Below are 57,671 nucleotides of genomic sequence, written 5' to 3' on the forward strand. Positions count from 1 at the left end.
CGGATTCCTAATCCGCCATACTTTCTTTACGTTCCTGATATTAATTTAACCTTATTTTTCATGTTATGCGTAAAACATTATCTTTTATTTTATTAACTTTAAGCGGAGCACTTTCCGCCCAAGCTGCTACCGTGATCAATCCCCAGCCCGGCTCCCTTCAGGAAGGACTGGCCTTTTATTGGGACTTCAACAACGGTTCGACCGATTACAAAACGGCAACAGGAATGAATGCTTCCATCAACACCGGAATCGGAGCCGCCAACCAACACGCTACCGGTGGCATTGATGACAGCGGCTATATTTCCTCCAACAGCGGTTCTTCCCGCATTGACTTTTACAATACTCTTTCAGGGGCGGGAATCAAAGCAAACTCATTCACCATCAGTCTCAAGGTTTCCGCTTTAACTGCGGATTACCGGAATATGCTCGGTTTTACACTGGGTAGTGAAACTTTTGATCTCCAAACCACCAATTCCGGAGCTGGCAACAAGATTGCCTTGTATTCCAGCGGTTCCCACACCATCCAGACGGGCAATGATACCAATAGTGCCCTCAAGGGAGCGGACTGGGGAAATATCGTCATTACTTCAGACGGAACCAACCTGACTTTGTATATCAATGGAATCAAGGCAAGCATTGCATTCACTCCGGATGAGAGCACGACGCTGTCCAACTTCCAGCTTTCCAGCAAATGGGGGGACAGCGGAAGAGCGGCAGATGCCAATTATGATGACCTGGCCATCTGGAACAGAACACTGAATGAACAGGAAATCAATCATTTGGTTTCCGGTGGTACTGCAGGGGATTTGATTGTTCCCGAACCAACTACCGCCACATTAAGCTTGCTGGGACTGTCTGTCCTGATGGTGCGTCGGCGGCGCATTGGTTGATCCCATTTATTCATCTCTTCATATCCCCTTTAGCGTATAAAAATGCGCTAAAGGGGATATTTTTATGAGAATGACTAGAAATAATTTAATGTCCCTCCCAAGTGCAGGCACCGCGTGCCTTTCATTGCCAAGCGTTGCCCTCCCCATCCATATACAAATCCAACCCTGCCGGCATTCAAAAACGCTTCCCACTGCCGGATTCTCCCCTGAACAGGATTCCTTCTAACCGTCGGACGGCGGAAGAATGAACCCCAGACGGTCAATCCCGTATCTGGCGCATTCCTGCCACAGGGATTTTTCCAGGGCCTCCGCGGTGCGGCGGCGCTCTTCCTCCGGCATGTTTTCAAAATATTCCGGTCCCAAGTGTTCGCTGATAGCCTTGTCCGCCATGCGCGTCACCAGGTCCGCCCAGAAAATGTTGTCCCGGTATTCGTCCAGGCAGTCCTGAAAAAAAGCGTTTTCCTCATATTCCCGGGTGAAGGCGTATCCTCCCAGATCTTCCGCATAGGCAATACAGCCTTTCAGCCGCGGAGTGGCGGAAAGTTCCTCCATCAGGCGGGAAACCAGTTTCCCCCATGCAGCCAAGCGCGCTTCCGCCCCGTCCTGCTGGTTGGAAGTGGCTACCGTGGCAGCTGTAGAGAGCATTTCCGCCAGATCGCGCGCCTCCTCATCGGATAATCTCAACGTCACCGGCATGGAATCAGATTAATCCAAGTTTCATTTTACCTTCCTCACTGACCATTTCCTGATTCCAGGGCGGGTCCCAAACCATTTCCACATCCGCGGCTTCCACGCCTTCCAGCGCTTCAATGCGGTCCTTGGCCTCCATCACCAGATGGGGGCCCATCCCGCAGCCGGGCGCAGTCAGGGTCATTTTAACCGCCACGTGATGCAGTCCGTTTTCCAGCTCAATCACGGTCACGTCATAAATCAGGCCAAGGTTGACGATGTCCACGGGAATTTCCGGATCGTACACGCACTTCAGCGTATCCCAGACGCGTTCTTCAAGCGTGGCGTTTTCATCCAGCTCAGACGTCTCCGGAGAGGCTTCCGCCGCTTCCGCGCCCAGGGCGTCCGCATTCTCCCTGGAGATGCGGGCCAGACCATGATCCGTAGCCACGGTATAGGAACCGCCCAGTATCTGGGTGATATACACGCGTTCCCCCTCCGGCAGGGTGAGCACATCCCCGCTGGGGATCTGGACCGCCGTCACTTCTCTTTTGAGTTCTACTACCTGGTTTAGCATAAATCCTTGTGATTAAAGGAACATCCGGCTACGGACGAACGACGGAAGGATCCATACCACGGGGCTAAATCCCCCCCATGGCGTCCGGAACCTTCCGCGCAGGAGCAACATAAGGGGTATTTTCACCATCGTCGAGGTCAAAAACTGTTCTGCTCTCACCGGAAACGCTCTTCATGACAGGAATGAGCATGCCGCAATGTTTTGGAAACGCAGCCGGACACGGAAAGCTTCGTTCTTGCCTAGTGGCGGGAAAAGGTGTAAAAAGTCCGGGCTGTCCAGGCTGCCGTCAGTTCGGGACCGATCACACGCGCATTTTCAACTAAACATTCCATGTTAGATTACTTACGTAAACATACAATCGTCATCATGGCAGCCATGGCCCTGGTGTTTGTGGGCCTCATGTTCATCGGCGGGGACGTAAGCGGCGGCTCCATAACCGGCATGTTCAAGCAAACCTTCGTTTCCGTGGACGGCAAGTCTTACGGAGAAAAGGATTATAACAGCATGGGCAAAACCGGCCTGTCCGTAGCTCTTTCCTTCCCTTCCACGTTCGGGCCCCTGCTTCAGGACAATTTCAGCTCGGAAGACAATCTGCGCGAACTCTGCCATCTGCTGAAAACGAATAATCCCAACGCAGCGTTCCTGGCCTACCGCGGCATCATCCGCAGGGAGGCCTCCCGCCTGGGCCTGACACCCAATACGGCGGAAATCGACGAAGCCATCTGCAACATTCCCGAATTCCAGGATGAAAAGGGCGTCTTTGACCCCCAGAAGTACGATAATTTCATTTCTATGCGCGGCAATATGGGCAAGAAGATGCAGGAGGAACTTCTGCGCGGCCTGATGGAAGATACGATCAGTCTGGTGCGCATCAAGGATGTGCTGACCGGCGGCATTTCCGTAGAATCCGGCTTTTCCGAAGCCGTGGCCGAATCCCAGAGCCAGCAAATTACGATCAATACCGCCTTCCTGGAAAAGAATGCCTTCCGCCCCAAGACGGACCCGGGAGAAGAGGAAATCAAAACCTTCTGGGACAAGCACAAGGAAAATTACAAGAATGAGGAAGCCCGTTTCTTCACCGTTTACACCTTCACTCCGGAAGGAAACCCCCAGGCGCCCAAGCCCGGCGACATTTCCAACGCCACCATGGAAACCATGAACCTGGTGGAAAACGATATCTGGGAACCGCTGAACGCCACCAACGGCAGGAACATGGACCAGGTCATCAGCGAAGCCATGGCCAAGACTCCCGGCATCTGCAAGATGGAGAAGAAATCCTATGCGGCCGTGACGCGCAAAAATGCTCCCCAGGAAATCAACCAGCCGATCAACCAGTCCGCTTCCGACGGACGCAGCGCCACCCTGCTGGACGTGACCTTCTCCCTGGCGGGTGCCCCCGCCCTGCATGCAGATGCAGACTCCAAGGCCATCGAAGAAGCGCGCGCCAAGACGGGAGCCGAACAAATCAGCACCATGCAGGTTCTGGAAAACGGCCAGGTGGTCCTGGTCCGGCTGGAAGGCATTACTCCGGTGAAGGCCCTGCCCTATGAAACCGCCCGCAACAGCGCCCGCGCCGACCTGCTGGAAAGCATGACCGTGGAATCCATGAACAAGGCTGCCGCGGAACTCAACGCCCAGCTGCAGAAGGCCGAGAAACCCGTGGAACAGTTCAACGCCATCGCCGGAAAAGCGGGAGCCAAGACCGCTGCCTATGGCCCCTTCATCAACCCGGACACCATTCTGGAAAACGTTATCCGGCAGAACGCCAAAACTTCTGAAGAGTTTCAGGCCCGGCTGGACCAGGCCTTGAATTCCCGCCTGGCCCCCCCCAAGGAACTCCCTGCTCCGGCACAAGTGTTTGCGGCATCCAGCGTTGTCAACCCCGGCCAAATGGCCCAGCCCATCAACACGGGAGACGGCATTCTGCTGACCCAGCTGGTCAAGCGGGAACTGGAGGATACGCCGGAATTCCAGATCAAGGCTACCCAGGAAGTTGCCCCGGCCCTGACCGCGGAAGCCAAATCCATGATCATGCTGGACTGGCTGAAGGCATGCATCGCCCAGTACAAGGTGGAAATCGCTCCCATCCTGAACCAGGAACGCTAAAATCCCTCCCTTTTTCCATGACAACTGTCATTCCCCCCGTGTTTTCCCGCACAGGGACGGAATGCCGCCAAAGCGCCTTTCCCATGATGGCCCCGCTCCGGGGCCATCATTTTTATTGCCCTTTTTTCAACCATCCCTGACCAACGCCCTTTTCCTCCATGAGCGCCCTCCCTGCCCAATCCAGGTACATTATCGGAACGGAAGCCTGCGAACGTTTCAGCTTCTACGGCATGAAGTCCATCCTCATGCTGTACATGACCGGCCATCTGCTGATGAGCGAAAACTGGGCCACCGCCACCCTCCACGTTTTCGTGGGGATGGTTTACCTGCTCCCCCTGGCGGGCGCGTGGCTGGCAGACAAGGTATGGGGACGGTACAAGACCATTCTTTATATTTCCCTGCTTTACTGCGTAGGGCACGGAGTCCTGGCAACGGCGGACCTCTTCCATACCATTGAAGCGCGCCGTTACATCCTGATGACGGGGCTCTTCATCATTGCCCTGGGGGCCGGAGGCATCAAGCCCTGCGTATCCGCCTTCATGGGGGACCAGATTCCGGACAAGTCCCCGCAGCTGATGACCAAGGCCTTCAATGCCTTTTACTGGGCCATCAACCTGGGGTCCTTTTTCTCCTTCCTGGTCATTCCGGCCATGGAACAGCATTACGGCTACAGCTGGGCGTTTGCCGTTCCCGGCATTTTCATGGGCATCGCCACCTTCGTCTTCTGGCTGGGCCGCAGGAAATACCACAGAACGCCGCCTGCCCGGAACAGTGGCCGACCCGGTTTCTGGAAAGTGCTCTTCACCGTCCTGTTCCACGGGGGCTGGAACAGTGCTCAACAGCGATGCGGCACAGCCGCTGTGGAGGATACCAGGCACATCCTGAAAATCCTTTCCATTTTCGCCTTCATTATTCCCTTCTGGTCCATTTTCGACCAGACGGCCTCCTCCTGGGTGGCCCAGGGCAACAAGATGATTCCGCTTCCCATTCCCCTGCCGGGCGGCGGCACATGGTCCATCGGTCCTGAAGAGATCCAGGCCGCCAATCCCGTTTTCGTGATGATGTTCATCCCCCTGATTACCGTTTTCGTTTATCCGAAAGTGGTAACCCTGGCCCGTCCTCTGGTGCGCCTCGGAACGGGTCTTGCCCTGAGCGCCGTCACGTTCCTGATTGTGGCCTTCCTGCAATACAGGCTGGAAGGAGGCGCTTCCATGTCCATCGCATGGCAGCTGATCCCCTATTGCGTGCTTACCGTCTCCGAGATCCTGGTCAGCACCACCGGCCTTGAATTCGCCTACACGCAGGCCCCGGCGCATTTGAAAAGCGTTATCACCAGCTTCTGGAACCTCACTATCTTTGCGGGCAACATGCTGGTGGCCGCCATCACCTTTTTCCTGTCCAACGGAGAGACCGCCAACGCCATTTCCACGGACCGCTTCATCCTGTACGCCGTGCTCGCCGCCGTGGTGGCGGTGGCCTACTCCTTCCGGGCGCGCAGGTACGGAAAAACTGAGTAAAGGAAGTATCACCGGCACGCGGCAAATGACGTTTTTTTTCCGGCTCCGGAGAACAGCGGACGCAATAATGTCTTGAAGAAGATAACCGGACCGTGCGAAATACAGGCACGGCCCGCCCATCCTGTCCGCGGGCATACTTTCGGGAAAGTATTGGAAATACAAATTACAGAGAAGATATGAGGCGAACGGGGTTTTGCCCCTGTTCCCTGCCGTACCGGAAAAGCTGCTTACAAAACAATCTTATCGGCTGCGCGTTTCCAGTCCGGCACAAGACGATCTATCTTTGCTTCATGTTTAATACTTCATTTAAATCGGCCTCGGTCTTGTAAACAACCGGTACTTTTCGTAGCGGTTGTCCCCTTTTGTTTGCTCCCGGATTATCCCTTCCGGGAAGAAGTTCCGTATAATGGAATTTCAACGTTAATCCATCTGCCGCGATGATGGCGCCATTGTGCCCTCATGGCATCCAACATTTACTAATGTAATGAACAACAAAAACAAAACAATTCACGAATTCGATTTCAATTTCATCTGCGACTATTTCTCCCGCCTGGAACGGCAGGGCCCCGGCAGCCCGGAGGCCACCCTCAATGCCCTCGGCTTCATTGACAATCTGACCGGACAATCCCGAATCGCCGACCTAGGCTGCGGCACGGGCGGACAGACCAGGACGCTTGCCGCGCACGTTCAGGGAAGCATTACAGGGCTTGATCTGTTCCCGGATTTCATCCGCATCTTCAACCGTCAGGCAATGCAGTCAGGCTTGCAGGACAGGGTAAAAGGCATCGTCGGCTCCATGGACAAGCTCCCTTTTGCAGAAGAAGAACTGGACCTGATCTGGTCGGAAGGGGCCATTTATAACATCGGCTTTGAACGGGGGCTGAACGAATGGCGCAAGTTCCTGAAACCGGGAGGCTACCTGGCCATTTCCGAAAGTTCCTGGTTTACCGCGGAACGGCCGGAAGAGATTCACCGCTTCTGGATGGACATGTATCCGGAGATAGACACAGTACCCAATAAGATAGCCCAGATACAGAGGGCCGGGTACGTGCCTGTCGCCTCCTTCATTCTGCCGGAAAGCTGCTGGACGGAGCATTACTACGCCCCACAGCTTCCAGTTCAAGAAATGTTCCTTCATCAGTATCCGGGAAATGAAGCCGCCGCAGAATTCATCGCCTTCCTGCGCCATGAAGAGGAATTATACCGCAGGTACAAGGAATTTTACGGCTATGTATTTTACATCGCAAAAAAAACGGAACAATGATTCATTTAAATACTTACGGCTGGAATGACAAGTTAAGTCGGCTTAAACGGGAATCAACGTACAGCGCCCTGCCCCATGGCCGCATCGCCATCGTGCACAGGACGTGTTATGAAATCGTTGCCGAAAACGGAGTGTTCCAGTGCGAATTAAGGGGAAACCTGATGTACGAAAAATCAGCCTTTGAACTGCCCTGCACGGGCGACTGGGTGATTTTCCAGCCCTTCGATGAAACGAAAGGGCTCATCGTGGATATATTGCCCCATGAACGGACCTTGTACCGCAAGAAAAGCGGAACGGTTTCCGACAGGCAGGCCATCGCCTCTTACGTGGACAAGGCATTCATTGTCCAGAGCCTTGATGATCATTTCAATATCCGCAAAGCCGAGCGTTTCATGGTTCAGATATTGGTGGAGGGGATCAAACCCGTACTGGTGCTGAACAAGGCCGATCTAGGGTTTGACAGGCAGGTCATTGAAGAACAGATCAAACACCTGGGCCGCCGGATGCCTGTATTTTTTACAAGCATTCATGAACCCCAGACGATTCTCCGGCTGCGGGAGTCCATCCCGGAAGGAGAAACGGTGGTGTTTGTCGGTTCTTCAGGCGTCGGGAAAAGTTCCCTGGTGAATGCGCTGTGTGGAAAACCGGTCCTGTCCACGTCACCCATAAGCTCGTCCACGGGCAAGGGACGGCACACGTCCACCCGCCGGGAAATGGTATTGATGGACGGTTCGGGCGTTTTAATAGACACTCCGGGCGTCCGGGAATTCGGCCTGGCGATCGGGCAGCCCGGTTCTCTTGCAGAAGCACTGGATATTTCCGACTTGGCGGCGGCATGCCGTTTCAAGGATTGCGGGCATATCCATGAACCCGGCTGCGCCGTCCTGGAAGCGGTGAACACCGGCCTGCTGGACCGTGAGGTTTATGAAAGCTACCTGAAGCTGCGGCGGGAAGCGGAATACTTTTCCACGTCGGAACATGAAAAGCGCAAAAAGGGAAAATCCCTTTCCAAACTCGTAGAGGAAGTGAAGAAGCGGAAACCCAAATTCTAGCTTCCATGGAAACGGTGCAGGCATTCCTGAAACGGGAATGCCTGCACTCTTGTTTTAGCCGCAACAGCGGTCAAACCAATATCCCTTTTAAACCGCACCCGCGATCCTATTCCCTGATGTCTATGTCCAGATGGGCGAGCAGCCCCTCCAGCCCATGCCGGGAAAAGACCGCCTTTTTCAGCTTGCACATGGCGGGATTGATCGAAAAGTTGAAAGAAGTGGAAAAATCAGCCTTTTCCAAATTGGTTCCGACGAAAGAAGCCCGTTTCAGGTCACAGCGGTCAAAAACGGATTCCGCCAGATCGGCGTTATCAAAATATCCTTCATCCATTTTACAGCCACGGAAAACGGTTTTCCGTAACCTGGCTCCCACAAAGCTGGCGTAATCAAGATGCGAGTTTTCAAAGACCAGTCCGTTTGAAAACCTGTCTATTTCCGTAAAATCCGCCCCAGTCATTTTGCAATCGGCAAAGGTACTGTCCCTGAGAGCCGTCCTGAACCTGGCCAATGCAAAGTTACACGTCCTGAATTCGCACTGGTCAAAATCAGTATTCTGGATGGCCTTTCCTGAAAAATCACACGCGATAAACACACAATCATTGTATTCATCATCCAGTTCCATTTCCTTGAAATCCACCTTTTCAAAAGTCTCTTTTTCAGTCATATCATTTCCAGCCGGATTACCGGTCCGTATTTATTCCAATATTCCTGGCGCATGCTCTCCATCACGGAATATTTCCTTTGTTCCCTTACAGCTCAAGGGGATGCACGCATGGCCATGGATTTTCCCGGAAACCGCTTTGATTATCTCTCAAGCAAGCTTCCGAAGCTTCATGAATAGCAGAATATTCCCGGAAATAAAGGCAAGAAATATGTTGATACTTCCCCGAAGACATTAGTCCGCTTTCTTTCGCTCCCTGATTTGAACCGGAAAATCAACCGGAACCTTTACGGTCTGCAAATCATCCCACATCCGCGCATGCACATATACCCGCCTGACGCTCCGGGGGAAAAGATAAAACCATTCCTGATTGTCCCTGTCGCCCCCAAAACATGAGGTGCCCCGGCACCGGAAAGGAACAGCCGCGCCCTCAGCATCTGTAAACCACACGTCCTTGATCCCCATATGATCCGGCTGCCAGAGAGCAACCATCTTCTCCGGTTCCTTCCGCACCGCTTTCCTGCCGGCCATTTTTTTCTTCAGACGTTCCCACACATACATTTTCCGCCGGCACGGCCATGTATCCCGAACCCTGAGCACCACGCCTTCTTTCACCACAGCTTCAGCCCCTTTTTTCAAATCCAGGGGAACAGCACTGGTTTCCTTGATAGTACGGGAAACGGTCACCGCAATTTCCCCGGTCAGCCGGTATCCCTCCCCGGATCCCACCTCCGGCGGCACTCCAAATGCAAGATGGCACAGTGAAGAACGGAAAGCCTCATTTTTTCCGGAGCCGTCATCCGAAGGCCACACGATTCTGACGCTGCAAGGCGAAATCTTTCCATCCCTCCCCGCCAGCCTCAGCTTTCCCTCGGGCATCGTCCTCACTGCCCTCCAGGGAGCATTGAGTTTCCAGGTCATTATTCCCTCCATTAAAAATTCCTTTTCAGAAAAGGGATTTCTGGACCGGGCGTCCGGATTCACGCTGACCGACTCGGGAACGAAAAGAGGTTCACCGGGGTCTTGCGCCATCAAGATACCGGATAAGGCAAACAAGACGCACGACAACAATAGACGGGTAGCCATTTCTGCACACCCGGCAAATCAATTGGCCGCCTCAGGAAATCCTGCAATCGTTGAGCAGCTCGTCCATGTAAAAGGTCATCTCCGCCAGGGCTTCACGGTATTCCGTCTGGGGAAGGAGCCACAGGATTTCACGGGCGGCCTCATTTTTTTCCAGAGCCACCTGGATCGCCTTGTCCAGGGCCTCCGCAAAGACAGGATTGTCCTGGAAGGAGGAATAATCCACCACTTCACGGTTTTCAATGGCGTCCCTCAGCGTAGCTTCCACGTTCCTGTCCCCGCATTCCAACAGGTTGAAAATGGGAAGGGTCAATTTGCCCTTGGTGGCGTCCGTGTGGAGCGTCTTGCCGGCGTCATCCTCATCTCCCACCATGTCCAGGCAGTCGTCGTAAATCTGGTAGGCCACCCCCAGCAGGTCACCCAGCTGGTAAAGTGATTCCTCCACTTCCGGAGCCACTCCGGATATCCAGCCCGCCCCACCCGTGGCTGCAGAGAACAGGGAAGCGGTTTTTTTCCGGATGATTTCAAAGTATTCCTCCCGGGTCATGCTTAGGTCATACAGACGGCTGGACTGGGCCACCTCTCCCTGGCATACGTCCCGGACGGTGTTCGCCAGCCTGCGGCAGAATTCCGTGCTGCCGAATTCCGTACCCAGCACCATGGCATGGGAAAAGAGGACGTCCCCCAGCAGCACGGCCAGGCTATTGCCCCACAGGGCGTTGGCGGTGGCCTCGTCACGGCGCTTGTCGGCCTCGTCAATCACGTCATCATGCACGAGGGAGGCCAGATGCACCATTTCCAGCAGAGCGCCCAGCCGGATATGGGCCGGCTTGATGCCGCCCGTAGCCCCGGCTACCAGCAGAACGAGGGCTGGCCGGAGCATTTTCCCCTTGGACTGGCACACTGTTTCCATGTAATCGGTTACTTCCGGGTCAAAACAGGATGCCTGGGCTTCCACAAACTCAGAAACTTGCTTCAATTCAGGCTTTACCAGTTGAAGATAGTGTTTCTGGGATCGTAATTTCGAAAAGAACGGGATGGACATGATATAAAACGAGAGCCGGCACTGGTCAGCGCCGGAACAATTGTGGCATATTTGAAGTTCTCTAGCAATGTATTTCACAGGTCATCGTTGCATGGCCGCAGGGAATTTTGCCAAACCCGTGCCGCCGGGCGCTGGCGACCCTCCGGAGATAAGGCTCACTTTGACCTTGAGCCGGGATGTTTTCCTTCTACACTGGTTCATCATGAGAGTCTTGGTCTACGATTGCAGCGCAGGCATCAGCGGAGACATGAATCTGGGCGCCCTGATTGATTTGGGCGTGGACCGGGAAATCCTGGAACGGGAGCTGTCCAAATTGCACGTGCATGGGGAATGGAAGCTGGAATGCCGCCAGGCGCAGCAATCCGGCATCCAGGGAACGCGGGTTGACGTGCTGACGCCGGAGGAAGCCCATGCCGCCCATGGCCATGCACACCACCACCGGACCATGGCGGACATACGCAGACTGATTGAAACAAGCGGCCTTTCAGATACCGTTAAGCGGACGGCCCTGTCCATTTTCTCCCTGCTGGCGGAGGCGGAAGCCCGGGTGCACGGCACCACTCCGGAGGAAGTCCACTTTCATGAAGTGGGTGCGGTGGATTCCATCATTGACATCACGGGGGCCGCCATCTGCCTGGAAATGCTCCGGGTGGACGCCATTTTCACCGGCCCCGTGGAGCTGGGTTCCGGAACCGTCACCTGCCAGCACGGGACGATGCCCGTTCCGGCGCCCGCCACGGCTCTGCTGGCGCGCCATTTCCAGGCCACCCTGAACGGAACTTCCCATGAAGCAACCACTCCCACCGGAGCCGCTTACGTGGCAGCCATGGCCCAGCCCGTCCCATCCCCGCTGTCCGGCCGCATTACCGGAACCGGCTATGGCATAGGCCACCGCCAGGGGCTCCCCCTGCCGAATATTCTCCGGGTCATGCTGGTGGAAACGGAGGACGAGGCCCCTTCCCCGGAGCTGCTGACGGAGCTGTGCGCCAACATAGACGACATGACGCCGGAACAGACCGCCTACCTGGCGGAAAAGCTGATGGAGGCCGGGGCGCTGGATGCATGGCAGGAATCCATCTGCATGAAAAAGGGCCGACTGGCGGCCAAGGTCTGCGCCCTGTGTCTTCCGGAACAGGCGGATGGCGTCCGGGAGGCGTTTTTCCTGCACAGCAGCACGCCGGGCATCCGCCAGCATGACACCTGCCGCCACATCCTGCGCCGGGAAAGCGCACCCGTATGCACGCCCCATGGCACAGTCCATGTAAAAACCTCTTTCATGAACGGGCGCCCCCATCACAGGAAGGCTGAATTTGAAGATTGCCGGACTCTGGCGGAAACCACCGGGCTTCCGCTGGAACAGTGCCAGTTGATGGGGCTTTTCCCCAATCCTTCCCATGACGACGCTCCCACAGATTCCGTTTGAACGGCTGCGCGCCGTCCTGCTCCGCGGGGAACGCATCGCCATAGCCCTGTCCGGCGGCCTGGACAGCAGCGTGCTGCTGGCCGCTGCCGCCGACATTCTGGGGGCGGAGCATTGCCTGGCCCTGACTGCACAAACGCCTTACGTGATGGAGGAGGAAATGCGGGACAGCGCGGAGCTTTGCCGCCGCCTGGGCGTACGGCAGGAAAAACTTTCCTTCCCCATCCCGGCCTCCATTGCAGACAACCCGCCCCTGCGCTGCTACCTGTGCAAACACGCCCTGTTTTCCGCCCTGAAAGCCAGGGCTGCGGAAGAGGGCTTCCCCCTGCTGGCGGACGGCTCCAACATGGACGACCTGAGCGATTACCGCCCTGGACGCAAAGCCTTGCAGGAACTCGGCATCGTCAGCCCCTTTCTGGAAGCCTCCATGGACAAAGCGGACATCCGCCGGCTGGCCCGTGAACTGGGTCTGCCGGAATCCATCAGCGGCAAGCCGGCCTATGCCTGCCTGCTCACCCGGCTGGAGCACAACCGCCCCGTGACGGAAGCCATGCTGAAACGCGTGGATACGGCGGAAACCTTTCTCCGCTCCCTGGGCTTGAAAGGCTGCCGCGTCCGGGTCCACGGGGAAGACCTGGCACGCATTGAACTTCCGGAAAAGGAACGCCTTTTGTTCCTGAACAGGGAGCTTGCCGCCCCTGTGGCGCATCGCCTGCGCGAACTGGGCTTCCGCCACATTGCCCTGGACCTGGAAGGATATTCCAGAGGAAGCATGAATGAACCATCATGAATGACATTACCGCCATCCTGCACCAGCTTGAGGAAGGCCGCCTTTCCACGGAGGAAGCGGCGGAAAGGATCAGGAACGCCCTCGCGCCCGCGTCTTCCCATACGGACATTGATTATGACCGCCTGGAGCGCACCGGATGCCCGGAAGTGATTTACGGGGCGGGAAAAACCCCGGACCAGATTGAAGAAATAACCCGCAGCCTGCTGGCCGCCGGACAGAACGTGCTCGCCACGCGCCTGAACGCAGATGCGCTGGACCACCTGGCCCAGGCTTTCCCGGAAGCGGACATGCACCCGGAAGCGCGCCTCATGCGCATTATCCCGCGGCCCGTTCCACCAACGGATGGTTTCATTGGCATCGTCAGCGCGGGCACCTCAGACCAGTCCGTGGCGGAGGAAGCCGCCCTGACGGCGGAATTCCTGGGCAGCCGGGTTCTCCGGTACCGGGACTGCGGCGTGGCGGGACTGCACCGCCTGGTTTCCCATCTGGATTCCATCCGCCAGGCCACCGTGCTGGTAGCCGTGGCGGGCATGGAGGGGGCGCTCCCCAGCGTCCTGGCCGGGCTGGTGAAAGCTCCCGTGATTGCCGTGCCCACCAGTGTGGGTTACGGAGCCAATTTCCGCGGCGTAACCACCCTGCTTGCCATGATGAATTCCTGCGCCAACGGCGTCTCCGTGGTCAACATAGACAACGGATTCGGCGCCGGATTCAACGCCCACCTGGTCAACAGCCTGGCGTCCCGGTCCCGCTGAATGCCGCAGGAAGCCGCTTTTCCATGACGGAACCGCAGGCATCCGCCATGGACAGATTCCCCTAATAGGGGTTAAATGGCCCGGAAGCATCCCTTACCATTCCGTCATGACCAGATTTCCTCTTCTCCATTTCCTCTCCTGCTCCCTGGTGGCCCTGGCCTCACAGGCGCTGGGGTGGCAGCCTTCCGGAGAAACCGTCCCCCCCGCTCCCCAGGAATTCCGCGCAGCCTGGATTTCCACCGTCCATAATATTGACTGGCCTTCCCGCTCCGGCCTTTCCGGCGCGGCCCAGCGCGCGGAGCTGCTGACGATCCTGAATACCTGCGCCCAGCTGAAACTGAACGCCGTGTTTCTCCAGGTGCGGCCGAACGCGGACGCCCTGTACCAGTCCTCCCTGGAGCCATGGAGCCAGTGGCTTTCCGGTCCCGGCGTCAATCCGGGGTATGATCCCCTGGCCTTCGCCATTCAGGAAGCCCACCGCCGCGGCATTGAACTGCACGCATGGTTCAACCCTTTCCGGGCGAAGGCCAACATCAAGCATGCCGTGGGCCGCAACCATATTTCCCTCACCCGTCCGGACCTGATGAAGCGCAACGGTTCCGTGCTGATCATGAATCCCAGCGCCTCCTCCGCCCGTGACCACGCGCTGAAGGTCATTCTGGACGTCGTACGCCGGTACGATATTGACGGCGTGCACCTGGACGACTATTTCTACCCCTACCCCACGCCCGGCCGCGCCTGGTCCCCCGCCAGTTTCGGCGACGGCAAGACGCCCTCCCAGCGCCGCGCCTATATTGACGATTTCGTGCACGATATGTACAAATCCGTCAAATCTTCCAAACCCTGGGTGCGCGTGGGAATCAGCCCGTTCGGCATCTGGAGGCCGGGCGTGCCCGGAGGCATCGAGGCCGGCGTAGACGCCTACGAGCACCTGGCCTGCGACGCCCGCAAGTGGCTCTCCCGAGGATGGGTGGATTACCTGGCTCCGCAGCTCTACTGGCGTTGCAGCCCGGCCAAACAGAGCTTTCCGGCCCTGATGCAGTGGTGGGCCGCCCAGAATACGAGCCGCCCGGTATGGCCCGGCATCGCTACGGCGCGCATCATGAGCAGCGAGGATCCGGGACGCCCCGCCTCTGAAATCGCCGCTCAGATCAATTACTCCCGGACCCTTGCCAGAACCGCCGCCGGGCAGTGCTTCTGGAGCGTCAAATCCATCATGAGGAACGCCGGAGGCATCCAGAAATACCTGAACAAGCTGTATCCTGCCATGGCCGTTCCTCCGGCGATGCCGTGGTGCGGAACCGGCGCGCCCGGCCAGCCGCAGAATTTTTACGTGGCGGACAACGGTTCCACGGTGACCCTCTCCTGGCAGCCGTCCGGCAATCCTTCCCGGAAGTGGGCCGTCCAGGCGCGCTACGGCAGCCAGTGGGCCACGCGCATTCTGCTGCCGGGCAACCAGACCCGCGTGACGCTGCCCAAATCCTTCCTGGGAGATGCGGCGTCCATCGCCGTCAGGGGCGTCAGCGCCTACGGAGCCCAGGGCCCGGCGGTGGCGGCCAGAAGATAGAAAAGTCCCTTTTCCGGAGGCTTCCGGTGAAAAAAGAAAAAAATGCCTGATGACCGAAGTTTTTTGAACGATTCAAAATACATCCATGTCCAAACTTCCATGAATTCCCATGGCGCGGACATGACCAGAAGGTATTTCATCGCTCTCTCTTCATTGGCGGCGCTCGGAACAATCAGCCAGGCCCGGGCAACAGGGCCATCCATACAACCACAGCACAACATGACTAAGAATCAAAATCCCTCCACGGTCGGCTATGCCGACGGCAAGTACGTATTACCGCCCCTGCCGTACGCTTACGATGCCCTTGAACCCATGCTGGATGAAAAAACCGTGCGCATCCATCATGACAAGCACCATGCGGCCTATGTCGCCGGCGCGAATGCCGCGGCCGAAAAGCTCCGTGAAATTGCGGATGGCAAGCTGGACGCCTCCGCCACCACCAATTGGGTGCGCAACCTGTCCTTCAATGTCTCCGGCCACGTGCTCCATACCATTTACTGGACCAACATGACTCCCGATCCCAAGAAGGAACCGCAGGGTCCGCTGGTGGACGCCATCAAGGAAAAATTCGGTTCCCTGGAAGCCATGATGAAAGAATTCAAGGCGGCTTCCCAGGGCGTGGAAGGCTCCGGCTGGGGTATTCTGGGCGTGGATCCCGTCAGCAAGACGCTGGTGATCTGCGGCGCTGAAAAGCACCAGAACCTGGAAATCCCCGGCCTCGTCCCCATCCTCGTCTGCGACGTCTGGGAACACGCCTATTACCTGAAGCACCAGAACCTCAGGGCCGACTACATTGAAGACTTCTGCCGCCTCATCAACTGGGACGACGTAGAACGCCGTTACCAGGATGCCATGAAGTAATATTCATTTTCAAAATCACTCAAACTATAAAAACCAGGGCGGGATTGTATTAATCCTGCCCTGGTTTTATATTAATTTTCAGCAATCATTCTTTGGGTGTGAGGATGATCACGCATCTGCTGATCAGGCTTTTTTTGTTTTTTATAAATCCTCTTGCCTAAAATATGAGTGATAGTGCAAAATTGATCACTATCATATTTTGGATATCAGAAGATATTCCAGTCTTTCCACTACATCAAAAAATACAGTAATACCTGTTTTATCAATAATCCTTGGAAAAATAGATTTTGATATTTTCCTTTCCATATATAAATTATAAAGATTAACCTATTTTGATACCGGCCTTCCCGAGTTCCAGCCAACAACATATATAGCCCCTTCATTCAGGCTATTTTTTGCATGGATTCCAGCCCGCTCTTGCATCTGGAGCAGTAATAAGGCATACTGCGGCGGACTAATTATCTATCTCCACGCGCATGAAAAAAGTTTTCGTCTCAGGCTGCTATGACATCGTTCACGCCGGACATATCCAGTTTTTTGAAGAAGCCCGAGCCCTGGGCGATTACCTGATTGTCTCCTTTGCCTCGGAACCCGTGCTGTGGCATCACAAGCAGCGCAAGCCCTCCATCCCGGACGAGCACAAGAAAGTCCTGCTGGAAAGCCTGCGCATGGTGGACAAGGTCATTCTGGGGACCGGCATGAAGAAGGGGCTGGATTTTGAAGAGGAATTTCTTCAGGAAAAACCGGACATCCTGGCCGTGACGGAGGACGATCTTTACAGCAGCATCAAGAAAGAGCTGTGCGCCCGCGTTGGCGCGAATTACGTGGTGCTCCCCAAAACGCCACCCAAATTCGCCCCTGTTTCCACCACCATGCTGGTCAACCGTATCAAGGCCCCGTCTTCCGTGCCGCTCCGGGTAGACTTCGCCGGAGGCTGGCTGGACGTCCCCCGGTACGCCAGAAAAGGTTCCTATGTGGTCAATTGCGCCATCACTCCCATGGTTTCCCTTTGCGAATGGCCGTATGAAAAACGTTCCGGACTGGGAGGCAGCGGCGCATGGGCCATGCTGGAAGGGCGCGACCCGGTTGCTTCCGAACTCGCCCTGGGCGTCGGCTGGCAGGATCCCGCCGTCATTGCGGAAACGGGGCTGTGCGTATGGCGCTCCGGCAGTTCTCCCGTGCTGGACGTCAAGGGCACGGGTGACTTCCTGGAAGGCAGAATGGCCATCCTGTACACGGGAGAGGAACACGACACCCCGAAGATGGCGGACGAACAGCGCGACTACGTGCGCATTTCCCAGTCTTCCCTGATTGCCCGCACCGGCGTGCTGGAACGCAACATCAACACCCTGGCCGCAGGGGTGGCCCTGTATTACAGTGTACAGCTGGACGAAGGAATGCGGCCTTTGCCGGATATTCCCAATGCGCTTGCCAAAAAGTACCTGGGCGGCGGCTACGGAGGATACGCCCTGTACCTCTTCCCCTGCCGGGACGACCGCGACCAGGCCGTCAAGGATAACCCGGCCATGAAGCGGGTGGAGCCGTACTGCCGTCAACTGTTCAATTAAACCGCGTTTTTTCATGTCCCTGATGCGAAACAGCCTGGTAGCCTCCGGCGCCATTCTTGCCTGCCGGCTGACAGGCATGGCCAGGGAGATCGTATACACTTCCCTGTTCGGAGCCACAGGCGTGATGGACGCCTTTTATACGGCCTTCCGTATCCCCAACCTTTTGAGGGACCTGTTTGCGGAAGGAGCCCTTTCCCAGTCCTACACCAGCGTGGCCTCCAAAACCCGGGAAGCGGAGGGAGACGCGGCCGCCTGGGATCTGACCAACAAGGTAGCCACCCAGCTCTCCACGCTGATGGTCGCCATCGTCACGCTGGGGATTCTGTTTGCCGGCCCCGTCATGGAGGCCCTTTACAGCGGGGATCACTCCCTGACGGACCAGCTGTTCGCGACAGACCTGAGCCGCATCATGTGGCCGTTCATCGGGTTCGCCTCCCTTTCCGCCCTCGTCATGGGAGCGCTGAATATGGTCGGCGTCTTCGGGCTGCCCATGCTGGCCTCTGCCGCCTTTAACGTCACCTCCATCCTGTTCGGGCTGCTGATCGGATATTTCATTGATCCGACCTTTGGCCCCAGAGCCCTGTACGGCTTTGCCTGCGGCGTCACGATCGGGGGAGCGGCCCAGATTGCCGTGCAGCTCCCCAAACTCCGCAAAACCGGCTTCCGCTGGAAGCCGGATTTCCATTGGGATGACCCCAAGGTTCGGAAAATCTGGGGGCTGATGCTTCCCTCCGTGCTGGCTTCCGGCGTCACGCAATTCACCATCTTCATCAATACGGGCTTCGCCCTGGACCTGCAGAAAGGCTCCGTTACGGCCCTGACCACGGCATTCCGCCTCTGGCAGCTGCCCGTGGGACTCTTCGGCGTAGCTACGGGCATGGTGGTCCTTCCCGCCGTTTCCCGCATGATGGTGGGCGACGGTAGAAAGGACGTGGCCGCCCATATCGCCAAGGGTCTGCGGCTGGTGGCCTTTTTTGCCGTGCCCGCTTTCCTGATTCTCTATATCCTGGGCACGGAATTCGTTTCCTCCGTATACCAGTGGGGCCGCTTCAACCAGGATGCGGTACGCTACACCGGGGAAGTGCTTGGAGCCTATTCCCTGGGCCTGCTCGGCTATGCAGGAACCAAGGTGGTGCAGCCCGTCTTCCTGGCCCTGGAAAAACGCTGGGTTCCCCTGATCGCCGCCGCCGTAGCTCTGGCGATCAGCATTGGCCTCAACTACTATTTTGTCTATGAGCTGCATAAAAATGCGGCATGGCTGGCGCTGACCACTTCCGTGGTCACCACCTTCAACTTCCTCTTCTACTTTTTCTACTTGCGCCGCCAGCTGGGCGGCGTGGACGGCCGGACGCTGGTTTCCGGCCTGGGCAGGATTCTGGCAGCGGGAGCCTTGCTGGGAGCCGTCTGCTGGGCAGGTAAAACATGGTTCCTCCAGGACTTCCTGAACTGGTCCTTTCCGGCCAGGATACTCGGCATCTCCCTAGTCTGCGGCTGTGCCGGGGTTGTTTACCTGGCGGCGTCTTTCCTGCTGAAAACGCCGGAACTTGACGCTGTGCGGGCCAAATTCATGAAACGCTGACGAAGGAATCCAAGGTTCACGGGGAGGAGCGCCCCGTCCGGAAGAAAAAGAACGGCTTCCACAAGCATTCTCCTTGCCAGAAATGCCCTCAGTGAGTAAAGTTTTTCCGCCTGTGCGGGAAATAGCCTGTTTCCCGTCCGGCATTCAAAAATCTACGATCGCACCACAATGGACATGATTTCCCCCAGCATTGCTGCATTGACCCCTTCCCTGACCCTCAAGGTGACTAACCGGGCCAAGGCCATGAAAGCCGCCGGTGAAGAAGTTTACGGTTTGGCAGGCGGTGAACCGGAAATGGACACCCCTGAAAACATCAAGCAGGCAGCTATCACGGCCCTGAACAACGGAGCCACCAAGTACACGCCTTCCGCCGGTTTGCCCGCACTCCGCCAGGCCATCGCTGAAAAGCTCAAGAGGGAAAACAACCTGGAATACGATTTCACCCAGATCACCGTGGGCGCCGGCGCCAAGCACGCCTGCTTCAATGCCATCATGGCTACCGTTTCCGAAGGAGACGAAGTGATCATCCCCGCCCCGTACTGGGTCAGCTACCCGGAAATGGTCCGCATGTGCGGCGGCATCCCCGTCATTGTGGAAACCACGCAGGAAAACGGCTGGAAGCTCACGGCGGAACAGTTTGAGGAAGCCATGACCCCCCGCACCAAGATGGTGATCCTCACCACGCCGAACAACCCGACCGGAGCCGTTTATTCCGAAGAGGAACTGCGCGCCCTGGGCGAAGTGGCCCTGAGCGAAGACATCCTCATCCTGGCTGATGAAATCTACGAACACCTCGTGTACGGAGACACCAAGCACGTCAGCATCGCCTCCCTTAGCCCGGAATTGTACGACCTGACCATCACCATCAACGGCTTCTCCAAGGGCTATGCCATGACAGGCTGGCGCATGGGATACTCCGCCGCTCCGGCCCCCATTGCCAAGGCCATCCAGATGATTCAGGACCACACCACCTCCAACGTCTGCACCTTCGCGCAGTACGGCGGCATTGAGGCCCTCACGGGAGACCAGAGCTTCATCAGCGACATGCGCGACGAATACGACATGCGCCGCCAGTACGTCTACTCCCGCCTTTGCGCCATTCCGAACGTCAGCGTCGTAGAACCGCAGGGCGCCTTCTACTTCTTTGTAGACACCAGCAAGCTGGGACTTACCTCCCTGAATCTGTGCGACAAGCTTCTGGAACGCTACAAGGTGGCGGCCGTCCCCGGCATCGCGTTCGGCAATGACAAGGCCATCCGCATCAGCTACTGCACCACGCTGGACATTCTGAAGGAAGCACTGGACCGCTTTGAAGAATTCTGCAAGGCGCACTAAGCGCTAACTCAGTTACAGTTATTTTCCCACTTTTCAAGGATCGCCTCATTCATGGGGCGGTTCTTTTTGTTGCAAACGGGAAATACTATGCCACTTCTTTGCCATTAAAACACCATATCTAACATATTTTTGAATTCATTGATATTTGAATGCATAACAGCCTATCATAAATACTCTTTCCGTTAAGTCCTTCATCTGCAGGAACTCTACCACCTTCAGCATCTCCTTTTCCGGCCTCCTTCTGTATGCCCTGATTGTGCTGACTCATGCAGAAGATATTCCAGCCACGGATGACCGCGCCCTGTACATCGAATCGGAAACTAAAGCAGTCTCCCCTCAATGTCTCATGGACAAAGGAGACCAGGATGAGGACAAGAAACGTACCGAAGTCGGAATCGGGGAAGTGGTTATATTAACCTTGAACGGCAAGCGATTAAAGGAAATAGATATGGACTCTATTGAATGGTCCCTGGAGCCGGAGAAGGTAGCCACCATCGAGAAATCGGACCAAGAAAAAAATCAGGCTACGCTGACGATCAATAAAGACCTCACTCAGAACACCACGCTGAAGATCCGGGTAAAAACCAATCTTGACGAAGAATTGCCGGCAAGACCTCCCTCCATTTTCACCATTCTTGTTCCTTCCGACATCACCGCAGAGCATTCCGGGGAACGGGACAAGGAGCATCCCCAAGACAAGGAAAAAGACAGACCGGGGGCTTCCTCCAAGCTTGTTGTCACCTTTCTGCCCCTGAATGTCAGCTTCAGCAATATTTCCATCATGGAACGGGCGGAAGATCCGGAAGGATTCACTCCCGTGCATGTCCCGGGAAAACTGCTGATAAGGCCCAACGCCTTCAACATTCACCGTCATGATACCATTGGATGGAGATGGGACAAAGAGCAGGATATTCGTTTGCAGCACTTGCAGAACATGAAGCTTCCCAGCTCCTTTTCATGGAGCTGTGGATGGTACATACGCGCCGACGGCAAAGACCACTGCAAGATCAGCAATGACACGTGCACCCAGGATTTCAGTTTTAAATATGAAGACGGCATAGAAACCGATGAGAAATCTCCCACCAGGGGATTGAAAAACATCAAGGTCACCATCACCATATTCGGATGCACCGTCACACGCAGCACAGCAGGGGATGCCTTGCATGTCAACTCTACAACTTCTCAATAACCCCTTTTTACAACGCCATGAATCATTCCTGCCGCCACCTCCTGCCGTACTTTCTTTTCCTGCTGTCTTTTACCTGTTCAGCTTCTCCGCCCCAGGAACGGCTCCCCCTCCCCTCTGTCATAAGGAATCCGGACAAGCAGAATCCGGAACTCCTCCGGCTTCAGAAACTGCTGGACAACGGCCAGCTTATCCTGTTTTACCAGGGGGCCGACAACATGCGGAAAGAAGCCAAACGCTACAGGAAGAAGGACGTTACGCCCCAGGAACTGACGGACGGACTCTTTCTGTGTTACATGATTGCCAAGGCACCGTTCCTTGACCTCAACGACTACAACAATGTCGAATGGGTTTCCGAGTATAGTGATCTGGATCACACCGTAAAAGAATTCATGTCCAACAGCATCCCGTTCATCGCCCTGACGGACAAAAACAGCAAGCTCCCGAACAAGGAAGAAGCCCTGCGGTTTTATTTAAGCGCCGCCGCACTGGTGCTTAAACAATTCCACAGCCAGGTGGACTACGCTTTTAAAGCTACGGAGATTTGCGCCGACATGCTCATTGATTACGCCTCCGACATGTCCGGCGAGCAGGAAACCAGGCTATTCAACACTACAAGCGCTCGCGGAGCGAGAAGCAACAACGCCCAGTACATCATCAAAAGCAAGGAACGCGGATTCATCAGGGAATTGATGACCTGCTTCCCGACCAAGGCACGGGAAGTCAGAAAATACCTCAACCTGGCCGGATATGAAGACAAAGAAATTCCGGCCTTGCTGGACAGAACCGTTGGAAGGGTTCCGGAAGCTGACTATTTATACAAGGGTTTGCCCAAACGCAGTGACTAAAAAGACAGTATTCCGACCGTCAGCGTCGTGGAACCTCAGGGCATCTTCTACTTCTTTGTAAACACCAGCAAGCCGGGGCTTACCTCCCTGAACCTGTGAGACAAGATTCTGGAACGCTACAAATAGCGCCCCATAAAGGATTACTGCGGATTAAATCGTACGGATGATTCTTAACGGATTTGGAATCTGTGAGATCAGCCAGAGCTGCCATCAAAAAGGTCTATTGATAGGGAATAGAAGGATAATAGGGGCAATAGGGCAAATTCTGCCGACCCCTATTATTCCTATCATCCTTATATTCCCTATAACTCCTACCCAACTTTTCCACAGATTTTCCCTTTGACTTCGGATTCCAAATCCGCAACAGCCAGTGACAAGAAAAAAACGCATCATGCCTCGCAACCGGGTTGCCCTGTCTTGAAAGTCATGGTTGAATGAACCTCATATGAATACTCCCGTTCTCAATGACAACCTGCGCGCCGCCACGGAAGCCCTTTGCAACCTTCTTGCCAAGGAAGACCAGGTTGTAGCCTCCAAGGCGAAAATCGGCCTCTTTTTCCAGAATCCGGAGGCAACCAAGCTTTTTGAAGAAGTGAACGCTTACGGTGAAGAATTGCGCAACAAGCACCTGGCCGGCATGCCCCCCACCGAAGAGGAAATTTCCAAGTTCGATACCCTGCGTGAAAACGTGGTCAAGAATGATGCGGCACGCGGCTTTCTGGAAGCGCGCCAGACCATTGACGAACTCCTGAACACCATCAATCATTACCTGGGCATGTCCATTGACCTTGGCCGCGCGCCCACTCCGGAAGAGATTGAGGAAGCCCGCCAGCGCGCCATGAGCGCCCAGTCTTCCTGCTCCTGCGGAGGAGATTGCAACAAGGAAAACTGCGACTGTGACGGCAACTGTGATCATGATCACAAGGACGGCGGTTGCGGCTGCGGCAAACACTAACGCTGCACACTTTTTTTCGCTACGCGGCTTCATCTTTCGGGATGAAGCCGCTTTTATTTTCCCGGTCGACGCCGAACAGAGCCGTATTTACGGGATGAACACCGTATTTTCCAATTCCGGCAGGTCTGAACAGACGGTTTTATCGTGCCGAAAAAATAATATCAGGAGAAATAACTCGTTTTCCAACGGAAATAAGAATCTCCGCGTACAAGGCCATTACAACCCTGCACGCGGAGATCTTTTTCCAATAATGATCTTTTTATCCTTGCCGGCGGCGGCTCCACAACAAACACCCAAGACCCAAAAGGCTCAAAGAGGCGGTGGCGGGTTCCGGAACCATGTACTGAACCCAAAGTTTTGTACTATTATCTAAACTTCCTTTGGTGACGACAAGCCGATACTCCCCTTTATTCAAGCTCCCGAGACTGCTCGGATTTTCAATAGACGCATCCTTCACTCCGTCCACCTGGGTCAGCCCTTCCAAGGAAAGGCTCAGCCTGCTTAAATCAAGAGTAGCCGAACCAGCTGTAGAATAAGTAAAATAGGCCAATTCCCTGGTCACCATTCCGGTCTGGGAAGAATCCACGGACAAAGTGAGGTTAAGATTCACACCGTTCGTCCCGGACCATGGATTGCCAAATTGAATTTTCCCTGAAGAATTGAGATTCAGATTGAGTGTACAACCATTCAAATTTGCCCCACCCTTGAGGAATAAGGTGGACCCGTCACCGATGGTAAAAGTCGTAGGGGTAACATTGCTGAAAGAAGGACCATGATTCTCCCCTATCCTGACTGTGGAATTGTTTCCAAGAACAACCGTGCTTCCGGAAAGATTAGGGCTGGTAGGAGTATCCAAGCTACCCAGGGACAAACCGTCTCCAAAGACAATCGTGTCACCAGCGGAAGGAGCGGAACCGGAACTCCAATTGCTCCCCTCATTATAATTGGGAGAGCCGGTAGACGCTCCTGTCCAGGTAACCGTAGCGGCGGAAGCAAGTCCGCTCAGAAGGGCTAATAATAGAATGGATAATTTCATTTCAAAAAACAATGTTGTTATGTGTTCATATGAATACCGGATTTATAATTCGTAATAAATCAGCGTCGCTATCCAGGATGCCTATGATAGGAAATATAAGGATAATAGGGGCTATAGGAAATTTTACGGGCCCTGTTATCCCTCCCGGCCTTATATGCCCCTATTGACTCTAACCAACTTTTCCACAGATTTTTCCTTTGACTCCGGATTATAAATCCGGTTCACACCCTTTCTTGAATGAAAAAGGATTATTTTCCTACCCTTCCGCAATTCTTAAATCCGGCTCCTCTTCCAGGGATTCCCCCCTTTTTTCCTTACTTCCATTTTTAACAAATAAAATCAGCCAAGCTACAAGAAGGTTATACGGTCCATTGCCCGGCAGGACGGGCAAGACGCTTGAACAGGACACGGCCGCATGCTAGCTTCATTCTAAGAGGCCATGACTTTCTCCAGACGCCAGCTTTCCCGAACCCTGCCGTTCGTCAAAACGGATTTCCCCCTGTTCCTGGCTCCGATGGCCGGCGTGACGGATCCTATTTTCCGCACTATTTGCAAGGAACTGGGAGCCGACGTGATGGTCACGGAATTCGTATCCGCAGAGGGCATTCTCCAGGCCTGGGAGAGAAACCGCAGGTACACAAAGATAAAAGATTCCCACCGTCCCATAGGTATTCAGCTTTTCGGCGCTGACGGGGACCACATGGGAGAAGCCGCCAGAATTATCCTGGACCATGAAAAACCGGATTTCATAGACATCAATTTCGGTTGCCCGGTTCCAAAAGTAGTCGGCAAGAATGGAGGGTCCTCCCTGCTGAAAGACCTGCCCCTGCTGGCCGCCGTGGCCGGGGGGGTGGTGAAGGCGGTGGGGGACCGCATTCCCGTCACGGCCAAAATACGCATTGGCTGGGATTTCCAGAATTTATGCGCCATGGATGCGTGCCGCTTGCTGGAGGAGGAAGGCATTTCCATGATCACCATCCACGGGCGCACCCGTTCCCAACAGTATTCCGGCACAGCCAATTGGGACATCATTGACGAATGCGCACGGGCCATGGCCGTCCCGGTCATCGGGAACGGAGATATTTCCACCCCGCAGGCAGTAGCTTACGTGAAGGAAAACACGGCCGTCAGCGGTGTCATGATCGGCCGGGCCGCCATGAAAAATCCCTGGATTTTCAGAGACGCCAAATATTACCTGCTGCACGGAACCATGCCACCGGCCAGAGCCCTTCAGGAAAAGACGAACCTGATCCTGCGGCATACGCGGATGGCTCTGGATTCCGGACATTACGGGGATGAACTCCACACCATGCGCCACATGCGCTCCCGCATTCTGGCTTATACGAAGGAATTTCCCGGCGCCAAGGAAATGCGCTCCCGCCTGGTGCGCGTTTCCAGCATGGCGGAGCTGGAAAACCTGCTCTCCGCCCTTCCCCGCCAGGGAGCCTGAAAGAAGGGGAAATCCTGCCCGTCAGCACATTCCCAAGGACCTGGAAGCGGCATATGCGGAATCCCATCCTGTCATCCTCCGCTTCCTGCTGAAAAAAAATGCCCTTTTGAGGGAAGCTAAGTTGACTTTACGGCCCGAACCTGTCAGAAATAGGGGAGTATCCTGCCGCTCCGTTTCGGCAGACTTCCAACCATAGACTCCAGAGATCGACGTGTACTCCAACGAATCATATCTCATCGAACTTCTTACGCAGGCCGGCTATCTGAATGAAGAGATTCTTCAATACGCACGCAGTCAAAAATCTCCCACCCAGGGCCTGGTTGATTTTCTTATCCAGGCCAATTACCTTACGGAAGACGTCATTGCCCAGGTGACGGCCTCCACTTCCCTTCTGCCCGTTGTGGATCTGGGTTCCATGCACATTCCCCAGGAAGTGCGCGAACTCATCACGCCGGAACTCGCCAGGCGTTTCCGGGCCATTCCCATTTCCGACGACGGCTTTTCCGTCAATGTCGCCATTGACGACCCGCTGAATCTGGAAACCATGGACAGCCTGCCTCCGTTGATGGGGCGCGACGTGATTTTCAGCGTCGCCACTCACAGCGCGGTGGAAAGCCGCCTGAAAGAATTTTACCGTGACCTGACCGTTCCCGGAGAAAACAGCGGCATTGAAGGGGAAGACGGAGACGCCCCCATCATCCGCCTGGTGCAGCAGATGCTGACGGACGCCTTCAAGATGCGGGCGTCCGACATTCACATTGAGCCCATGGAAAACCGGCTCCGCATCCGCTACCGCGTGGACGGCAAGCTGGTGGAAGTGGCCACCCATCCCAAGAAGCTGCTCAGCCCCATCATCGCACGCCTGAAGGTGATGAGCACCACCATGAGCATTGCGGAAAAGCGCATGCCCCAGGACGGCCGAATCCAGATGAGCATCGGCGGCAAGCAGATTGACCTTCGTGTATCTTCCGTCCCCAGCAACCACGGGGAAAGCATCGTCATGCGTATTCTGGACAAGTCAGCCCTGGTGCTGGGTCTTCCCCAGCTCGGGTTCTTCTCGGATGATGAAGCCGTGTTTGACCGCCTCATCACCCTGCCGGACGGCATTATCCTGGTGACAGGCCCCACCGGTTCCGGTAAGACCACCACTCTGTACGCGTGCTTGAACCACATCAACCGCCCCGACAAAAAGATCATCACGGTGGAAGACCCCGTGGAATACGAACTTTCCGGCATCAACCAGGTGATGGTGAAGGCGGACATCGGCATGACCTTCGCCGCCGCGCTGCGCGCCATGCTCCGCCAGGCCCCCAACATCATCATGATCGGGGAAATTCGAGATATGGAAACGGCCAGCATCGCCATCAACGCCTCCCTGACAGGCCACCTGGTGTTCTCCACCCTCCATACCAATGACGCACCCAGCGCCGTAGCCCGTCTGGCGGACATCGGCATCAAGCGCTTCCTGATCGCCTCTTCCGTCCGGGCCATCATGGCCCAGCGCCTGGTGCGCAAGCTGTGCGACCGCTGCAAGGTGGACGGCATGCTGACGGAAAAGCAGGCCCACACGCTGAACATCGACATGTCCCGCGTCACTCCGGGCCAGATCAAGGCCCCCCACGGCTGTGACTTCTGCCGTGGCGGAGGGTTCAAGGGACGAATGGGCCTCTTTGAAATTTTCGAGATTGACGACGAAGTTCGCCGCATGATCAACGAAAATCTTACCTCTCCGCAGCTCCGCAAGCGCGCGCGGGAACTGGGCATGAGAACCCTGAGAGAAGACGGCGTTCGCAAGGTGCTGGCCGGCCTTACCTCTCCGGAAGAAGTGCTGAACGTCACCATGGGAGACGCCAACTGATTTTTCCCCGCAATCCACTCAGAACATTATGGACACCAATCTTACACTGGAACTTTTCATCGGCCGGGGAATGATCGACAAGTCCCTTGCCAAGGACATCAAGGAGGAAATGGCCGTCTCCGGCAAGGAACTGCCGGAAGTGCTCGCAGACTTCGGCATCATCGGCAACAAGGACGATATCTGGCAGATGATCGCCAGCGACCTGGGAACGGAATTCATCACGCTGGACAATTTTAAGCCGGATCCGAACGTGCAGAACATGATGCCAGCCACGCTCGTGCGCCTGCACGGCGCCCTGCCCGTCCGCTACGGGCCGGAAGGCCTGTACGTCTGCCTGGTGGACCCTCTGAACCCCCAGACGGTGGAAGACCTGCGCTTCGCCCTCGGCCAGGACATCCACGTCCTGATCGCTCCGGATTACCAGATTTCCGAGCGCATCAATGAGCTGTACGGCGGGGAATCCGCCGCCATGAAGGACCTGATGCAGGAGCTCAACAACATGGAAGTCAGCAATGAAACGGAAGATTCCGCCGCTGCTCCCGTCATCCGCTTCGTGGACCTGGTTATCACCCAGGCCATCAAGGAAAAGGCCTCCGACATTCACTTTGAGCCCTTTGAAAACGAATTCAAGATCCGCTACCGCGTGGACGGCGCTCTTTATGAAATGCAGCCTCCGCCCGTGCATCTGTCCGTACCGGTCATTTCCCGCGTCAAGGTCATGTCGAACATGAATATCGCGGAACGCCGCGTGCCGCAGGACGGCCGAATCGTGAAGCAGATAGGGGACCGGTCCGTGGATATGCGTGTTTCCACCCTTCCCACCCAGTACGGTGAATCCGTGGTGCTCCGCGTTCTGGACCGCTCTTCCGTGAACCTGAATCTGAACAACCTGGGCCTGCCCCCCCATATCCATGAATACATTCTGGACACGGTGCACAAGCCCAACGGCATCTTCATTGTCACCGGCCCCACCGGCGCCGGTAAGACCACCACCCTGTATGCGGCACTCCGGGAGATCAATACGATTGACTCCAAGGTGCTGACGGCGGAAGACCCGGTGGAATATGACATTGACGGCATCATCCAGATCCCGATCAATGAGGCCATCGGCCTGGACTTCCCGATGGTTCTCCGCGCCTTCCTGCGCCAGGACCCGGACCGCATCCTGGTGGGGGAAATGCGTGACATGGCTACGGCCCAGATCGCCATCCAGGCTTCCCTGACAGGCCACCTGGTGCTTTCCACCCTGCACACGAACGATTCCGCCGGGGCCATCACGCGACTGGTGGACATGGGCTGCGAGCCCTTCCTGGTGGCCGCCTCCCTGGAAGGGGTTCTGGCCCAGCGCCTCGTGCGCACCATTTGCCCGGACTGCCGCACGCCGTATGAGCCCTCCTCCAGCATCCTCTCCCAGCTTGGCGTATCTCCCTATGAACTGGGGGATAAGCACTTTTACACGGGCCGCGGCTGTGACAAATGCTCCAATTCCGGTTACAAGGGCCGGAAGGGGATTTACGAGCTTCTGGATATCAACGATACCCTGCGGGACATGATCACGGACCGCGCCCCCTCCGTGGTGCTGAAGCAGAAGGCCATTGAAATGGGCATGTCCACCCTCCGCGAAGACGGCTTGAGAAACATTTACAACGGCAATACCACCATTGAAGAAGTGCTGAAGTACACTTAATGGACAGCCGGACACCGCCCCCCATTTCAACCACCAAGCAGAGAACACTTAAAATACCACATATATGCCTAAATATCAATATACAGCACTTGACCATAAAGGCGACCAGAAGACAGGTACCCTGGAGGCCAATTCGGAAGCGGAGGCCATGGAATCCATCCGTGCGCATGGCCTGTATCCCACCCAGATTGTAGAAGCCGGAAAAGGCAAGCTCCAGCAAACGCCCGCCGCCAAGAAGAAGGCCAAGGGAACCAAAGGGCAGAAAGGCAAGCTGGGGGGCAGAATCAAGGCCAAGGCCCTGATGATTTTCACCCGCCAGCTGGCCACCCTGATTGACGCCGGGCTGCCCCTGCTCCAGAGCTTGAACGTGCTGGCCAAGCAGGAGGCAAACCCCAACCTGCGTGTGACTATTGAAGCCCTGGGCGATTCCGTGCAGGGCGGCTCCACGTTCTCCGAAGCGCTGGCGCAGCACCCCCGGATTTTCGACCGCCTGTTCGTCAACATGGTGAAGGCCGGCGAACTCGGCGGTGTGCTGGAAGTCGTGCTCAACCGCCTGGCTGAATACCAGGAAAAGGCCCAAAAGCTGAAAAGCAAGGTTATTTCCGCCATGGTGTACCCCTCCATCGTGCTGTTCATTGCAGTAGGCATCGTGATCTTCCTGATGTTGGTCATCGTGCCTAAGTTCAAGGCCATGTTCGCGGAACAGAATCAGGAATTGCCCGCCATTTCCGAATTCGTGTTCGGCATCAGTGACTGGTTCATGGCTGCTCCCTTCTTTGTGCCCAATGCCGTTATCCTGGCCGCCATCGTCGCCATCCTGTACGCCGTCTTCACGGCAATGAGCAAGACGCCCAACGGCCGCCGCAAGATTGACTCCGCCCTGCTGACCATGCCGGTCATCGGCAATGTGCAGAGCAAGAGCGCCATTGCCCGTTTTGCCCGCACCTTCGGTACGCTGGTGACTTCCGGCGTGCCTATTCTCCAGGCGCTCACCATCACCAAGGATACTGCCGGCAACATGATCGTGGGAGACGCCATCGGCCTCATCCATGATTCCGTGAAGGAAGGCGAATCCGTGGTGACGCCCATGTCTTCCTCCAAACTCTTCCCGCCCATGGTGATTTCCATGGTGGACGTGGGTGAAGAAACCGGCCAGCTGCCGGACATGCTTCTCAAGATTGCGGACGTATATGATGATGAAGTGGATAACGCCGTGGGGGCCATGACCTCCATGCTGGAACCCATCATGATCGTGTTCCTGGCCGTGGTCGTGGGCGGCATCGTGTTCGCCATGTTCCTGCCCCTCCTGCAGGTTATTGAAAAAATGGGTTAACCTCCCCAAGCAGAACCAGATGAAGATTCGCTCCGCATACAGCCGCCTCCGGGCGGCACAGGGCTTCACCCTCATGGAAATCCTGGTGGTGATGGCCATCATCGTGGTGCTGGCCACGCTGACCATCTCCATCTATACCTGGCTTGAAACCAGAAAGAACGAGCAGGCCACGGAATCCATCGTCCGCAAGATAGAAATGGGGCTGGAAAGCTACCACAACGACCACGACCGCTATCCCTACGGAACGGAAGCTCCCTTCAACAACCACGGGGTAGCCGTTGCAAACGGGGAGGAGTACAGCTCCAACGTCGTTTACATGGCCCTGTTCGGCGACCACAAGAATGAAGGCGTCCCTTCCCGGGATACCACCATTTACAATGATGAGCTGAATCCCGCCACCCAGCCCAAGAGCAACCCGACCGTCCGGGAAGTCCGTGTGAAAGGAAAGGACGGAAAGCCGGTCACCCTCTATATTCTGGCTGACCCGTGGGGTTCTCCCTACCGCTACCGCCTTGGCAACGGGCAGGCTATTCCCACCAAATCCGCCAGTTCCAAGAACCTGAAAATGGGCAACGGCCTGAATCCGGATTACGACTTCTGGTCCTTCGGCAAGGATGGAGACAGCGATCTGAAAGACCCGCACGCCCCTGAAAACGAAGATGACATCGGCAACCTGCCGAAATTCTGATTTTTCCGGTTTTTCTGCGCGCAGCGACTTTTTCCGGCAGCCTTCCTTCCCACTTGGCGGAGGAAGGCTGTTCCGCGCACAGGGCACTATTTTCTGGCATCAGCACAGCTCCTGACGTATGATCCGGGCATTGCCATGAAACGCATTTCCCTGATCGTTCCCTGCCTGAATGAAGAACAGGCCATACCGGCATTTAAACAAGAAGTAGACCGGGTTTTCAAGGAACGCTTGGAGGGTTACGTCCCGGAACTCATTTTCGTGGATGACGGCTCCACGGACCACACCCTGGAAATAATCAAGAAACTGGCGGAACATTCCCCGGAAGTGAGGTTCATTTCCTTCTCCCGCAACTTCGGGAAGGAGGCCGCCATCTATGCCGGGCTGGAAGCCGCCACGGGAGATTATGCCGCCGTCATGGACGTGGACCTTCAGGATCCTCCCTCCCTGCTTCCGGAGATGGTGAAAGCCATTGACGAGGAAGGATACGACTGTGCGGGCACGCGCCGCGTCACCAGGCAGGGGGAACCGAAGCTGCGGTCCTTTTTCGCGCACGCCTTTTACAAGACGATTCACTGGATATCGGACACCCATATCGTGGACGGAGCACGGGATTACAAGCTGATGACGCGTCCCGTGCTGGAAGCCCTGCTTTCACTGAAGGAATACAACCGTTTTTCCAAAGGGCTGTATGAATGGGTGGGCTTCCGCACCAAATGGTTTGAATATGAGAATGTGGAACGGGTGGCAGGAGAAACCAAATGGTCCTTCTTCAAACTGTTCCTGTATTCCATTGAAGGCATTGTGGCTTTTTCCACAGCGCCTCTGGCTCTGGCTTCCATCATGGGAGTCCTGCTTTCCTTCATCTCCTTCCTTGCCATCATCATCCTGACGGTCCGTGAATTGGTCTGGCCCCATTCCGCTTATGGATGGACTTCCATGGTCTGCGTTTTCTGCCTGATGGGGGGCATTGTGCTGCTGTGCCTGGGCATTCTGGGCCAATACCTGGCCAAGACCTATACGGAGGTTAAAAAGCGGCCCATTTATATTGCCAGGGAACGTTCCATTGATCCTTCCAAGTAATTTTTCCCATGGATACCGAACCGGATTTCAGCATCGTCACGCCCAGCTATAATTACGCCAGATACGTCAGGGAGTGCATTGAGAGCGTTAAAAACCAGGAGGGCGTCACTTTTGAGCACATCATCCAGGATGCGGGTTCCACGGACGGAACGCTGGATATCCTGAACGCCTATCCCCATCTGCAATTGCATGTGGAGAAGGATTCCGGCATGTCGGAAGGCATCAACCGCGGCTTCCGCAGGGCGCGCGGCAAGTGGGTCATGTGGCTGAATACGGACGACCGTTTGCTGCCGGGCGCCCTGGCGGCCGTCAAAGCTTTTGCGGATTCCCGGCCTGATGCGGATATCGTGCACGGAGCCTGGAATTTCATCGGACCGGACGGAGACATCCAGCGGCCCATGAAGGCCCTTCCCTACAGCCTGAACATGCACATCTGGTACGGAACCTACCTGGCCTCCACCGCGCTGTTCCTGCGCAGGAGCACCACGATTGAAGAAGGATTCCTGCTGGATGAAAGGTTCCACTACGACATGGACGGGGAGTATTACGCACGCCTAGGCCGCGCCGGAAAGAAATTCGTCCATTACAACAGGCTGCTGGCGGATTTCCGCTGGCATGGCGACAACCTGAGCGCCCCCAATGTGGAACGCCGGGACATGGATGCCGAATTAAAGCGCCAGAAACAGCACAGTGAAGATGCCGCCATCAAACGCGTTTACGGATATTCCTTTTCCACGCATAGCTGCAATAATATTATGGACGGCTTCATGCGGGAGGCCTACCGCATGAAAAAGGCCTTCCTTTACCTGACCACCCCCTGGGTAAAGTAATCCGCCTTTTTCCGGGCGTCTCCGTTCTTCCTGCGAGCGCATGAAGTTTTCCCCCCATCCCGCGCCCCTGTTTTCACGGAGATATTTTCCGGCACGGAAAAGGCCGCAGCCGTTAAACGCCTGCGGCCCGTAATAAACCGGATGGAAAAAAGGCAAAGCCTCAGTTCAAGCTGTCAAACAGCTCTTCTTCCCGGAAGAACCTTGCCAGTTCCACGGCGGCGGATTCGCGGCTGTCGGAAGCATGGCAGATGTTCATCATGCTGTCCGTCCCATAATCTCCGCGGATGGTGCCTTTGTCCGCCTTCTGGGAATTGGTGGGCCCCAGCAGTTCGCGCACGCGCACAATCACGCCCGGCCCCTTCAGGGCGATGGCGATGACCGGAGAGCTGGTCATGAAATCAAGCAGTTTGGGGAAAAGCGGTTCTCCATTGACGACAAGGTCCAGAATATGGGCGTAATGTTCCCGGAGAACCGGTTCGTCAAGCTGAATCATCTTTATGCCGCGCAGGCGAAACCCTTCGGACAAAAAACGTTTTAAAATGGTGCCGGAAAGGTTTTTCCGCACGCAATCGGGTTTCAGCAGAATCAGCGTTGTTTCTTCTTGAGTGTTTGGCATAAAATTAGCGAAGTTTCAGGATGAGTGAGGGAATTACACCCTAATCCGCGGCAGGTCAAGGATAATTGCGCAACTGGTCTTTTCCTCCAGACAAGGAATTCGTCACAGACTTCTCTTGTAGGAATCGCACCGGTTCCTCCATCCGGCAAGCCAGCGCGCCTCTCCACGGCCCGGAGGGCTGTTGTCCACGCGCCGCTTCAGCACCCTTTTGGCAGCTTCCGCAAACTCCGCCGCCGCAGGCTGTCCCGGAGAAGCCGAGCGCATCTCCTCCAGCACCTGTTTGAGGCCCCAGCCCTGCCCCCGGTACTGTTCCGCGGGGTTTGTCCCCTCTCCCTTGAAATTCACGTAGTCAATCAGAGCATACATGCCGTTGGGAGCCGTCGCCACGGCATTGTACCTGGCCGCCATCTCCTCCGGACGCCGGGACTGGCTCTTGATGCGCCCCAGGGCAGCCACGGACCTGCCGATGATGAAGTCCGCCTGCATTTGAAGGACGGCAGGGCTGGAAAGCCACTGGCGCATCCGTTCCGGAAGGCCGCCCCGTACATCCGCCGCTTCAAATTCCGCCCTGGTGCGCCACGGCGCCGCACCGGAAAACCATTCCGGAACACGGGCTCCCCTTTTCCGGCAAAACTGGATGAAATGGGGGAAACTCTCCTCAAACCTTTCCGTAACACCGGCAGGGAACCAGATGAAATGCCCGATGCCCAGGGAAGGAAACGCCTCCCCCCGGTTCCAGGAAACCAGCCCCCTGACTGTTCCGGCGCATTCATTCTGCCAGATTTTCCTTGCGATTTTCGCCTTCACTTCTCCCGCATCCGGAGCTGCCTGAACCCAGCCGGGCAAGCAGCACGCCAGCACCAGAACGCAGACTGCCATTTTTCCATGCATGGAAGTACTTTCCTTCCCCGCCGGGGGCAAGTCAAGCCGCTTCAATTTCTCGTGCCAAAGCCGGCGGCCCATGCTACCTTTTCCCTGCACGGCATGATTCTGGCGTTCAACAAACCTTACGGCGTCCTCTCCCAATTCACCCAGGAGGCTCCCCACCACCGGACACTGGCCGAATTCGGCTTTCCGCCCGGCGTGTATCCCATCGGCAGGCTGGATTCGGATTCCGAAGGGCTGCTGCTTTTATCTGATGAGAAATCCCTGGTAGACCGCCTCCTGAACCCAGCCAACCGGCATCCCAGGACTTACTGGAGCCAGGTGGAAGGCATTCCTTCCGCCGGGGACCTGCTCCCCCTGGAACGCGGAGGAATCCCCATCCAGGGGTACCGCACGCTGCCCTGCCGGGCGCGCCTCATGCCTGGAGAAGCGGACGTACCGCCCCGTCATCCACCCGTCCGCTACCGCGCTTCCATTCCCACCGCGTGGCTGGAACTGACCCTGGTAGAGGGAAAAAACCGCCAGGTACGGCGCATGACCGCCGCCATCGGCTTTCCCACACTCCGGCTTCTGCGCGTCAGAATTGGAAAATTCTCCCTGAACGGCCTGGAACCCGGTACATGGAAGGAACTGGGCTCCCGGGAACGAAGGGAGCTCATGCCGTAATATAGTCTTGATTATAGACAGGGAGAGACTTTATATGTCTTTCCGCATCAGGAGATCTCTACCTAAACATTTTTACATGAAAGCTGAACTCGTCGAACAAGCCGCTAAAATCATTCCCGAACCCCAGATGCTGATCAACGTGGTGTCCCGCCGCGTCGCCCAGCTCAACAATGGCCGCGCTCCCTTGGTTCCCACCACTCCCCACATGGGCAACGCGAACATTGCCCTGACGGAGATCGTTGAAGGCAAGCTCGTCTATCATGCAGAATCCGACAGTCTCCAGGAAGACAACCAGTAAAAGCATATTCCATCCTATTGCCGTTCCGGCCCGGATTTCCGCACGGAACATCCCCTTTTCCAACCAGGCCCCGGCTCTTCCAGTCCGGGGCCTTTTCATCCCTTCACGCCACAGCCATGAGCTCCGATATCTCCACCAACAAAAAAGCCCGCCGGGATTATGAAATCCTGGACACCTACGAATGCGGCATGGAACTCAAGGGCACGGAGGTCAAATCCATCCGTGCCGGCAAGGTAAACATAGCCGATTCCTTCGCCCGAGTGGAAAACGGGCAGATGCTCCTGTACGGCTGCGACATCCAGCCGTGGGAAACCGCCGGAGAATTCTTCCAGCACCAGTCACGCCGCCCGCGCCGCCTGCTGCTTCACAAACGGGAAATTTTCAAACTGGAACAGCAGACCTCCCAGAAAGGCTGCTCCCTGGTGGCCCTGAAGCTGTACTGGAAAAACGGCAAGGTGAAACTGGCCCTGGGCCTTGGCAAGGGCAAGACCCACCGCGACCAGCGCTATGACCTGAAGGCCCGCGTGGAAATGCGGGAAGCCCAGCGGGAAGTGGCCCGCATCAACCGCCGGTAATCACTCCGGAATTCCACGCTTGCCCTCTGCTCCTTTCCGGAGCATGTTTTTCATGGGCATGCTCTCCGCAGCGGCATTTATCCCGGCCCCGGCAACAAATTCAGTAACCTGAAAACGGAAAAGACAACCGGGACCGCCGCCACTAGGGAAGGAAGGGACCATGCAGGATGTCGCCCCCCTTGCTTATCATGACGCCGCAGAAGGAAGAAAACTATAACTTCCAATCCACAGGCAATTCCACCTGGCCGCCCTTCTTGTCATCGTAGCGGATGAAGCCATGTTCCGCGCCGTACCAGTGTACGTCACGCGTCACCTTCACGTCAAAGCAGCAATAGCGGGCAATATCCATCAGCAGGTCCGTATTGCCCGTCTGCACGTATTCCGCCCACCACTTGAGGGCCTGGGTTCCTACGGCCGTTTTTGAGGAGCCGATGGAAGCGGCCGCCACGGAATCCAGCTTGACGCGCACGCCCCCCCGCTGCTCGATGTCCTTGCACAGGTCAAGGTTGTTCGTGATGTCAATCATGTTCCACATCGTATAGCGCTGAAGCACGCCGTAGTCGAAATGCTCGTGATTGTACCCTACCACCAGGTCGGCCTGGCGGAGCTGCTGGATCAGGTCATCCACCATTTCCTCGGAATAAATCGTGTACTTGCCGGAAGCCGTGGAATAAGTCACCCCCACGGAAACCCGCATGTCGGCCGTGTTGTGCCAGCCGCCCACCTCCGCCGCGGAATGACGGGTTTCCAAGTCAAAATACACGATGTCTCTCATCGGAAGGAAACGTACATTATTTGCCACTTTTGGACAAGTCTCACTTGAACGGAAGGCGCGTTTGTGGTGAGAATAGGCGCATGCAGCCCCGTTTCCATATTGTCATGTTCCATCCGGAAATTCCGCACAATACGGGAGCCGCCGGGCGGCTGGCGCTGGCTACGGGATCCAGGCTCCACCTGATCAGGCCGCTGGGGTTCAGCCTGGATGAAAAGCACGTGCGCCGCACGGGCCTTGATTACTGGAACAAAGTGGACCTGCATGTCTGGAACACCCTGGAGGAATTGCAGCAGGCGGCGGAACCCTCCGCGCGGTTCTGGTACCTGAGCACCAAGGCGCGCCGCTCTCACTGGGAGGCTGATTTCCGGGAAGGGGATTATCTGGTCTTTGGTCCGGAATCCCGGGGACTGCCGGAAAGCATGCTGAAGGAACATGCAGATTCCGCCCTGACCATTCCCATGCCGGGAGAAGGTTCCCGCAGCCTGAACCTTTCCACCGCCGTGGCCATTGTCCTTTATGAAGGGCTTCGCCAAACCGGAATTTGATGCGTAAAACGCCGAAATTCCTCCTGCCGGGCTGTTTCAACCACGGGATGCGGAACAGGAATGTTTTTGCCGGACAGCAAGAGCGGACCAAACAGCAGCGGCAGGGGAATAGCGCGTCAGGACAAAACAGAATCCGCACTCTTCCTGCGCCAGGGCCGCACCATGTAAAAAAGGATCAGGGAGGCGACAGCTCCGCAGGTATCACAGAACATGTCCTTCTGCGCATCCCAGATGTCTCCCTGGGAACCTAGAAAATCATTCGCGTCATTCCCGCCAACAATGACCGCGTACTGCCATTCAATGATCTCATAGGCTGCGGCCACGGCCATCACGAAAAAGAGGCCGAAAATCCCCGCCAGCACCTTCCCGGCATATTGCTTGCGCACCAGATATTCCGCCACGGGAAAGGCGTAAAAACCCACCGTAAAATGAGCTACCCGGTCAAACGGGTTCCGGTGGGCGCCCACCAGCTCCCGGAACCACTCGAAAGGCACTTCCGCAAAGGTGTAATGCGCCCCCACCGTGTGGCAGACCAACCAAAAAAACATCAGCGTGTAAGACCAATTGCTGAAACGGAATTTCCGGAATGCCGCCACCAGAATAATCACCACCAGCATCACGGGAATCACCTCCGCCACCCAGACGGAGCGGGAACACGGAGAAATCCCCATCACAAGGAACAGCAGGGAAAATACCACCAGCAGATAGAATGGATAGTTTTTCATGAGAAAGAAAAGGTAGGAGTGGATAACGCAGGAAAGGCGCCGGAGTATATCTCCGGCGCCTTTCCACTGGAAAAACTTTATTACCGCATGTCAATGGTGGGAACGGGAATGCGGTCCTTGGGCCCCGTATAAAGGGTCAGCGGCCTGTACAGCGTATTGTCCTCCATCTGTTCCAGCACCTGGGCCACCCACCCGCAGCAGCGGGCAATGGAGAAAATGGCCGTGAACAGCCTGGTGGGAATGCCGATGCTGTAATAGACCGTGGCGGAATAAAAATCCACGTTGGCATTAAGCCCCTTGCGTTCCCGGACGAGCTTGGCGATGCGTTCCGACATGCGGATCCACTTGGGTTCCCCGATTCTGGAGGAAAGGCGGATGGCCATGCGGCGCAGATGGGGGGCCCGGGGGTCCAGCACGCGGTACACGCGGTGGCCCATGCCCATGACCTTTTCCTTCCGTGCCAGTTTGTCCTCAATGTAGGAATCCACTTTATCCTCCGAGCCTATTTCCTTGAGCATTTCAATTACGCCTTCATTGGCGCCGCCGTGAAGCGGCCCCTTCAGCGTGCCGATGGCTGCCGTAATGGCGGAATACATGTCTGAAAGAGTGGCAATGCAGACGCGCGCCGCAAAGGTGGAGGCGTTCATGCCGTGGTCCGCATGCAGAATGTAGGCCACGTCCAGAATATGGGCTTCATCCGGATTCGGTTCCTCCCCTTTCAACAACCACAGGAAATGTTCCGCCTCATTCAGATCCTCCCGTACGGGCGGAAGCTCCAATCCCTGGCACAGACGGTAGTAGTACGCCACCATCACGGGCACCTTGGCGATGAGGCTGAGGCCGATCTCCTTCAGCTGTCCCGGGTCCTTTGTCCGGTCGTCGTACATGCCGAGCATGGAAACCGCCGTCCGGAGGGCGGACATGGGCCGCGCAGACTTGGTGGCCGTTTTAAAGAAATCCAGAATGGGCTGGGGCAGGTCGCGGTCGGAACGGAGGCGTTTCTTGATGCCCTCCAGCTCCTCCCGGTTGGGAAGGCGCTTGTTGAGAAGCAGGTAAACCACTTCTTCAAAACAGCACATTTCCACCAGATCATCAATATCGTAACCCAGGTACAGCAGGCGTCCTTCCTCACCGCGCACGTCACTCAAGGCAGATTCATTGGCGATGATTCCTTTTAAACCTTTGGGATATGTGGGCCGTTCGGAAAAAGTGTCATTGCTCATGTTTAAAAAAATGCTACTAGTGATGAAGAGTACCGGTTAAAAGTCTAACAATCTTCCAGAAAGTCAAACCTTAATTACGCCTTCACGGCCCAGGCCGGACGTTTGGCGCAGGTGATGTGGGGCGCCCTTACGTACAGAGGCTCCGCCGGACCTTCCAGAAGTTCCTTCCTGCGGTCTGCAGCCAGAGCCTGCCATGCGGCCCCCAGAGCCTCTGCGCCCGGGAACACGGGAACGATGCCCGCCATTTCCCTGGCAGTCAGGGTTTCCTGCGTTTCCGTAGAATAAACGGGCACGCCGTTTTCCAGGCATTCCGCCACGCGGGCACGCACCTGTTCCGCAGGCAGCACGACGGGCGCTTCTGCCAGAAAACCGTGCTCCAGCCGTCCCCACGTCCAGCCTCCGCGCCGGGCGTCCGACATCACGAAGGCCTTCCCGTCATCAATGCCCAGGCCGTTCCAGGAAGGAAACGCCGCCACGCCGGAACCGTGCACCAGGGAAATGCCGTCCGCCACGGCCAGCGCTACGCGGATTCCCCCATAGGCCCCCGGGCCGGAACCGACCACTATTTCTTTCAAGCGCCGTCCTTCCAGGGAATCCAGCGCCTGGCGCAATGCCTCAAAAATGGCGGAGGAATGGTTGCGCTCAGCTCTCCATTCCACCCGGCACAGCAATTCCTTTCCGTCCCATGCCGCAGCGGAAGCCTGCGCACAGGAAGTTTCCAGAACCAGCAGAGCATCTTGCATGCGGGGATTATACAGGAAGTTCCGGCACTCATAAAACATTTTTTCCCCCGGTTTCCGGAAGCAGCAAATTTGGTTCGCATTTCTTATGAAGTCCCCTTATGCTGGCCCCGCACCTCACCACCGCATGCCCAAGGCACCCAAACACACACCGCCGCGCCAGGACTGGCGCCGGTATGCAGAAACCGTCCGGAAGCCGCGTTCCACGGCCAGCCTTGGCGACATGATGAGGCAATGCAACCGGGACGCCTGGGACAAGACCTACCGCGCCCAGGTCTCCTCGGAATGCTGGGAAGACGAATGCCAGGAATTCACCTTCATGGACCTTCCGCGCAAAACCCGGTTCATCAGGCACGCCGTCGCCACCTTCCTTCTTCTTCCTCTGGCCCTGATTACGGCCATGTCCCTGTGCGACCAGCTGGCCCATGCCTCCGGCAGCCTCAACATCCTCTTTTCCATCCCCGTGTGGTACGCCCTGATGGGGGCGACCGTCTGGGTGGTGCTGGGCAGCAGCAGGCTGTTCACCTCCTCCCTGCTGTACCTGTACGTGCTGGGCCATGAGCTGACGCACGTGCTGGCGGTCTTTTGCAGCCGCGGCTCCGTCCATGAGTTCAAGGCGGATCTGGACGGAGGATACATCCAGACGGATAAAAACAACCTGTTCATCTCCCTTTCTCCCTACTTCCTCCCTCTCTGGGCTCTGCTGTGGGGATTGGTCTGGGGACTGACGTACATCTTCTGGCCCACGGTCACCTGCCAGGCCCTGCTTTATTCAGGCCTGGGCTTCTGGTGGTGTTTCCACCTGTTCTGGACGGCATGGATCATCCCCAAGGATCAGCCGGACCTGGCGGACAACGGAACCTTTTTCTCCCTCATCCTGGTTTACTTCGCCAACCTGCTTCTGTTCCTGGTGCTGCTGCGCCTGTTCAACGCCGTGAGTCTTCACCGCTTTTTGGAAGACTGTATCTACAATGCGGAAAGGCTGTGGGATGCGCTCCGGGACCTCGCCATGCTAACGGCCGGCCTGTTCCTGTGAAAAATATTCTTTTCCTTACCGGGAATGATGAACGGCAGAAGGAGAAAAGGAATCCAACCTTTCAGCAAAAAGGAGTTTCCATGCATACCACGCACTTGATTATCCTGACGATGGGCGCCATTTCCCTGATGGGCTGCAACCCCAAGGAAACCGTGAACGCCCTCACTTCCGATCAAAATGTCACCCAGCAGATGGCCGTGAGATTTGCGGAAAACATGGTGGGCCTCCCGAGAGCCCTCGTGGTTTCCGACGCCAGAAAAGCCGCCCCGGGAGATAAAATCACAGTCAAGGGAGCGGTGATCGGAGACGACCCCGTTTTCTCACAAAATATTGCCTCCTTCACGATCGGGGATCCCGCCCAGCTTCTGAACAACATGAAAGAACATGGAGTATGGGCCTCCGATACCGTCCCTGTGGAAATACGGAAAAACAATACGATGACCGTCCAGTTTGTGGATGACCAGGGCCAGCCCATCAAACACACCGCCAAGGGTGTGAACGGACTGAAGGAACGCGATGCCGTGATCATTACCGGAACTATTGATTCCCACTCCACTCCGGACCATCCGGTGCTGAACATTGAAAGCATCGTGATTGAATAGACCCCTCTTCTGAGCCAACCCTGATTCATGTCAAACGGTTCAGGCGTTTTGCGCCTGGACCGTTTTTCGTATCAGGATGCGCGCATGGGATTTGATCCAGTATCTTTGGGAATGATAACGCTGGCAGCCACTTCAGTGGCAGCGGGAGCGGCTTCCGCCTCCGCCCAGAAAAAAAGCGCGGACGCTACTAAAAAGGCGGCGGATGCCAATGCAGCCACCCTCAGGAATGAGGCGGAACTCCAGAAACAGACAGGCTTGGAAAACGCCAAACGCATGCAGCAGGACGCCGCACGGCAGATGGGGGACGCCCGTCTGGATGCCGCCAGCTCCTCCCTTCTCCGGGAAGGGTCCATACCGGTCAGGGAACAGGCTCTGGCGACGCGCCTGCAAACCCGGATTCAGGATGAAGCGGCGGAAGCCATGAGAAACGCGCAATCCCTGTACAACCGTGCGAACATGGAGCAGTACATGGGACATGCCAACGCAAGGGCCCAGAAAACCGCTGCGGCGGGCACCCTGCTTTCCGGGTTCGCGCAGGGAGGCAATACCCTGCTCAAATGGTAACGCAGCAGGGGGCGGCCAGTCAGCGGGCTCCGGCATCCGGCTGCGGAACTTCCTGAGGGGGAGGAAGAACCTCGGGCATTGCCCCTCCCACCCCTATTTTAATATCCACGGGAATGGACTTGATCCGGGAAGGCCCCTGGTACAGTACGGCCACCTCTACGAACCGGGGGGAAGGATGGAACAAAAAGGATTTTCCCTGGTCCTCATTATAAGAATAGTGACAGGTAACGCGGGGCTTCAGGCGCGTTCCCTTCAGGTCATGAAACACAAAATCCTCCGCCCGGAACATGTTCTCGGAACTCATCTCGGCATATACCATGAACTTCCATTCCACACCCGGTTCTTTTGCCGGTGCATGGCGGGCGCTCCCTTCCTGCCTGGTCACTTTCAACGTCACGGTCTCCAGCTTGGACATGTCCGCTATCTCCACCCGGTTACTTTCCTGAGCCCTCCGCACGGCAATAGGATCCGGCACCGGAATGGAAACGCCGTTTTCCTTCAATTCCACCCTTCCGAAATCCAGGGATTCCAGGCCCTGGCACAAGGGGAGAAAAAGAGTGCCGCTCACCCGGATCCAGCGGGCGCCGGGAGAAGGAACATCTTTTAAATCAATGTTCACATCCACCCTTCTGAGACGTTTGTCCTTGATCGCCCCTTCCCGCAAACGGACGGAACGCACTCTCAGGCGAACTCCATTGGAATCAATCGCCTTCAATTCCTGCGCCGGCTGTTCCGGCACCAGCATTTCCGTACCGGGAAACACGCAATACAGGGAGATATGGGTTTGAACGAAATTAAAAGGCTCTCCCATCATCAGCCCCATGGAAGACAATCCGATGACCGGTCCCGTTAAATTGGTTCCGGAATAGGGAACACTCTTCACAGGCATATCTGCCGCCATGAGTATTCCCGCACACCAGCAGGCAATCGCAACAAAGCATTTCATACACTTATTCGGGGTCGGCTACGCCGGGAACAACTGCCCCACCCAGGCTGATTTTCATATCCACAGGCACCTTGCGGAACATCCGCTTATTCCAATAAGAGACTACCACGCGCACGGAATGGCTGCGGGAAGAAACGCGGTAATGCTTGCCCCACATGCGCTTCTGCCCGCTCCGGGAATTCAGGTCTCCCCGGCCTTTCAGGACCACACCGTCCTCATCCCTGACATTCAGGGAATTGAAATAAAAATCACTCTTCCCCTCCACCTCCAGCTTCCAACGCTTGAAATACTTTTTCAAGGTAAGCGTCACCTTGTCCCTACGGGGCTTCACCAGAGGCAGTTCTACCTTTTCCCCTTCCTCCCGCAACGGCAGAACCACGGCAGGCAGCTCTACCAGGTCATCTGCAAAAGCGCACAGGAGAAATCCCCGGAGGCGCACCCATTCCGCCCCGGAATCGGGACGCTGAACGGAAATGCCCAGCCAGACGGGATCGCCGTGGCCCGCGTCAAACGCCTTGGTTGCATCAGCCGAGACCTGGTAGACCTTCAGGTTCTTTCCCGTTGAATCCGTACAAACAAGCTCCTCCGGGGCCGCTTCGTAAAAAACGGGGCATCCCAACTGGTCCTCATACGTGCACAACACCCCCAGCAACAGCTGGGGAACGATTTTGTCCATGGGGTCTTCCACCAGGATTCTCAGAAAAGACAAGTTCAGCACCGCATTCCGGAGCAGAGGAACGTCCGTTGCAGCAACGGCAGGCTGGACAGCAGCACACATGAAAAACAGGCACGCGGAAAAACACTTCATGGGGGTAGCGACGAAGGCAATCTAACAAACGGCTCCGCCCACGCAAGGAAAAAGGAACGCCTTGAAGACAAGCCGAACATCGCGATTACCCAGCAGCACTTCTGTACCCCGCCGGATATTTGCGGATTCCTTTTCCGCCATGCAGCATTCAGGAACGAACGGGCAGACGAACATGCCCATGCAATAATGAAATACTCCAAATGAACAAGCGCATTGTACAAATACAGCAACTCTTGATGTGACAGGAACTGGTCATCCTGCATATCCAAAACAGGAAACCATTCTGATGCTATTACAAAATTTGGAGTTCCATTTTCTAGAAAAGCTGTAGAATAAATACTATTAATTTCTATACAACATCATGAAGTTGCTCATATCGGTTGGGATTCTCATTTTTTCCATCTATCCCACCCTGGCAAAAATACAGCTACTTGACTCCGGCCTCATCAAACCGGATTCTCCTGACGTTCTAAAAAACATTCAGTCAACTCCGTCAAAATTAAAAAAAATCCTCGATGATGGACAATCAGGAGAATTTTTCAAGGAAGCAGGAATGGAGCTTGATTATATGAGGAAGCTTTCAGTGGAGAACAAATCCCCAAGTGAAGAAACCCGTAAAAACGTCGCGTGGATTTTTTATTTCATCGCCAATACTCCCCTTGTTGCCATAGATTCAGCAGAGCAGGCAAGATGTGCCATAAACAGCCGTCACGTAGATCTTTATCTTAAGGAGAAAGCCCTGGCAATGCTCGCCATCTCCACTTACCGTGACCTTTTTCCTAAGGGCAACGCATCAAGAGAGTTGATGGCGTCCTACGGAGCTGCCATCATGCGTAGCTTCCTCAACGGCACAAAATCAAAATCCTATTCGGACAAGCCGGTATTCGTTTCCGAGGAGGAAAAAACATCCATGCTGAAGAGAGACATTGAGATCATGAAAAACGCATTTTCTGAAATTGATCAAATCCAAAGAAAAGGAACGGGACCAGAAACAGATAAGAAAATAAATGACCTCTATCAAGACATGAACAAACGGATTCATGACAACGGCAGGCAATTCCAAGATCACACCGTTGTGGTCAACACGAAAACCTCCCGAAAACTCCTGCTAAAGAATATTTTGGAACGGTCAGAGAAGAATTTCATGGTCCTTCTTACTGATTTATTTCCTAGGGAAAAATCCGAAATTGAAAAATATATCAAAATGGCAGGATACTCAGACCAAGAGATTCGCAAGTTTATCGATCGCACCCTGGAAAAAGATTGAAAAGCTAAACTGCTTTAGAGAAGACCTGACACTGGAAACCAACCTGAACCCGGAGTTCATGTAAAACCACCCACCTTCACAGCTGCATCAAAAAATCTAACCCAAGCCGGATCGCCCTGATGACGGAATAAAAGACCTGCTGCCTCTCGGAAAAATTCCTTCACACTTCTAATGCAAAGGGGATACAAGTAAATAACTTGCAGAACTTTATAAGTGGCGTCCCCGGCAGGAATCGAACCTGCATCTAGTCTTTAGGAGAGACCCGTTCTATCCATTGAACTACGGGGACCGGACATTGTCCGTGCAGGACAATAAACGGGAAGATTCCAAGGCTCAAGCAAAAAGCGGTACTACTACGCTACAAACCTTGATTTTGAAGAGTTATTCCCATGCTGAATTGCCGTACCTATTCCTTCTGCCTTCCGCCCCCATTTTATTCACTAATTCTGCCAGCGGCATAAGCTGCAGCCGTCTGCCAGATACCTGCCCACACGTACCAGCCACCGCTCCGCCTCCCGGACTGGAAAAGACGAAGCAGCAACAGGCAGTTCCCCTGACCTTCAGAAGGAGCTTTTGGCGATAACCGCCTTTCCGTCCGCACTGAGAACGGGGCGCACAAAAGCCTTGAGCCGGGAATGGAAGAGACGTAGCGTTGGAGGCATCATCCCCGTATTCCGCCATGCTCAATTTCGTTTACGACAACAAGACTACGCTCATTTTCGGCAAAGGAACCCAGCATGAGGCAGGCAGCCTTTTGAAGCCGTTCGGCAAAAAGGTTCTGCTACACTACGGGGGAGGCAGTATAAAACGCTCCGGTCTTTACGACGCCGTCACGGCTTCCCTGAAAGCCGCCGGCGTGCAGTATGAGGAATTGGGCGGCGTTCAGCCGAACCCCACGCTTCCCCTGGTGTACGAAGGCATCCGCCTTTGCCGGGAACATGGCCTGGGCCTTGTGCTGGCAGTGGGAGGCGGGAGCGTGATTGATTCCGCCAAGGCCATCGCCCTTGGCGTCCCTTACGGCGGAGACGTGTGGGACCTGTACCTTTCCAAGAAACAGCCGGACGCTGAACCTTTGCCCGTCGCCACCGTGCTGACCATCCCTGCCGCCGGGAGCGAAAGCAGCCCGAACACGGTGATCACCAATGAAGAAACCCGGCGCAAGCTGGGGTACGGTTCTCCCAAACTGCGCCCCGTCTTCAGCATCATCAATCCGGAACTGTTCTTCACCCTTCCCCACCGCCAGATGGCCAATGGCGTGAGCGACATGATGAGCCACATCTTCGAGCGCTATTTCACCCGGACCCTCCATACGGACCTTTCCGACAGCCTGTGCGAGGCCACCTTGCGCACCATCATGAAAAACGGCCGCCTCTTGAACGAAAACCTGCATGACTACGATGCCTGGGCGGAAATCGCCTTTTCCGGCAACATCGCCCACAACAACCTGCTGGGCGTGGGCCGTGAACAGGATTGGGCCTGCCACGCCATGGAGCACGAACTCAGCGCCCTGTACCATGTGGACCACGGCGCGGGCCTGGCCGTCGTTACCCCGGCATGGATGAAGTACGTCTCTCCCAAACATCAGGAAATATTCATTCAGTTCTCCGTCAATGTGATGGGAGTTAAAGGCTCTTACCGGGAGCCGGAAGCCCTCATCCGGGAAGGCGTTTCCCGTCTGGAAGGGTTCTACCGGAAGCTGGGACTTCCCACATCCATGGAAGAACTCGGCATCCCGTCCAAGGACTTTCCTCTGATGGCGGAACAGGCCATCAGCGTGCGCGGCCCCATCGGAGGGCTGGAAAAGCTGGACGCCCGGGACGTTCAGGCCATTTACCGCCTGGCCTGTGCAGGTCCGTTGTCCGAGTGACGGCAGGCGGAAGCAGCATTGGATCTCCGCCGCCGGAAAATCCCATGGAAACTGGAAGGAAGGCTTGAAAGGGAGCCCATGGCGAGAGTCCGCCCCGGCATGCCGCCCGGCACGTAAAACAATCTCGGGCCGTCCATTGAGCGCCCATTCTTCCGTCCCCTCTTCATTTGATAGACGTTAAGACGGTCCTCCGTATGTTGTAACCTACTTGTAACTTGCCAAATATCTCCCGGAGAAGTAGTGTGGTGGAATGAACAGAATCTTTTCCGCGCTTCTTCTTGCAGGCGGCATGATGGCTTCCGGAATGCCGTTTCCGGCCGCCGCCGCTACCCCGCGGCAACAGGAAGAAAACCCCATCCATGCCGGTAATAACGACAGGGGGCAGGGAGATTCCCCTTCTCCAACCCGCCAACAAGGCACCCGGAACGTCAAGGATGCGGACAAGGTTTCCAGCGTCTCCCGGCAGCAGAGGAAAGAGTCCGTTGAAGCTATTCAAAAGCTCTTGAACAAGAGGCTGTTTAAAAAAGCGGCGGAACAGGCCTTAAAGCAGCTTGACGAATATGACGACCAGTACAGCGGAACGGACCTCTCTCTTTACTACGAGGCTCTTAAACGCCTCAATGCACTGAATGATTCCACGAATCTGGACACTATCCTGCAACAGCAGATGAAGCGCCACGGAAACAATCCCCGGTTCCTGATGGCCGCCGCCCTCCTGTATCAGGAGGCCTCCCATGCATTCAAACTGGTAGACGGTTCCTATATCCGTTGCAATAATGTGTGGGATGGGGAATATTCCGGAGAAGCGCGGGACCGGGTGGAAGCCCTGAGGTGCCTTTTCAAAGCCATGCAGATTGCGGAACAGCAAGGCGACATGGCCCTTCTGGGACAGTTGCGCTTCGCAACCGCACAGGCATTTCTAAGGCAGGACGGCCGTTTCTCCCCTCTTTCCCCTGTCCAGACTTATGCTTCCCTGGGCAATCTGACCAGCCTGAAGGAACTGCCGGACTACGTGGCCAAAGATGAATCTTCCCCATTCCGGAACGTGAAAACGCTGCCCGTTGCAGTCAATTCAAAAACGGGAAAGCCGGAAGTGGTCTTTTACCATGCCTCTTCCTCCTGGGAGACTGCTAAAAACGACGGGGAGCGCCTGCGCTGGCTGCTGGACTCCGCCATTCAGGCGGATCCGGAAATAGCCAACCAGGTCAACTATTTTACGGCGTCCTGGTGCTGCACGCTGTTCTCCTATTCCAATACGGCGCCGGATCAGGAATTGGTATACGGCCCCGGCAATGCGGGATCCGTGGCAGGCATCGACCCCGCGCAACTGAAAACAAACCAGACCGTGGTTAAAACCGACCGGACGGACAAGGGAAAATTCATGCTCATCACCCTTCCTCCGGATTATGATTTCATTAGAATTGCCTCCGCTGTCCGCCCAGCCCCTTCCCCGGATTATTATGTGAACGCCTGTAATCTGGTAGCCGATGAATTCCTGGCACGCAACCAGAGACCGGCGGCAGCGGACCTTCTTGCCAAAACCCTTCAAACCTGGAACACCGTGTCCTGGAATAATGGTGACAAGGAGAAATTCCTGCGGGTTGCGGAAAGCCTGAAAAAACGCCTTGCCTCCATCACGGAACCCAACGGAACGTTTGACACGGACAAAAGAACCCTGCTGGCAGGCGAACCGGTGGAGGTCGCCTTTTCCTACCGCAACGCCGCCCACGCCCGCGTGACGGCCCGTTCCGTGGACATGCGGCGGTGGCAGCAGGAACGCATGGACACGGTACAGTCTTCCAGAACGCTGGGCAGGGAGTACGCCAAGAAGTATTCCAGCTCAGGAACCCTTCTTTTCAATTTACTGTATAACCAGTCGTATGCCCGCTATCTGGGGGAAGAAATCAAGGGGAAGGACATAGACCTGGCTCCGGGAGACCAGCACCTGAACAGAATCGCCCAGATTCCCGTACCCACCCGGAAATCCGGCTGGTACCTGCTTACCGTTACGCTGGACAACGGCTACCGGTTCCACCGCTTCCTCACGCTGTCAGACATGGTGCTGGTACGCCGTTCCGTGCCGGAAGGCAACCTCTGGTTCCTGGCGGACGCCAGAACGGGCATGCCCATGGAAGGGGGCGACCTGCGCCTCCTGCGCTACGGAGAGAATAAAACGCTCAAAAAACACCAGGTGGAAGGAACCACGGATAAAAACGGAGCCATGATAGAAACGATTCCTCCTCCCGACAGGCGGGAGGTCTTTTATGACAGGTTCCTGGGCATCGCTTCCAAAGGAAGCAGCTACGTACTGGCAGGAACCTCGGATTACGGCTGGGAGTCCGGCAACCAACTCATGAATACGGCGAACAAGGCTTCCGATCCCTACTCCTGTTTCTTCCTGGAGAGTCAGCCCGTATACCGTCCCGGACAGACGGCCCGGTTCAAGGGGGTCCTCTTCCGGCCGAACATCGCGAACCCCGGAACGCAGGACTGCGCCGGAAAAAAACTCACCCTGACTATTACCTCCCCAACCGGGGACGAGAGCGTTTTTCCACAAAAAACTGTTATAACAGACTCCACAGGCTGCTTTGAACTGGAATTGCTCATTCCTGCGGAAGCGCCTTTGGGGCAATATGAAGCCAAGTTGAAACTGCGTGATTCCGCAAACCCGGATTTCCGGCTGTATGCCCCTCTTTTCCGGATGGAAGAGTACAAAAAGCCGGAATTCTCCGTCCAGATGGACGCCCCCTCCAAACCTATCCGCCTGGGCCAGCCCATTCCTGTTTCCATTCAGGCGGATTATTATGCAGGCGGTCCCGTAAGTGAAGGAAAGGCCTCTATTACGATCACCCGGTCGCTGGGAGCGAACGTCTGGACGCCCTACTGGAAATGGAGCTGGCTGTACGACAGTTCCTTCAGCCCGTACTACGTTCCCTTCTCTTCCGATGCCCCCCTGACTGTGCTGAAAAAGACAGTGCCGCTGAACAAGGATGGAAAGGCGTCCGTGGAACTCTCCACGGCACAAGATGCACGGGATTTCGCCTCCCAGAACATCACTTACCGGGTCACCGCCAGCGTTACGGACGCATCCCTGCGGGAAGTTTTCACTTCCGGACAGGTCATTGCCACCTTCCGCCCTTTCAATATCTTTACTTCCCTGAACCGCGGCTACGCCCCCACCGGAACTCCGGTGCAGGCGTCTATCACCGCAGCCACGGCAGACGGCGTCAAAATCAGCCACGCCAAGGGAACCACGAGATTGCAGCATATCCGTCCGGACGGCAGCCGCCAGGATCTGGAAACCTGGAATATCGCCACCGGTAAGGAAGGGGAAGCCTCCCTCTCCTTCCAGACCAGGGAATCAGGCCTGTACGCCCTTTCCACCACCCTGGAGGACGAACACGGAAACAAGGTGGAAGATTCCTTCCAGTTCCTTTCCTATGGCGCAGGAAAACAGAATCCCTTTAAAATTGAACCTCTTGCCATCACCCCGGACAAAAAGGAATACGCCCCCGGGGAGACGGCCAGGCTGCTCGTCACGTCAGATTATCCGGACGCCCGTGTCTGGACTTTCCTGCGCAATTCCTGGAAAAACGAATCCCGCCGCCTAGTTGCCCTGGGCCGGCAAACCGCTTTGGTGGAATGTCCCCTGACCCGGGAAGACATGCCGAACATGGGCGTCAATGCCTTCACCGTCAGAAATGGGGAACTTTATCAGGCTTCTGCGGAATTGCTGCTGCCTCCTGCCAGCCAGATCCTGTCTCCTTCCGTAACGTCCGGCAAACCCCAATACCAGCCCGGTGAAAAAGGACAGGTAACGGTTCAGGTCAAGGGGCCGGACGGCAAGCCTGTCAGCAACGGCATCGTGACCCTGGCCGTTTATGACAAGGCCCTGGAATACATTGCACGCCCCAATATCACGGACATAGCCAAGACCGTGTGGGGCAGCCTGAACAGCACCCGCTTCCTCAACCTGAAAAAAATGACGGCTTCCGGAACACAGAAGGACAGGGGGCCGGACCAGCCCTATTTCCAATCCCTGGTGCAGACCGGATACAGGTATATGGCCCGCGATAAAATGGCTCCTATCAACGGGTTCGCCACAGCAGGGCCTAGATCTGGAAACTACGCGGTCGCAGTAAAATCCGTAAACCGTTTATTGGGTGAAGGAGCAGCACTTCCCGCCGCTGCTCCGGCTCCGGTAGTGCAGTATAAAGGAGCCGGAGACGAAGTAAGCGCGGAGGATGATTTCTTTGCAAATGCACCAGGGAGTATGGACCTCCGGGGGAACGCCTCCCCACCCATTCAGCTGCGCACCCATTTTGCAGACTGCCTCAAGTGGTGCGGCACGCTCAAGACGGATGGGGAAGGCAACGTCACCGTACCTGTGGAAATGCCGGACAACCTGACCACCTGGAAGGCCGCCGCCTGGACCATCACCCCAGAGCTGCAAGTGGGACAGGCTTCCGCAGAATTCCTGACGACCAAGGATTTCATGGTCAGCTTGCAGGCTCCGCGCTTTTTTGTGGAAAAAGACGTGGTCATGCTCAGCGCCCTGGTCCGCAACCGGACGGACAAGGCCGTCCGCGCCCGCGTTTCCATTGCCCTGAAAGACGGCTGCCTGGAACTTCTCCCCGCTGACGCTCCGTCCGTGAAGGCCCTGGCCCCAGACACGGACAATTCCGCCGTGAGGGAAGTGGACGTTCCCGCACAGGGGCAGGCCGTCGTCAACTGGTGGACTGTTGCCGTCAGGGAGGGAACCGCCACCGTCGCCATGGAAGCGGCGGCGGGTTCCACCGGGGACGCCATGCAGATGAGCTTCCCCGTGCTGGTGCACGGCATGAAACAACTCCATGCAGGGAGCGCCGTGGTACTTCCCGGGGAACAGGAGCAGAAACTCTCCATCAATCTGCCGCAACAAAGGCGCAGGGAGGAAAGCGAACTGACCGTCAAGGTCTCCCCCAGCATCGCCCTGAGCATGGTGGAAGCGCTGCTCTATCTGGCTGAATACCCCTATGGCTGCGTGGAACAGACGCTCAACCGCTTCCTGCCTGCCCTCGTCGTGACGAACACGCTCAAGCAACTCGGGCTGAATCCCGGTGCAGCGCTGCAAAGCCACCGCAACCTGAACCCCCAGGCCATCAAGGACAAGGCTTTCTATGACAAGGTCATGAAGAAGCTGAAACGCAATCCCGTTTATGATGAAGCCAAGCTGAAGAAGATGGCCGCCGAGGGAATCGCCGCCCTCCGGGAAAAACAGCTCTCCAACGGCTCCTGGGGATGGTTTGGAGGAGCCAGTGAGGGGGACCCCGTCATGACGGCCCATGTGTTGCATGGCCTGAAGCTCGCTTCAAACACGGCCACCATTCCGGAGGGCATGCTCACCAGAGCCATACGCTGGCTGAAAGACCATCAGGAAAAACAGGTCACTCTTCTTGCCAGGGGAGACGAGTACCGGAAACTGGAAAAACTGCCGGATGGCCCGAAGAAGAAGGAAGCCATCCGCAAACTGGGGAATTACCGCCTGACGGCTTCCGCGGAAGACACCCTGATCTATTCCGTCCTGGCGGAATGCGGCGTCAGCAATCTTCCGATGGAACGCTACCTGTTCCGCGACAGGCTGGAACTTCCCGTCATCAGCCAGATCCAGCTGGCGGAAATCCTGCTGGACGCCCACCGCATGGGTGACTTCAAGAAAGTATTGCCCATCATCTCCCAGTTCCTCCAGCAGGACGACTCCCTGCAAACGGCGTGGCTGCGCCTTCCCAACGAAGGGTACTGGTGGCGCTGGTACGGAAGCGACGTAGCCACCCAGGCGGCTTATCTGAAACTGATGGCCAAGAGCGATCCCGGCAATCCCGTCACGGCGCGCCTGGCTAAATGGCTGCTCAATAACCGCGCCAACGGCACCTACTGGAACTCCACCAAGGACACGGCGGATTGCCTGGAAGCCTTGTCCGCCTACCTCTTCCAAACCAGGGAAGGCATGGAGGACATGGAAGCGGAAATTCTTTACGACGGCGTTCCGGTCAAAACGATCACCAGCACGAAGGAAACGCTGTTCACTTTCGACAATGCATTCCGCATGAGCGGAAAAGACCTGAGGGACGGCAAGCACGTCATCACCATCCGCAGGAAGAAGGGCAAGGGGAATATCTATGCCAATTCCACGCTCAGCTACTTCTCCCTGGAAGATCCCATCCCCGCCGCCGGGAACGCCGTCACCGTGGAACGTTCCTACTACCGCATCCTGACGGAAACAGTGAAGGATGACTCCGTGAAGGACACCCAGACGGACTCCGGCGAACTCGTCACCCAGGGCAAAGACCTGACGCGGCGCACCCTGCTGAAAAACGGAGACGTCATTGCCAGCGGAGACATCATTGAAGTGGTGATGACCGTGAAAACGAAAAACGACGTGGAATACCTGATGCTCCGGGACCCCAAGCCCGCAGGATGCGAATCACGGGAAACCGCCAGCGGATATGCGTGGATGGGAACCGTCTCCGGCTACAAGGAAATAGGAGATGAGGAAATACGCATTTTCCTTTCCTCCCTCCCCATGGGGGAATACCAGATCAGCCACCGCCTGCGAGCGGAACGTCCGGGGCGTTTCAGCGCCCTGCCGGCCATCATTGAAGCCATGTACGCTCCGGAACTCCGCGGCAACAGCCGGGAACACAAGGTAGGCATTTCCATGCCCGCGGAATAGAACCGGTTTCATCCCCGGAGTTCCCGGTAAAAGGCATCAAAAGAACTGCAAGCGCCGCCGGAAGACACGTTTATCAACACAACACCGAAGAAGGAAAAACCGGCTGAGGCAGCGTTAAAAACCCAGAAAGCCGGTTTTTCCGTATCGCGCCAGTCCATCAGTTTCTTTCCCTGCATGGCTCTACTCTCCGGGGGGGGAGGAGGAGGGGGTAGCCCGCGCTAAAAACTCTTGCAATCCGTCCGCGGAAGCGGAGAATGCGTTGCCCGCCGCGCAGCGGGTCATACCATGGAATCGGGAACCCTGAAGGGACATCTAGCAATGGGGACGGCGGCCGTCATCTGGGGCCTCATGTCCCCGGTCAGCAAACTGGTCATGCAGCCGGGGGAAGTCAGTTCCGCCTCCCTGGCGACCTTCCGCCTGCTGGGCGCAGCCGTTCTGTTCTGGCTGGCCTCCGCCTTCATTCCTGGGGAAACCGTTGAACGGAAGGACCGGCTGACTTTGTTTTACGCCTCCCTGTTCGGAATCATTTTCAACCAGATGGCGTTCACCGTGGGCGTAGGATTCACATCCCCGGCGGATGCGGCCATCATCACCACCATCACGCCGGTATTGACCATGATTCTGGCGGCCTTCGTCCTCCGGGAAATGATCACGGGGAAAAAAATCCTGGGGGTCTGCGCCAGCGCCATCGGAGCCATTTTGCTGGTTTCCGGCAGCGGAGCGCGTGCGGCAGCCCTGCCGGGAGACGACAACCTGCTGGGGGACATCCTTTGCCTGGCCTCCCAGTGCAGCGTGGCCGTCTACTTCGTCTTCTTTAAAAACCTGATCGGCAGGTATTCGCCCGTCACCCTGATGAAATGGATGTTCACGTATGCAGCAGCCGTCTGCCTGCCCTTCACGTTCAGGGAAGTGACCGCCATCCATTATGCCGCGCTGCCCGTCCAGACGTGGCTGGGCATTGCCTACGTGGTCGCGCTGGCTACCTTTGTCAGCTACATCTGCCTGTCCTTCGCCCAGCAGCGGCTGAAACCCACCGCCGTCAGCATGTACAACTACTGCCAGCCGGTGATCGCCTCATCCGTAGCGGTGCTGTGGGGCATGGACCATTTTGGCTGGATGAAAACCCTCTCCGTCCTGCTGGTCTTTACAGGCGTTCTTCTGGTCACCGGAACCGGAAAAAAGGCCGCTGTCCAGGAACCGTAAGCTATCGGAAACACAGGGAATCGTCTTTCCTCAACTGTCAACTAGCCGTCAGGAATGAATACCACGGTCCTGAGATACGGGATTCAGGCCATCCGCCTGTCCATGCCCTGCTGGAAAACGGACGCCAGGACTCCACATTCCACGGGGAATGAGGCGGGATGCCTTCGGGCAGCGGCTGCACCTGATACGGATGGACCGCATGGACAAATATTTCATGGACAGAATTTCCCGGAGTATAGGCCCTTATTCTTGTGCTTCCTGCTGGACGCGTTGCCGGGAATAAGGGCCTCCCGGCCCTTATAGACTCCGGACGGCACACAGAAAAACAACCATTCCCCTCCTCGAGGTCGGCAAAGTACCCATCCCAGAAACGGCAACTCCCCTTCCCTGGTAAAATCCGCAAATACAAAAAGTATCCCATCCTTCCCTTCCTCTCTTAAATCTACAACGCCACTAAAGCCTCTGACACTCCGTAATCTCCCATACTCCTCCCGGCGTTCATGAAAAAATGTATGGGAAAATACGCCCCGGCAAGGTAGAATACGGTCGTAGTTTCCGTTTTTCCCCTTTCCGGGGAGTCCTGCTTCCCTGCCATGAATCGACTCTTTCTATCCTGGGACAAACCGGCCTGCCGGGCCGTAGCGGAACGCCTGCTTTCTTTGGAAAATGATTTCCACCGGCATCTGGTGCTGGTCCCTACGCGGGAATCCGGCAGGCAGCTGAGGGAATACCTCGCCTCCATTTCCAGCGCCCAGGCCATTTTTGCCCCGCAGGTGATTCCGGCAGACCAGTTCCCCCGGATGGAAGAAAAGGAGGAAACGGCGTCCATTCTGGAAGAACTGGCCGGCTGGCTCCAGGCGCTGGGAACCTCTCCCCACCGCCTTTATCCGCGCCTGTTTCCCCGGAATATGCCGGAGGACTTTTCCAGCATGCTGGAGATGGCAGGCAGCCTGCAAGGCCTGAAGCACGCCATGACGAACCAGGGCATCTCCTGCGGCATGGTTCAGGATTCCTGTGCAGGCCGCGACGAACGCTGGACGGATGTGGACAGACTGGCGGAACACTGCACGGAGCAGCTGAATGGCTGGCGGCTTGAAGACAGGACGGCCATGGAGGCGGTAGCTTCCCCGCACCTGCTGGCTTCCCTGAAGGAAACAAAAGGACACGTCATCCTGGCATGCGTGCCGGACGTTCCCCGCCCCCTGCGCCAGGCGCTTCAACACGCGGAATGCTGCGGCGTCCCCGTCCAGATATGGATACACGCGCCGGAAGAAGAAGCCGACTCCTTTGATGCCTGGGGATGCCCCATTCCGGAATTCTGGTGCCACTGCCCCATACCCATCCGGGACACCCAGATCAGGATCACGGCCAATCCCGCCCGTCTGGCCGGGGAAACCTGCCGCACGATCGCCCGAACGGCGGAAGAAGGAATTCCGGACGTAGCGCTGGGCGTTTGCGACCCGGACATGAACGTGGCCCTGGACGCAAGCCTCCGGGAATACGGCTGGGGACTTCATAATCCGGAAGGAAAGCCTTTTGCCGGGACCGGAGTCATGGACCTGTTCCGCCACCTTCGGCAGGCGCTGGAAGAAAAGGGAGCGGCACGCCCCGTCTTTAGCCTTGCGCGTTCTTCTCTCCTCTGCTCCTCCCTGGGAATAGACAACCAGCAATATTGCTGCGCCGCGCTGGATAAAATCCAGCAAAAGTTCCTTCCGGAATCGGAAGAATACCTGCTTTCCAGGTTGAAGGAATTCCATCCCGGCGCCCTCCCTTCCATCCATGCCATTCTGGCATGGCGGAACCGGATGGCGGAACCCGGCATGCTGGGAGAACGGCTGATGGAATGGTTCCCGGCCCTGGCGGAGGCTTACGGTCCGGACACGGAAGCCATGGAAATGCTCCATTCCTGCCTTTCCGGACTCGTACGCCTG

The 57,671-nt window shown here is 56.2% G+C and carries 48 protein-coding genes and 1 tRNA gene (1 of these 49 running past the window's edge); 35 read left to right on the forward strand and 14 right to left on the reverse strand.

What is annotated here, in order from left to right:
- The first annotated feature begins 131 nt into the window (after positions 1 to 131).
- Entirely contained in the window at positions 132 to 890 is a 759-nt protein-coding gene (locus tag LIO64_RS08625) for a LamG-like jellyroll fold domain-containing protein (RefSeq protein ID WP_290549037.1), read from the forward strand.
- 222 nt (positions 891 to 1,112) lie between these two features.
- On the opposite strand, the gene LIO64_RS08630 is transcribed toward LIO64_RS08625, so the two are convergent.
- Positions 1,113 to 1,580 (reverse strand): hypothetical protein, encoded by a 468-nt coding sequence (locus tag LIO64_RS08630; protein ID WP_290549038.1) that lies wholly within the window; start codon positions 1,578 to 1,580, stop codon positions 1,113 to 1,115.
- Positions 1,581 to 1,590: 10 nt separating this feature from the next.
- On the reverse strand, positions 1,591 to 2,136 hold the full coding sequence (gene sufT, locus LIO64_RS08635) for a putative Fe-S cluster assembly protein SufT (RefSeq protein ID WP_290549039.1): 546 nt from the start codon (positions 2,134 to 2,136) through the stop codon (positions 1,591 to 1,593).
- A gap of 330 nt (positions 2,137 to 2,466) precedes the next feature.
- On the opposite strand from sufT, the gene LIO64_RS08640 reads away from it, so the two are divergent.
- The 4 genes from LIO64_RS08640 to rsgA all read left to right on the forward strand — a co-directional run bounded on the left by LIO64_RS08640 (position 2,467) and on the right by rsgA (position 8,075).
- Positions 2,467 to 4,242 (forward strand): SurA N-terminal domain-containing protein, encoded by a 1,776-nt coding sequence (locus tag LIO64_RS08640; RefSeq protein ID WP_290549040.1) that lies wholly within the window; start codon positions 2,467 to 2,469, stop codon positions 4,240 to 4,242.
- Between the two features lie 158 nt (positions 4,243 to 4,400).
- Positions 4,401 to 5,759 carry an MFS transporter gene (locus tag LIO64_RS08645; RefSeq protein WP_290549041.1) on the forward strand — a complete coding sequence of 453 codons (1,359 nt, stop codon included), beginning with the start codon at positions 4,401 to 4,403 and terminating at the stop codon, positions 5,757 to 5,759.
- 484 nt (positions 5,760 to 6,243) lie between these two features.
- The gene (locus LIO64_RS08650; protein ID WP_290549042.1) at positions 6,244 to 7,023 is read left to right on the forward strand and encodes a class I SAM-dependent methyltransferase; all 780 of its coding nucleotides are present in this window, start codon (positions 6,244 to 6,246) and stop codon (positions 7,021 to 7,023) included.
- The gene (gene rsgA, locus LIO64_RS08655; protein ID WP_290549043.1) at positions 7,020 to 8,075 is read left to right on the forward strand and encodes a ribosome small subunit-dependent GTPase A; all 1,056 of its coding nucleotides are present in this window, start codon (positions 7,020 to 7,022) and stop codon (positions 8,073 to 8,075) included. Before LIO64_RS08650 ends, rsgA begins: the two co-directional genes overlap by 4 nt.
- Positions 8,076 to 8,181: 106 nt before the next feature.
- Here the strand turns inward: rsgA and LIO64_RS08660 are convergent, their stop codons facing one another.
- Positions 8,182 to 8,739, reverse strand: coding sequence for a pentapeptide repeat-containing protein (locus tag LIO64_RS08660; protein WP_290549044.1), 558 nt, complete (start codon positions 8,737 to 8,739; stop codon positions 8,182 to 8,184).
- A 1,114-nt stretch (positions 8,740 to 9,853) separates the two neighbouring features.
- Positions 9,854 to 10,798, reverse strand: coding sequence for a polyprenyl synthetase family protein (locus tag LIO64_RS08665; RefSeq protein ID WP_290549045.1), 945 nt, complete (start codon positions 10,796 to 10,798; stop codon positions 9,854 to 9,856).
- A 268-nt stretch (positions 10,799 to 11,066) separates the two neighbouring features.
- Between LIO64_RS08665 and larC the strand changes: the two genes are divergently transcribed.
- The 11 genes from larC to LIO64_RS08720 all read left to right on the forward strand — a co-directional run bounded on the left by larC (position 11,067) and on the right by LIO64_RS08720 (position 23,725).
- A complete protein-coding gene (gene larC / locus LIO64_RS08670; protein WP_290549046.1) occupies positions 11,067 to 12,287 on the forward strand; it encodes a nickel pincer cofactor biosynthesis protein LarC in 1,221 nt (406 codons plus the stop codon).
- Positions 12,259 to 13,074 carry an ATP-dependent sacrificial sulfur transferase LarE gene (larE, locus tag LIO64_RS08675; RefSeq protein ID WP_290549047.1) on the forward strand — a complete coding sequence of 272 codons (816 nt, stop codon included), beginning with the start codon at positions 12,259 to 12,261 and terminating at the stop codon, positions 13,072 to 13,074. Before larC ends, larE begins: the two co-directional genes overlap by 29 nt.
- Positions 13,071 to 13,826 carry a nickel pincer cofactor biosynthesis protein LarB gene (gene larB / locus LIO64_RS08680; protein WP_290549048.1) on the forward strand — a complete coding sequence of 252 codons (756 nt, stop codon included), beginning with the start codon at positions 13,071 to 13,073 and terminating at the stop codon, positions 13,824 to 13,826. Before larE ends, larB begins: the two co-directional genes overlap by 4 nt.
- 106 nt (positions 13,827 to 13,932) lie before the next feature.
- Positions 13,933 to 15,393, forward strand: coding sequence for a family 10 glycosylhydrolase (locus LIO64_RS08685; protein ID WP_290549049.1), 1,461 nt, complete (start codon positions 13,933 to 13,935; stop codon positions 15,391 to 15,393).
- 219 nt (positions 15,394 to 15,612) lie between these two features.
- Positions 15,613 to 16,254 carry a superoxide dismutase gene (locus LIO64_RS08690; protein WP_290549050.1) on the forward strand — a complete coding sequence of 214 codons (642 nt, stop codon included), beginning with the start codon at positions 15,613 to 15,615 and terminating at the stop codon, positions 16,252 to 16,254.
- A gap of 476 nt (positions 16,255 to 16,730) precedes the next feature.
- Positions 16,731 to 17,822 (forward strand): adenylyltransferase/cytidyltransferase family protein, encoded by a 1,092-nt coding sequence (locus LIO64_RS08695; RefSeq protein WP_290549051.1) that lies wholly within the window; start codon positions 16,731 to 16,733, stop codon positions 17,820 to 17,822.
- A 13-nt stretch (positions 17,823 to 17,835) separates the two neighbouring features.
- Positions 17,836 to 19,401 carry a murein biosynthesis integral membrane protein MurJ gene (gene murJ, locus LIO64_RS08700; RefSeq protein ID WP_290549052.1) on the forward strand — a complete coding sequence of 522 codons (1,566 nt, stop codon included), beginning with the start codon at positions 17,836 to 17,838 and terminating at the stop codon, positions 19,399 to 19,401.
- Between the two features lie 168 nt (positions 19,402 to 19,569).
- The gene (locus LIO64_RS08705) at positions 19,570 to 20,736 is read left to right on the forward strand and encodes a pyridoxal phosphate-dependent aminotransferase (protein ID WP_290549053.1); all 1,167 of its coding nucleotides are present in this window, start codon (positions 19,570 to 19,572) and stop codon (positions 20,734 to 20,736) included.
- Positions 20,737 to 20,992: 256 nt separating this feature from the next.
- The gene (locus tag LIO64_RS08710; protein ID WP_290549054.1) at positions 20,993 to 21,925 is read left to right on the forward strand and encodes a hypothetical protein; all 933 of its coding nucleotides are present in this window, start codon (positions 20,993 to 20,995) and stop codon (positions 21,923 to 21,925) included.
- Positions 21,926 to 21,942: 17 nt separating this feature from the next.
- Positions 21,943 to 22,770 carry a hypothetical protein gene (locus tag LIO64_RS08715; protein ID WP_290549055.1) on the forward strand — a complete coding sequence of 276 codons (828 nt, stop codon included), beginning with the start codon at positions 21,943 to 21,945 and terminating at the stop codon, positions 22,768 to 22,770.
- Positions 22,771 to 23,215: 445 nt separating this feature from the next.
- Positions 23,216 to 23,725, forward strand: a complete 510-nt coding sequence (locus tag LIO64_RS08720) for a YlbF family regulator (RefSeq protein ID WP_290549056.1) — start codon at positions 23,216 to 23,218, stop codon at positions 23,723 to 23,725.
- Positions 23,726 to 23,984: 259 nt separating this feature from the next.
- Here the strand turns inward: LIO64_RS08720 and LIO64_RS08725 are convergent, their stop codons facing one another.
- Positions 23,985 to 24,761 (reverse strand): PEP-CTERM sorting domain-containing protein, encoded by a 777-nt coding sequence (locus tag LIO64_RS08725; protein WP_290549057.1) that lies wholly within the window; start codon positions 24,759 to 24,761, stop codon positions 23,985 to 23,987.
- 439 nt (positions 24,762 to 25,200) lie between these two features.
- On the opposite strand from LIO64_RS08725, the gene dusB reads away from it, so the two are divergent.
- The 7 genes from dusB to LIO64_RS08760 all read left to right on the forward strand — a co-directional run bounded on the left by dusB (position 25,201) and on the right by LIO64_RS08760 (position 33,687).
- Positions 25,201 to 26,211 (forward strand): tRNA dihydrouridine synthase DusB, encoded by a 1,011-nt coding sequence (dusB, locus tag LIO64_RS08730; RefSeq protein ID WP_290549058.1) that lies wholly within the window; start codon positions 25,201 to 25,203, stop codon positions 26,209 to 26,211.
- A gap of 211 nt (positions 26,212 to 26,422) precedes the next feature.
- Positions 26,423 to 28,069: a GspE/PulE family protein gene (locus tag LIO64_RS08735; protein ID WP_290549059.1), complete on the forward strand. Its 1,647-nt coding sequence runs from the start codon at positions 26,423 to 26,425 to the stop codon at positions 28,067 to 28,069.
- A 28-nt stretch (positions 28,070 to 28,097) separates the two neighbouring features.
- Positions 28,098 to 29,756, forward strand: a complete 1,659-nt coding sequence (locus LIO64_RS08740; protein ID WP_290549060.1) for a GspE/PulE family protein — start codon at positions 28,098 to 28,100, stop codon at positions 29,754 to 29,756.
- 64 nt (positions 29,757 to 29,820) lie between these two features.
- Positions 29,821 to 31,089 carry a type II secretion system F family protein gene (locus LIO64_RS08745; RefSeq protein ID WP_290549061.1) on the forward strand — a complete coding sequence of 423 codons (1,269 nt, stop codon included), beginning with the start codon at positions 29,821 to 29,823 and terminating at the stop codon, positions 31,087 to 31,089.
- Positions 31,090 to 31,108: 19 nt separating this feature from the next.
- Complete coding sequence (locus tag LIO64_RS08750; RefSeq protein WP_290549062.1) at positions 31,109 to 31,777, forward strand: prepilin-type N-terminal cleavage/methylation domain-containing protein; 669 nt, start codon at positions 31,109 to 31,111, stop codon at positions 31,775 to 31,777.
- Positions 31,778 to 31,912: 135 nt separating this feature from the next.
- Positions 31,913 to 32,857 carry a glycosyltransferase family 2 protein gene (locus LIO64_RS08755; protein WP_290549063.1) on the forward strand — a complete coding sequence of 315 codons (945 nt, stop codon included), beginning with the start codon at positions 31,913 to 31,915 and terminating at the stop codon, positions 32,855 to 32,857.
- A gap of 8 nt (positions 32,858 to 32,865) precedes the next feature.
- Positions 32,866 to 33,687 carry a glycosyltransferase family 2 protein gene (locus tag LIO64_RS08760; RefSeq protein ID WP_290549064.1) on the forward strand — a complete coding sequence of 274 codons (822 nt, stop codon included), beginning with the start codon at positions 32,866 to 32,868 and terminating at the stop codon, positions 33,685 to 33,687.
- A 160-nt stretch (positions 33,688 to 33,847) separates the two neighbouring features.
- On the opposite strand, the gene LIO64_RS08765 is transcribed toward LIO64_RS08760, so the two are convergent.
- The gene (locus LIO64_RS08765; protein WP_290549065.1) at positions 33,848 to 34,303 is read right to left on the reverse strand and encodes a nucleoside-diphosphate kinase; all 456 of its coding nucleotides are present in this window, start codon (positions 34,301 to 34,303) and stop codon (positions 33,848 to 33,850) included.
- A gap of 102 nt (positions 34,304 to 34,405) precedes the next feature.
- On the reverse strand, positions 34,406 to 35,182 hold the full coding sequence (locus LIO64_RS08770) for a hypothetical protein (RefSeq protein ID WP_290549066.1): 777 nt from the start codon (positions 35,180 to 35,182) through the stop codon (positions 34,406 to 34,408).
- Between the two features lie 105 nt (positions 35,183 to 35,287).
- Here LIO64_RS08770 and LIO64_RS08775 point away from each other — a divergent pair, with 105 nt between their 5' ends.
- The 3 genes from LIO64_RS08775 (at position 35,288) to smpB (ending at position 36,727) form a co-directional block, all read left to right on the forward strand.
- Entirely contained in the window at positions 35,288 to 35,854 is a 567-nt protein-coding gene (locus LIO64_RS08775) for a pseudouridine synthase (protein ID WP_345779583.1), read from the forward strand.
- A 76-nt stretch (positions 35,855 to 35,930) separates the two neighbouring features.
- Positions 35,931 to 36,152: a DNA-directed RNA polymerase subunit omega gene (locus LIO64_RS08780; protein WP_290527751.1), complete on the forward strand. Its 222-nt coding sequence runs from the start codon at positions 35,931 to 35,933 to the stop codon at positions 36,150 to 36,152.
- A gap of 116 nt (positions 36,153 to 36,268) precedes the next feature.
- Positions 36,269 to 36,727: an SsrA-binding protein SmpB gene (gene smpB, locus LIO64_RS08785; protein WP_022396625.1), complete on the forward strand. Its 459-nt coding sequence runs from the start codon at positions 36,269 to 36,271 to the stop codon at positions 36,725 to 36,727.
- A 211-nt stretch (positions 36,728 to 36,938) separates the two neighbouring features.
- Here smpB and LIO64_RS08790 read toward each other — a convergent pair whose 3' ends face one another.
- The gene (locus LIO64_RS08790; protein WP_290549068.1) at positions 36,939 to 37,502 is read right to left on the reverse strand and encodes a ribonuclease H-like domain-containing protein; all 564 of its coding nucleotides are present in this window, start codon (positions 37,500 to 37,502) and stop codon (positions 36,939 to 36,941) included.
- Positions 37,503 to 37,582: 80 nt separating this feature from the next.
- Between LIO64_RS08790 and LIO64_RS08795 the strand changes: the two genes are divergently transcribed.
- Positions 37,583 to 38,047 carry a tRNA (cytidine(34)-2'-O)-methyltransferase gene (locus LIO64_RS08795; RefSeq protein WP_290549069.1) on the forward strand — a complete coding sequence of 155 codons (465 nt, stop codon included), beginning with the start codon at positions 37,583 to 37,585 and terminating at the stop codon, positions 38,045 to 38,047.
- Between the two features lie 116 nt (positions 38,048 to 38,163).
- Here LIO64_RS08795 and LIO64_RS08800 read toward each other — a convergent pair whose 3' ends face one another.
- From LIO64_RS08800 to tsaB, 3 genes are all read right to left on the reverse strand, one after another.
- On the reverse strand, positions 38,164 to 38,772 hold the full coding sequence (locus LIO64_RS08800; RefSeq protein ID WP_290549070.1) for a DUF2238 domain-containing protein: 609 nt from the start codon (positions 38,770 to 38,772) through the stop codon (positions 38,164 to 38,166).
- Positions 38,773 to 38,852: 80 nt separating this feature from the next.
- Complete coding sequence (locus LIO64_RS08805; RefSeq protein ID WP_290549071.1) at positions 38,853 to 39,995, reverse strand: citrate/2-methylcitrate synthase; 1,143 nt, start codon at positions 39,993 to 39,995, stop codon at positions 38,853 to 38,855.
- 74 nt (positions 39,996 to 40,069) lie between these two features.
- The gene (tsaB, locus tag LIO64_RS08810) at positions 40,070 to 40,738 is read right to left on the reverse strand and encodes a tRNA (adenosine(37)-N6)-threonylcarbamoyltransferase complex dimerization subunit type 1 TsaB (RefSeq protein ID WP_290549072.1); all 669 of its coding nucleotides are present in this window, start codon (positions 40,736 to 40,738) and stop codon (positions 40,070 to 40,072) included.
- Between the two features lie 124 nt (positions 40,739 to 40,862).
- On the opposite strand from tsaB, the gene LIO64_RS08815 reads away from it, so the two are divergent.
- The 3 genes from LIO64_RS08815 to LIO64_RS08825 all read left to right on the forward strand — a co-directional run bounded on the left by LIO64_RS08815 (position 40,863) and on the right by LIO64_RS08825 (position 42,937).
- Entirely contained in the window at positions 40,863 to 41,771 is a 909-nt protein-coding gene (locus LIO64_RS08815) for a hypothetical protein (protein WP_290549073.1), read from the forward strand.
- A gap of 80 nt (positions 41,772 to 41,851) precedes the next feature.
- Positions 41,852 to 42,373, forward strand: a complete 522-nt coding sequence (locus LIO64_RS08820; protein ID WP_290549074.1) for a hypothetical protein — start codon at positions 41,852 to 41,854, stop codon at positions 42,371 to 42,373.
- Positions 42,374 to 42,484: 111 nt separating this feature from the next.
- A complete protein-coding gene (locus LIO64_RS08825; RefSeq protein WP_290549075.1) occupies positions 42,485 to 42,937 on the forward strand; it encodes a hypothetical protein in 453 nt (150 codons plus the stop codon).
- A gap of 19 nt (positions 42,938 to 42,956) precedes the next feature.
- On the opposite strand, the gene LIO64_RS08830 is transcribed toward LIO64_RS08825, so the two are convergent.
- Together LIO64_RS08830 and LIO64_RS08835 are read right to left on the reverse strand one after the other, a co-directional pair.
- Entirely contained in the window at positions 42,957 to 43,883 is a 927-nt protein-coding gene (locus tag LIO64_RS08830) for a hypothetical protein (protein WP_290549076.1), read from the reverse strand.
- Positions 43,884 to 43,887: 4 nt separating this feature from the next.
- Complete coding sequence (locus LIO64_RS08835; protein WP_290549077.1) at positions 43,888 to 44,691, reverse strand: hypothetical protein; 804 nt, start codon at positions 44,689 to 44,691, stop codon at positions 43,888 to 43,890.
- 361 nt (positions 44,692 to 45,052) lie between these two features.
- Between LIO64_RS08835 and LIO64_RS08840 the strand changes: the two genes are divergently transcribed.
- Positions 45,053 to 45,958: a hypothetical protein gene (locus tag LIO64_RS08840; protein WP_290549078.1), complete on the forward strand. Its 906-nt coding sequence runs from the start codon at positions 45,053 to 45,055 to the stop codon at positions 45,956 to 45,958.
- A gap of 214 nt (positions 45,959 to 46,172) precedes the next feature.
- On the opposite strand, the gene LIO64_RS08845 is transcribed toward LIO64_RS08840, so the two are convergent.
- Positions 46,173 to 46,247: transfer RNA gene (locus tag LIO64_RS08845), tRNA-Arg, on the reverse strand.
- 390 nt (positions 46,248 to 46,637) lie between these two features.
- Here LIO64_RS08845 and LIO64_RS08850 point away from each other — a divergent pair.
- The 4 genes from LIO64_RS08850 to LIO64_RS08865 all read left to right on the forward strand — a co-directional run.
- Entirely contained in the window at positions 46,638 to 47,825 is a 1,188-nt protein-coding gene (locus tag LIO64_RS08850; protein WP_290549079.1) for an iron-containing alcohol dehydrogenase, read from the forward strand.
- Positions 47,826 to 48,075: 250 nt separating this feature from the next.
- Positions 48,076 to 54,537 (forward strand): alpha-2-macroglobulin family protein, encoded by a 6,462-nt coding sequence (locus LIO64_RS08855; protein WP_290549080.1) that lies wholly within the window; start codon positions 48,076 to 48,078, stop codon positions 54,535 to 54,537.
- A 285-nt stretch (positions 54,538 to 54,822) separates the two neighbouring features.
- The gene (locus tag LIO64_RS08860; RefSeq protein ID WP_290549081.1) at positions 54,823 to 55,740 is read left to right on the forward strand and encodes a DMT family transporter; all 918 of its coding nucleotides are present in this window, start codon (positions 54,823 to 54,825) and stop codon (positions 55,738 to 55,740) included.
- Between the two features lie 593 nt (positions 55,741 to 56,333).
- Positions 56,334 to 57,671, forward strand: the start of a protein-coding gene (locus LIO64_RS08865; protein ID WP_290549082.1) for a PD-(D/E)XK nuclease family protein. 1,536 nt of this gene lie beyond the right edge of the window; the window shows 1,338 of its 2,874 coding nt (coding positions 1–1,338); the start codon lies at positions 56,334 to 56,336; its stop codon lies beyond the right edge, outside the window.

It is taken from the genome of Akkermansia sp. (genome assembly GCF_020860705.1).
In the GTDB taxonomy this organism is placed as follows: Bacteria; Verrucomicrobiota; Verrucomicrobiia; order Verrucomicrobiales; family Akkermansiaceae; genus Akkermansia.

What these genes read in the sequence shown, in the direction of transcription:
- sufT (WP_290549039.1), bottom strand. Translation starts at nt 2,136, where the DNA reads ATGCTAAACCAGGTAGTAGAACTCAAAAGAGAAGTGACGGCGGTCCAG.
- LIO64_RS08640 (WP_290549040.1), top strand. Translation starts at nt 2,467, where the DNA reads ATGTTAGATTACTTACGTAAACATACAATCGTCATCATGGCAGCCATG.
- LIO64_RS08645 (WP_290549041.1), top strand. Translation starts at nt 4,401, where the DNA reads ATGAGCGCCCTCCCTGCCCAATCCAGGTACATTATCGGAACGGAAGCC.
- LIO64_RS08650 (WP_290549042.1), top strand. Translation starts at nt 6,244, where the DNA reads ATGAACAACAAAAACAAAACAATTCACGAATTCGATTTCAATTTCATC.
- rsgA (WP_290549043.1), top strand. Translation starts at nt 7,020, where the DNA reads ATGATTCATTTAAATACTTACGGCTGGAATGACAAGTTAAGTCGGCTT.
- LIO64_RS08660 (WP_290549044.1), bottom strand. Translation starts at nt 8,739, where the DNA reads ATGACTGAAAAAGAGACTTTTGAAAAGGTGGATTTCAAGGAAATGGAA.
- larC (WP_290549046.1), top strand. Translation starts at nt 11,067, where the DNA reads ATGAGAGTCTTGGTCTACGATTGCAGCGCAGGCATCAGCGGAGACATG.
- larE (WP_290549047.1), top strand. Translation starts at nt 12,259, where the DNA reads ATGACGACGCTCCCACAGATTCCGTTTGAACGGCTGCGCGCCGTCCTG.
- larB (WP_290549048.1), top strand. Translation starts at nt 13,071, where the DNA reads ATGAATGACATTACCGCCATCCTGCACCAGCTTGAGGAAGGCCGCCTT.
- LIO64_RS08685 (WP_290549049.1), top strand. Translation starts at nt 13,933, where the DNA reads ATGACCAGATTTCCTCTTCTCCATTTCCTCTCCTGCTCCCTGGTGGCC.
- LIO64_RS08690 (WP_290549050.1), top strand. Translation starts at nt 15,613, where the DNA reads ATGACTAAGAATCAAAATCCCTCCACGGTCGGCTATGCCGACGGCAAG.
- LIO64_RS08695 (WP_290549051.1), top strand. Translation starts at nt 16,731, where the DNA reads ATGAAAAAAGTTTTCGTCTCAGGCTGCTATGACATCGTTCACGCCGGA.
- murJ (WP_290549052.1), top strand. Translation starts at nt 17,836, where the DNA reads ATGTCCCTGATGCGAAACAGCCTGGTAGCCTCCGGCGCCATTCTTGCC.
- LIO64_RS08705 (WP_290549053.1), top strand. Translation starts at nt 19,570, where the DNA reads ATGGACATGATTTCCCCCAGCATTGCTGCATTGACCCCTTCCCTGACC.
- LIO64_RS08715 (WP_290549055.1), top strand. Translation starts at nt 21,943, where the DNA reads ATGAATCATTCCTGCCGCCACCTCCTGCCGTACTTTCTTTTCCTGCTG.
- LIO64_RS08720 (WP_290549056.1), top strand. Translation starts at nt 23,216, where the DNA reads ATGAATACTCCCGTTCTCAATGACAACCTGCGCGCCGCCACGGAAGCC.
- LIO64_RS08725 (WP_290549057.1), bottom strand. Translation starts at nt 24,761, where the DNA reads ATGAAATTATCCATTCTATTATTAGCCCTTCTGAGCGGACTTGCTTCC.
- dusB (WP_290549058.1), top strand. Translation starts at nt 25,201, where the DNA reads ATGACTTTCTCCAGACGCCAGCTTTCCCGAACCCTGCCGTTCGTCAAA.
- LIO64_RS08740 (WP_290549060.1), top strand. Translation starts at nt 28,098, where the DNA reads ATGGACACCAATCTTACACTGGAACTTTTCATCGGCCGGGGAATGATC.
- LIO64_RS08745 (WP_290549061.1), top strand. Translation starts at nt 29,821, where the DNA reads ATGCCTAAATATCAATATACAGCACTTGACCATAAAGGCGACCAGAAG.
- LIO64_RS08750 (WP_290549062.1), top strand. Translation starts at nt 31,109, where the DNA reads ATGAAGATTCGCTCCGCATACAGCCGCCTCCGGGCGGCACAGGGCTTC.
- LIO64_RS08755 (WP_290549063.1), top strand. Translation starts at nt 31,913, where the DNA reads ATGAAACGCATTTCCCTGATCGTTCCCTGCCTGAATGAAGAACAGGCC.
- LIO64_RS08760 (WP_290549064.1), top strand. Translation starts at nt 32,866, where the DNA reads ATGGATACCGAACCGGATTTCAGCATCGTCACGCCCAGCTATAATTAC.
- LIO64_RS08765 (WP_290549065.1), bottom strand. Translation starts at nt 34,303, where the DNA reads ATGCCAAACACTCAAGAAGAAACAACGCTGATTCTGCTGAAACCCGAT.
- LIO64_RS08770 (WP_290549066.1), bottom strand. Translation starts at nt 35,182, where the DNA reads ATGGCAGTCTGCGTTCTGGTGCTGGCGTGCTGCTTGCCCGGCTGGGTT.
- LIO64_RS08775 (WP_345779583.1), top strand. Translation starts at nt 35,288, where the DNA reads ATGATTCTGGCGTTCAACAAACCTTACGGCGTCCTCTCCCAATTCACC.
- LIO64_RS08780 (WP_290527751.1), top strand. Translation starts at nt 35,931, where the DNA reads ATGAAAGCTGAACTCGTCGAACAAGCCGCTAAAATCATTCCCGAACCC.
- smpB (WP_022396625.1), top strand. Translation starts at nt 36,269, where the DNA reads ATGAGCTCCGATATCTCCACCAACAAAAAAGCCCGCCGGGATTATGAA.
- LIO64_RS08790 (WP_290549068.1), bottom strand. Translation starts at nt 37,502, where the DNA reads ATGAGAGACATCGTGTATTTTGACTTGGAAACCCGTCATTCCGCGGCG.
- LIO64_RS08795 (WP_290549069.1), top strand. Translation starts at nt 37,583, where the DNA reads ATGCAGCCCCGTTTCCATATTGTCATGTTCCATCCGGAAATTCCGCAC.
- LIO64_RS08800 (WP_290549070.1), bottom strand. Translation starts at nt 38,772, where the DNA reads ATGAAAAACTATCCATTCTATCTGCTGGTGGTATTTTCCCTGCTGTTC.
- LIO64_RS08805 (WP_290549071.1), bottom strand. Translation starts at nt 39,995, where the DNA reads ATGAGCAATGACACTTTTTCCGAACGGCCCACATATCCCAAAGGTTTA.
- tsaB (WP_290549072.1), bottom strand. Translation starts at nt 40,738, where the DNA reads ATGCAAGATGCTCTGCTGGTTCTGGAAACTTCCTGTGCGCAGGCTTCC.
- LIO64_RS08815 (WP_290549073.1), top strand. Translation starts at nt 40,863, where the DNA reads ATGCCCAAGGCACCCAAACACACACCGCCGCGCCAGGACTGGCGCCGG.
- LIO64_RS08820 (WP_290549074.1), top strand. Translation starts at nt 41,852, where the DNA reads ATGCATACCACGCACTTGATTATCCTGACGATGGGCGCCATTTCCCTG.
- LIO64_RS08825 (WP_290549075.1), top strand. Translation starts at nt 42,485, where the DNA reads ATGATAACGCTGGCAGCCACTTCAGTGGCAGCGGGAGCGGCTTCCGCC.
- LIO64_RS08830 (WP_290549076.1), bottom strand. Translation starts at nt 43,883, where the DNA reads ATGAAATGCTTTGTTGCGATTGCCTGCTGGTGTGCGGGAATACTCATG.
- LIO64_RS08835 (WP_290549077.1), bottom strand. Translation starts at nt 44,691, where the DNA reads ATGAAGTGTTTTTCCGCGTGCCTGTTTTTCATGTGTGCTGCTGTCCAG.
- LIO64_RS08840 (WP_290549078.1), top strand. Translation starts at nt 45,053, where the DNA reads ATGAAGTTGCTCATATCGGTTGGGATTCTCATTTTTTCCATCTATCCC.
- LIO64_RS08850 (WP_290549079.1), top strand. Translation starts at nt 46,638, where the DNA reads ATGCTCAATTTCGTTTACGACAACAAGACTACGCTCATTTTCGGCAAA.
- LIO64_RS08855 (WP_290549080.1), top strand. Translation starts at nt 48,076, where the DNA reads ATGAACAGAATCTTTTCCGCGCTTCTTCTTGCAGGCGGCATGATGGCT.
- LIO64_RS08860 (WP_290549081.1), top strand. Translation starts at nt 54,823, where the DNA reads ATGGAATCGGGAACCCTGAAGGGACATCTAGCAATGGGGACGGCGGCC.